Source organism: Streptomyces sp. NPDC002734, assembly GCF_040295685.1.
Taxonomy (GTDB): Bacteria; Actinomycetota; Actinomycetes; order Streptomycetales; family Streptomycetaceae; genus Streptomyces.
On the sequence record NZ_JBEOVU010000010.1, the window covers coordinates 112,132 to 168,543 of the forward strand.

Annotated in this window: 48 protein-coding genes and 1 riboswitch (2 of these 49 cut by a window edge); of the genes, 23 read left to right on the plus strand and 25 right to left on the minus strand. The window is 74.7% G+C overall.

Translation table 11 applies throughout. The features are described 5' to 3' along the window. The 5 genes from ABT026_RS11655 to ABT026_RS11675 all read left to right on the plus strand — a co-directional run. On the plus strand, nucleotides 1–903 hold the 3' portion of the coding sequence (locus ABT026_RS11655; protein WP_351114003.1) for a hypothetical protein. It extends 12 nt beyond the left edge of the window; only the last 903 of its 915 coding nucleotides appear in the window; its start codon lies beyond the left edge, outside the window; it ends in the stop codon at nucleotides 901–903. 68 nt (nucleotides 904–971) lie between these two features. Continuing rightward, nucleotides 972–1,598 carry a YigZ family protein gene (locus ABT026_RS11660; protein WP_351114004.1) on the plus strand — a complete coding sequence of 209 codons (627 nt, stop codon included), beginning with the start codon at nucleotides 972–974 and terminating at the stop codon, nucleotides 1,596–1,598. A 591-nt stretch (nucleotides 1,599–2,189) separates the two neighbouring features. Next, nucleotides 2,190–3,572 (plus strand): lipase family protein, encoded by a 1,383-nt coding sequence (locus ABT026_RS11665; protein WP_351114005.1) that lies wholly within the window; start codon nucleotides 2,190–2,192, stop codon nucleotides 3,570–3,572. Between the two features lie 166 nt (nucleotides 3,573–3,738). Next, a complete protein-coding gene (locus ABT026_RS11670) occupies nucleotides 3,739–4,902 on the plus strand; it encodes an exonuclease SbcCD subunit D (RefSeq protein ID WP_351114007.1) in 1,164 nt (387 codons plus the stop codon). Beyond that, entirely contained in the window at nucleotides 4,899–7,934 is a 3,036-nt protein-coding gene (locus tag ABT026_RS11675; protein ID WP_351114008.1) for an AAA family ATPase, read from the plus strand. The genes ABT026_RS11670 and ABT026_RS11675 overlap by 4 nt, the downstream gene beginning before the upstream one ends. Before the next feature lie 101 nt (nucleotides 7,935–8,035). Here the strand turns inward: ABT026_RS11675 and ABT026_RS11680 are convergent, their stop codons facing one another. Beyond that, complete coding sequence (locus ABT026_RS11680; RefSeq protein WP_351114009.1) at nucleotides 8,036–8,494, minus strand: Lrp/AsnC family transcriptional regulator; 459 nt, start codon at nucleotides 8,492–8,494, stop codon at nucleotides 8,036–8,038. Between the two features lie 137 nt (nucleotides 8,495–8,631). Between ABT026_RS11680 and ABT026_RS11685 the strand changes: the two genes are divergently transcribed. After that, on the plus strand, nucleotides 8,632–9,144 hold the full coding sequence (locus ABT026_RS11685; protein ID WP_351114010.1) for a rhodanese-like domain-containing protein: 513 nt from the start codon (nucleotides 8,632–8,634) through the stop codon (nucleotides 9,142–9,144). A 56-nt stretch (nucleotides 9,145–9,200) separates the two neighbouring features. Here ABT026_RS11685 and ABT026_RS11690 read toward each other — a convergent pair whose 3' ends face one another. The 7 genes from ABT026_RS11690 to ABT026_RS11720 all read right to left on the minus strand — a co-directional run bounded on the left by ABT026_RS11690 (nucleotide 9,201) and on the right by ABT026_RS11720 (nucleotide 21,940). Further along, complete coding sequence (locus ABT026_RS11690) at nucleotides 9,201–10,889, minus strand: DUF885 domain-containing protein (protein WP_351114011.1); 1,689 nt, start codon at nucleotides 10,887–10,889, stop codon at nucleotides 9,201–9,203. Between the two features lie 69 nt (nucleotides 10,890–10,958). Continuing rightward, a complete protein-coding gene (locus ABT026_RS11695) occupies nucleotides 10,959–12,272 on the minus strand; it encodes a GNAT family N-acetyltransferase (protein ID WP_351114012.1) in 1,314 nt (437 codons plus the stop codon). Nucleotides 12,273–12,359: 87 nt separating this feature from the next. Then, entirely contained in the window at nucleotides 12,360–15,089 is a 2,730-nt protein-coding gene (locus ABT026_RS11700) for a DUF6493 family protein (protein ID WP_351114013.1), read from the minus strand. Beyond that, nucleotides 15,086–17,752 (minus strand): DUF7824 domain-containing protein, encoded by a 2,667-nt coding sequence (locus ABT026_RS11705; RefSeq protein ID WP_351114014.1) that lies wholly within the window; start codon nucleotides 17,750–17,752, stop codon nucleotides 15,086–15,088. The genes ABT026_RS11700 and ABT026_RS11705 overlap by 4 nt, the downstream gene beginning before the upstream one ends. Continuing rightward, entirely contained in the window at nucleotides 17,749–19,107 is a 1,359-nt protein-coding gene (locus tag ABT026_RS11710; protein WP_351114015.1) for an SWIM zinc finger family protein, read from the minus strand. Before ABT026_RS11710 ends, ABT026_RS11705 begins: the two co-directional genes overlap by 4 nt. Nucleotides 19,108–19,192: 85 nt before the next feature. Continuing rightward, complete coding sequence (locus ABT026_RS11715; protein ID WP_351114017.1) at nucleotides 19,193–20,794, minus strand: alkaline phosphatase D family protein; 1,602 nt, start codon at nucleotides 20,792–20,794, stop codon at nucleotides 19,193–19,195. Nucleotides 20,795–21,055: 261 nt separating this feature from the next. Further along, nucleotides 21,056–21,940 (minus strand): alpha/beta fold hydrolase, encoded by an 885-nt coding sequence (locus ABT026_RS11720; protein WP_351114019.1) that lies wholly within the window; start codon nucleotides 21,938–21,940, stop codon nucleotides 21,056–21,058. Between the two features lie 357 nt (nucleotides 21,941–22,297). Between ABT026_RS11720 and ABT026_RS11725 the strand changes: the two genes are divergently transcribed. Further along, on the plus strand, nucleotides 22,298–23,059 hold the full coding sequence (locus ABT026_RS11725) for a GntR family transcriptional regulator (RefSeq protein ID WP_351114020.1): 762 nt from the start codon (nucleotides 22,298–22,300) through the stop codon (nucleotides 23,057–23,059). Nucleotides 23,060–23,156: 97 nt separating this feature from the next. Here the strand turns inward: ABT026_RS11725 and ABT026_RS11730 are convergent, their stop codons facing one another. Next, entirely contained in the window at nucleotides 23,157–24,314 is a 1,158-nt protein-coding gene (locus tag ABT026_RS11730; RefSeq protein ID WP_351114021.1) for an ROK family transcriptional regulator, read from the minus strand. A gap of 167 nt (nucleotides 24,315–24,481) precedes the next feature. Here ABT026_RS11730 and ABT026_RS11735 point away from each other — a divergent pair, with 167 nt between their 5' ends. The 3 genes from ABT026_RS11735 (at nucleotide 24,482) to ABT026_RS11745 (ending at nucleotide 26,714) form a co-directional block, all read left to right on the plus strand. Further along, a complete protein-coding gene (locus tag ABT026_RS11735; RefSeq protein WP_351114022.1) occupies nucleotides 24,482–24,931 on the plus strand; it encodes a hypothetical protein in 450 nt (149 codons plus the stop codon). A gap of 68 nt (nucleotides 24,932–24,999) precedes the next feature. After that, complete coding sequence (locus ABT026_RS11740) at nucleotides 25,000–25,746, plus strand: phosphotransferase family protein (RefSeq protein ID WP_351114023.1); 747 nt, start codon at nucleotides 25,000–25,002, stop codon at nucleotides 25,744–25,746. A 56-nt stretch (nucleotides 25,747–25,802) separates the two neighbouring features. Then, nucleotides 25,803–26,714 (plus strand): aminoglycoside phosphotransferase family protein, encoded by a 912-nt coding sequence (locus tag ABT026_RS11745; RefSeq protein ID WP_351114024.1) that lies wholly within the window; start codon nucleotides 25,803–25,805, stop codon nucleotides 26,712–26,714. 53 nt (nucleotides 26,715–26,767) lie between these two features. Here the strand turns inward: ABT026_RS11745 and mug are convergent, their stop codons facing one another. The 4 genes from mug to ABT026_RS11765 form a co-directional block, all read right to left on the minus strand. Beyond that, nucleotides 26,768–27,331: a G/U mismatch-specific DNA glycosylase gene (gene mug / locus ABT026_RS11750; RefSeq protein WP_351114026.1), complete on the minus strand. Its 564-nt coding sequence runs from the start codon at nucleotides 27,329–27,331 to the stop codon at nucleotides 26,768–26,770. 19 nt (nucleotides 27,332–27,350) lie between these two features. Continuing rightward, nucleotides 27,351–28,790 carry an adenylosuccinate lyase gene (gene purB, locus ABT026_RS11755; RefSeq protein WP_351114027.1) on the minus strand — a complete coding sequence of 480 codons (1,440 nt, stop codon included), beginning with the start codon at nucleotides 28,788–28,790 and terminating at the stop codon, nucleotides 27,351–27,353. Nucleotides 28,791–28,906: 116 nt separating this feature from the next. Further along, entirely contained in the window at nucleotides 28,907–30,367 is a 1,461-nt protein-coding gene (locus tag ABT026_RS11760) for an aldehyde dehydrogenase family protein (RefSeq protein ID WP_351114028.1), read from the minus strand. Nucleotides 30,368–30,495: 128 nt separating this feature from the next. Further along, complete coding sequence (locus ABT026_RS11765; RefSeq protein WP_351114029.1) at nucleotides 30,496–31,311, minus strand: IclR family transcriptional regulator; 816 nt, start codon at nucleotides 31,309–31,311, stop codon at nucleotides 30,496–30,498. A 189-nt stretch (nucleotides 31,312–31,500) separates the two neighbouring features. Between ABT026_RS11765 and ABT026_RS11770 the strand changes: the two genes are divergently transcribed. Further along, nucleotides 31,501–32,964, plus strand: coding sequence for a benzaldehyde dehydrogenase (locus tag ABT026_RS11770; RefSeq protein ID WP_502967953.1), 1,464 nt, complete (start codon nucleotides 31,501–31,503; stop codon nucleotides 32,962–32,964). A 145-nt stretch (nucleotides 32,965–33,109) separates the two neighbouring features. On the opposite strand, the gene ABT026_RS11775 is transcribed toward ABT026_RS11770, so the two are convergent. From ABT026_RS11775 to ABT026_RS11795, 5 genes are all read right to left on the minus strand, one after another. Continuing rightward, nucleotides 33,110–34,087, minus strand: coding sequence for an aldo/keto reductase (locus ABT026_RS11775; protein ID WP_351114030.1), 978 nt, complete (start codon nucleotides 34,085–34,087; stop codon nucleotides 33,110–33,112). 139 nt (nucleotides 34,088–34,226) lie between these two features. Next, nucleotides 34,227–35,018 carry an SGNH/GDSL hydrolase family protein gene (locus ABT026_RS11780; RefSeq protein ID WP_351114031.1) on the minus strand — a complete coding sequence of 264 codons (792 nt, stop codon included), beginning with the start codon at nucleotides 35,016–35,018 and terminating at the stop codon, nucleotides 34,227–34,229. Nucleotides 35,019–35,109: 91 nt separating this feature from the next. Then, nucleotides 35,110–36,126 (minus strand): hemolysin family protein, encoded by a 1,017-nt coding sequence (locus tag ABT026_RS11785; protein ID WP_351114032.1) that lies wholly within the window; start codon nucleotides 36,124–36,126, stop codon nucleotides 35,110–35,112. Further along, nucleotides 36,123–37,505 (minus strand): hemolysin family protein, encoded by a 1,383-nt coding sequence (locus tag ABT026_RS11790; RefSeq protein ID WP_351114033.1) that lies wholly within the window; start codon nucleotides 37,503–37,505, stop codon nucleotides 36,123–36,125. Before ABT026_RS11790 ends, ABT026_RS11785 begins: the two co-directional genes overlap by 4 nt. 306 nt (nucleotides 37,506–37,811) lie before the next feature. Next, on the minus strand, nucleotides 37,812–38,285 hold the full coding sequence (locus ABT026_RS11795) for a C40 family peptidase (protein ID WP_351114034.1): 474 nt from the start codon (nucleotides 38,283–38,285) through the stop codon (nucleotides 37,812–37,814). Between the two features lie 2 nt (nucleotides 38,286–38,287). Beyond that, a riboswitch (cyclic di-AMP (ydaO/yuaA leader) is annotated at nucleotides 38,288–38,488 on the minus strand. A gap of 450 nt (nucleotides 38,489–38,938) precedes the next feature. On the opposite strand from ABT026_RS11795, the gene ABT026_RS11800 reads away from it, so the two are divergent. The 6 genes from ABT026_RS11800 (at nucleotide 38,939) to ABT026_RS11825 (ending at nucleotide 43,587) form a co-directional block, all read left to right on the plus strand. Then, nucleotides 38,939–39,241, plus strand: a complete 303-nt coding sequence (locus ABT026_RS11800; RefSeq protein WP_351114035.1) for an urease subunit gamma — start codon at nucleotides 38,939–38,941, stop codon at nucleotides 39,239–39,241. 15 nt (nucleotides 39,242–39,256) lie between these two features. Further along, a complete protein-coding gene (locus ABT026_RS11805) occupies nucleotides 39,257–39,568 on the plus strand; it encodes an urease subunit beta (RefSeq protein ID WP_351114036.1) in 312 nt (103 codons plus the stop codon). Nucleotides 39,569–39,587: 19 nt separating this feature from the next. After that, nucleotides 39,588–41,300, plus strand: a complete 1,713-nt coding sequence (locus ABT026_RS11810; protein WP_351114084.1) for an urease subunit alpha — start codon at nucleotides 39,588–39,590, stop codon at nucleotides 41,298–41,300. 14 nt (nucleotides 41,301–41,314) lie between these two features. Beyond that, nucleotides 41,315–41,989, plus strand: a complete 675-nt coding sequence (locus ABT026_RS11815) for an urease accessory protein UreF (protein WP_351114038.1) — start codon at nucleotides 41,315–41,317, stop codon at nucleotides 41,987–41,989. Nucleotides 41,990–42,085: 96 nt separating this feature from the next. After that, entirely contained in the window at nucleotides 42,086–42,763 is a 678-nt protein-coding gene (gene ureG / locus ABT026_RS11820) for an urease accessory protein UreG (protein WP_351114039.1), read from the plus strand. Further along, a complete protein-coding gene (locus ABT026_RS11825; RefSeq protein WP_351114040.1) occupies nucleotides 42,751–43,587 on the plus strand; it encodes an urease accessory protein UreD in 837 nt (278 codons plus the stop codon). Before ureG ends, ABT026_RS11825 begins: the two co-directional genes overlap by 13 nt. 157 nt (nucleotides 43,588–43,744) lie before the next feature. Here ABT026_RS11825 and rocD read toward each other — a convergent pair whose 3' ends face one another. Together rocD and ddaH are read right to left on the minus strand one after the other, a co-directional pair. Then, nucleotides 43,745–45,049 (minus strand): ornithine--oxo-acid transaminase, encoded by a 1,305-nt coding sequence (rocD, locus tag ABT026_RS11830; protein ID WP_351114041.1) that lies wholly within the window; start codon nucleotides 45,047–45,049, stop codon nucleotides 43,745–43,747. Then, nucleotides 45,046–45,858: a dimethylargininase gene (gene ddaH, locus ABT026_RS11835; protein ID WP_351114042.1), complete on the minus strand. Its 813-nt coding sequence runs from the start codon at nucleotides 45,856–45,858 to the stop codon at nucleotides 45,046–45,048. The genes rocD and ddaH overlap by 4 nt, the downstream gene beginning before the upstream one ends. A 146-nt stretch (nucleotides 45,859–46,004) precedes the next feature. Here ddaH and ABT026_RS11840 point away from each other — a divergent pair, with 146 nt between their 5' ends. The 5 genes from ABT026_RS11840 to ABT026_RS11860 are packed head-to-tail and all read left to right on the plus strand — an operon-like array spanning nucleotide 46,005 to nucleotide 50,417. Further along, nucleotides 46,005–46,754: a LytR/AlgR family response regulator transcription factor gene (locus ABT026_RS11840; RefSeq protein ID WP_351114086.1), complete on the plus strand. Its 750-nt coding sequence runs from the start codon at nucleotides 46,005–46,007 to the stop codon at nucleotides 46,752–46,754. A gap of 16 nt (nucleotides 46,755–46,770) precedes the next feature. Next, nucleotides 46,771–47,187 carry a hypothetical protein gene (locus tag ABT026_RS11845; protein WP_351114043.1) on the plus strand — a complete coding sequence of 139 codons (417 nt, stop codon included), beginning with the start codon at nucleotides 46,771–46,773 and terminating at the stop codon, nucleotides 47,185–47,187. Nucleotides 47,188–47,208: 21 nt separating this feature from the next. After that, nucleotides 47,209–48,948, plus strand: a complete 1,740-nt coding sequence (locus ABT026_RS11850; RefSeq protein ID WP_351114044.1) for a sodium/solute symporter — start codon at nucleotides 47,209–47,211, stop codon at nucleotides 48,946–48,948. Further along, nucleotides 48,945–50,183 (plus strand): sensor histidine kinase, encoded by a 1,239-nt coding sequence (locus ABT026_RS11855; protein WP_351114045.1) that lies wholly within the window; start codon nucleotides 48,945–48,947, stop codon nucleotides 50,181–50,183. Before ABT026_RS11850 ends, ABT026_RS11855 begins: the two co-directional genes overlap by 4 nt. Nucleotides 50,184–50,234: 51 nt before the next feature. Then, entirely contained in the window at nucleotides 50,235–50,417 is a 183-nt protein-coding gene (locus ABT026_RS11860; RefSeq protein WP_351114088.1) for a hypothetical protein, read from the plus strand. A 40-nt stretch (nucleotides 50,418–50,457) separates the two neighbouring features. Here the strand turns inward: ABT026_RS11860 and ABT026_RS11865 are convergent, their stop codons facing one another. The 4 genes from ABT026_RS11865 to ABT026_RS11880 all read right to left on the minus strand — a co-directional run bounded on the left by ABT026_RS11865 (nucleotide 50,458) and on the right by ABT026_RS11880 (nucleotide 54,857). Further along, on the minus strand, nucleotides 50,458–51,414 hold the full coding sequence (locus tag ABT026_RS11865; protein ID WP_351114046.1) for a cytochrome c oxidase assembly protein: 957 nt from the start codon (nucleotides 51,412–51,414) through the stop codon (nucleotides 50,458–50,460). Nucleotides 51,415–51,601: 187 nt separating this feature from the next. Next, nucleotides 51,602–52,627, minus strand: coding sequence for a 6-phosphofructokinase (locus ABT026_RS11870; RefSeq protein WP_351114087.1), 1,026 nt, complete (start codon nucleotides 52,625–52,627; stop codon nucleotides 51,602–51,604). A 212-nt stretch (nucleotides 52,628–52,839) separates the two neighbouring features. Next, nucleotides 52,840–53,568, minus strand: a complete 729-nt coding sequence (locus ABT026_RS11875; RefSeq protein ID WP_351114047.1) for a type 1 glutamine amidotransferase — start codon at nucleotides 53,566–53,568, stop codon at nucleotides 52,840–52,842. A 47-nt stretch (nucleotides 53,569–53,615) separates the two neighbouring features. Beyond that, nucleotides 53,616–54,857 (minus strand): MurT ligase domain-containing protein, encoded by a 1,242-nt coding sequence (locus ABT026_RS11880; RefSeq protein WP_351114048.1) that lies wholly within the window; start codon nucleotides 54,855–54,857, stop codon nucleotides 53,616–53,618. 183 nt (nucleotides 54,858–55,040) lie between these two features. Between ABT026_RS11880 and def the strand changes: the two genes are divergently transcribed. Continuing rightward, entirely contained in the window at nucleotides 55,041–55,577 is a 537-nt protein-coding gene (def, locus tag ABT026_RS11885; protein ID WP_351114049.1) for a peptide deformylase, read from the plus strand. Nucleotides 55,578–55,844: 267 nt separating this feature from the next. On the opposite strand, the gene ABT026_RS11890 is transcribed toward def, so the two are convergent. Next, nucleotides 55,845–56,412, minus strand: the 3' portion of a protein-coding gene (locus ABT026_RS11890) for a TetR/AcrR family transcriptional regulator (protein WP_351114051.1). The gene runs 83 nt beyond the window's last position; 568 of the gene's 651 nt are visible here — the last part of the coding sequence; its start codon lies beyond the right edge, outside the window; the stop codon is at nucleotides 55,845–55,847.

Here is a 56,412-nt window from a genome sequence, read left to right on the forward strand (position 1 = left end):
ACCCGATCCGCGCGGCCCACCCGTTCCGCACGACGCCGGGGTTTCCGTGTGGCCCTCCCGCTGGCGAGCGCCGCCCTCGTCGCCGCGGTCGCCACGGCCGCCGCCCCGCTCGCCCAGGCCGCCGGTTCTCCCTGGCGCACGGGCCAGGAACAGTGCGCGCAACCGCATTGCGCCGGAGGAACGGAGCGGGCGAGGGGGCCGATCCCCGGGGAGGAGCCCGCGACGGCCGCGGGTGAGGCGGACGACGCCGGTGCCGCCGCGCCGGAGCTCGCGGGGGACGGCGCGACCGGCTCCGGGGCCGCGGGGACTGCGGCCGACGATCCCGCGGTCGACGAGCCGGCGGCCGACGCGGGGTGGGCGGACGGTCCCGAGGCCGGAGAGGGGATGGGCTCCGAGGAAGGGATGGGCTCGGAGGGGGCGGCGGGGGCGGACGCTGGTGAACCGGGCGTCGTGTGGCCCGACCCGTTGGGTGAGGAAGCCCTGTCGGGGCTCATGGGCTCGGACGCCATGGGTTCGGACGCCATGGGGTCCGCCGCCGCGGACGCCGGCGATGTGGGGGCGGACCCCATGGGCGAGGCCCCCGTCGGGCAGGAACCGGGCGTGACGCCGGAGCCGTCGGACGCCGGCCTCGCGGACGGGGCGGAGGGCGCGTCCGGTGGTCTGCCGGACGAGGCCGGGACCCCGGCCGACCAGGGCATGCCGGTATGGCCGAGCGAGCAGTCGGAGCCCGGGGTCGCGGACGCCCCCGTCGCGCCCGTGCCGTCCGGCCAGGGCAGCCCGGCGCAGTCGGTGCCGCCCGCGAACCCCGACGCGCAGCAGTCGCCGCAGGGGGAGACGGTCGAGCACACCGCCTCCCTGCTCCCCGCCTTCGACGGCCTCCCGGCCCAGACGCCCGACGAGTAGGCGGTCCCCGTCACGGGCCTCCGGCACGCGCTGCCGGGGGCTCGCGGCGCACCGCATAGGCTGGGCGGATGCCGGACGAGTACCGCACAGTGGCCCGCGCGGGCGTGCACGAGACCGAGATCAACCGCTCCCGCTTCCTGTGCAGCCTCGCCCCGGCGGCCACCGAGGAGGACGCGCAGGCGTTCGTCGCCGCCGTCCGCAAGGAGCACGCGGACGCCACGCACAACTGCTTCGCCTACGTGATCGGCGCCGACGCCTCCGTGCAGAAGGCCTCCGACGACGGCGAGCCGGGCGGCACCGCCGGCGTGCCGATGCTGCAGATGCTGATGCGCCGCGAGATGCGCTACGTCGTGGCCGTGGTGACCCGGTACTACGGCGGCGTCAAGCTGGGCGCGGGCGGGCTGATCCGCGCCTACGGCGGCGCGGTCGGCGAGGCCCTCGACGCCCTGGGGACGCTCACCCGGCGGCGCTTCCGGGTGGCCACGGTGACCGTGGACCACCAGCGGGCCGGGAAGGTCGAGAACGACCTGCGGTCCACCGGGCGCGAGGTGCGCGACGTGCGCTACGGGGAGCGGGTGGAGATCGAGATCGGTCTGCCCGACGCCGAGGTGCCCGCCTTCGAGGCGTGGCTGGCCGATGCCACCGCCGGTACCGCCCGCCTCGAACTCGGCGGAGAGGCGTACGGCGACGCCTGACCGCGCGGGGGCGGCCACCGCCGTCCCTTCCGCGTGCCGGGGTGTCTGGGGTGCTCCCGCCCGCACCACGTGGTGCTCGCAGGTCCGGCGCCCTCGCCCGCACCGGCGGTACGCCCCGCTCGCCCTGTTCCGCTGCGCCTCGCGCTCCTGCGCGGGTCACCTCCCTCCCCCCCCGCGTCTGGGTGCTGCGGCACCCGCCCCGCGCCCGGGCCTGCGGCGACTTCGGCCCGCCGACGCCCGCGGTGGGCAACGCCTCCGGCGACCCGTCTGCTCGGCCAGGGACTACCGCCAGGCCCGGCAGACCATGTCTCCCGCGGCCCGCCGCGTCCGGGCGGGACGCCCCCGACCACAGCAGGCCGTGCCGTGCGCGACCCCGCCGCATCGGGCGGGACCACCGCCACCGCCCACGCCACCCACCCGCCGCCCCGCCCGGCCGGCACCCACCCCGCCGTTCACCCCCGTGGAGCCCGCGCCCACAGCGCTCGCGCACATGTCTTGTCACCACATGGGCCACGCCTTACTCTCCGGTAAGTAACCGCCGGTAACCCGGGCGACCTGTGCGCCCTCCGTCGACGAGCAGGAGTGAGCCGCGTGGAAAGATTCCGCACCGCAGACCGGCCCCAGGCCGCCCCCGAGGCCCCGCGGCGCGCCCCCGCACGGCGGCTGCTCGCCGCCTCGCTGGTGGCCCTGGCCTGCGTGGGCGCGCAGACCGGGGTCGCCCAGGCGGTGCCCGCCGCCCCGTCGGAGACGGCCGCCGCCCAGGCGGCCTCCGACTTCTACACCCCGCCCGCGACCCTGCCCGCGCAGAACGGCGCGCTGGTGCGCACCGAGCCGCTGCCGCTGGCCATCAGCCTGCCGACCCTGGGCGGCCCGTTCCCCGGCAAGGCCACCCGGCTGATGTACCGGTCCACGGACTCCGCCGGGCAGCCCGTCGCGGTGACCGGCGCCTACGTCGAGCCCACCGCCCAGTGGCGCGGCGGCGGCGCGCGGCCGCTGGTGGCCGTGGCGCCCGGCACCATGGGGCAGGGCGACGAGTGCGCCGCCTCCAAGGGGCTCCAGTACCCGATCCTGCTGGAGGGCGACTCCCTCTCCGTCGGCTACGAGGACCTGTCGATCTACCGGCTGCTCGCCTCCGGCGTCGCCGTCGTCGTCACCGACTACGTCGGACTCGGCGCGACGGACCGGCTGCACACCTACGTCAACCGCGTCGACGGCGCGCACGCGGTGCTGGACGCGGTCCGGGCGGCCCGCTCGCTGCCCGGCACCTCGCTGACGTCCGAGTCGCGGATCGGCCTCTACGGCTACAGCCAGGGCGGCGGCGCCACCGCGGCCGCGGCCGAGCTCGCCGCCTCCTACGCCCCGGACGTGCGGCTGTCCGGCACCTACGCCGGAGCCCCGCCGGCCGACCTGACCGAGACGATCAAGGGCATCGACGGGAGCGCCCTGACCGGCGCCCTCGGCTGGTCGCTCAACGGCTTCCTCCAGGCCTACCCCGACCTGCGTCCGATCGCCGACGCCCACCTCAACGACAAGGGCCGCGCCGCGCTCGAGGACCTGTCCGGCATGTGCATCGGCGACTCGCTCCTCGGCTACGGGTTCCGTCGCAGTTCCTCCTGGACCAACGACGGCAGCTCCCTCTCGCAGATCGTGGAGCGCGAGCCCCGCATCCGGGAGGTGCTCGACGAGCAGCGCATCGGCGACCGCAAGCCGTCCGGGCCGGTGCGGGTGGCGACCGGCGTCCAGGACGACATCGTGCCGCACCGGCAGTCCCGGCAGATGGCGGTCGACTGGTGCCGCAAGGGCGGCAACGTCACCTACAAGGCGATCGTCCTGCCCAACCTCGGCGACAAGATCCTCACCAACCACATGGTGCCGTTGCTCACCGACCAGGGTGCCGCCGTGGACTGGCTGAAGGACCGGCTCGAGGGAAAGGCGGCGGCCTCGAACTGCTGGAGCATGCCGGTCCAGCCCTGACGGCCCGTCGGTGAGCCGCCCGGGAGCCTCGACGGTCTCCCGGGCGGCGGCCGGTCCCGTTCACGCACACCGGTCAAGAACCGGCATGTGCCGTTGAATTGGCGCAATTGGGGCAAAACGCCACCAAGTCCCGTGTTGTCCGTGGCCCCCGTTAAGGTCGGTGGGCATGAGGCTGCTGCACACGTCGGACTGGCATCTCGGCCGGTCGTTCCACCGGGTGAACATGCTCGGCGCCCAGTCGGCGTTCGTCGACCACCTGCTCGCCGCCGTGCGCGAGCACCAGGTCGACGCCGTGGTCGTCTCGGGGGACGTCTACGACCGTGCGGTGCCGCCGCTGGCCGCCGTGGAGCTGTTCGACAACGCCCTGCACCGGCTCGCGGACCTCGGCGTGCCGACCGTGATGATCTCCGGCAACCACGACTCCGCCCGCCGCCTCGGCGTCGGCGCCGGGCTGATCGACCGGGCCGGCATCCACCTGCGCACCGACGCCGCCTCGGCCGGCATCCCGGTGCTCCTCCCGGACGCCTTCGGCGAGGTCGCCTTCTACGGGCTGCCGTACCTCGAACCGGCCCTGGTGAAGGAGGAGTTCGGCGTCGACAGGGCAGGACACGAGGCGGTGCTGGGCGCCGCCATGGACCGGGTCCGGGCCGACCTCGCCGGCCGGCCCGCCGGGACCCGCTCGGTCGTCCTGGCGCACGCCTTCGTCACCGGGGGCAAGGGCAGCGACAGCGAGCGCGACATCACCGTCGGCGGCGTCGCCTCGGTGTCCGCCTCCGTCTTCGACGGCGTCGACTACGTCGCCCTCGGCCACCTGCACGGCTGCCAGACCCTCACCGAACGGATCCGCTACTCCGGCTCGCCGCTCCCGTACTCCTTCTCCGAGGCCGACCACCGCAAGACCATGTGGCTGGTGGACCTCGACGCCCACGGCGGCGTGAGCGCCGAGCGGATCGACTGCCCGGTGCCCCGGGCGCTCGCCCGGATACGCGGCCCGCTGGAGCAGCTGCTCGAGGACCCCGGCCTGACCCGGCACGAGGACGCCTGGATCGAGGCCACCCTCACCGACCCGGTGCGCCCGGCCGAACCGATGGCCCGCCTGTGCGAGCGCTTCCCGCACACCCTCAGCCTGGCCTTCGAACCCGATCGCGCCCCCGAGGAGGCCGGCGTCTCCTACGCCCGCCGTCTCGCCGGACGCACCGACCAGCAGATCGCCGAGGACTTCGTGGCCCACGTCCGGGGCGCGGGACCCGACGATGACGAGCGCGTCGTGCTCCGCGACGCCTTCGACGCCGTGCGCGCCGACGCCGCCGTCAAGGAGGTCGCCCGATGAGGCTCCACCGGCTCGAGATGACCGCCTTCGGCCCGTTCGGCTCGACGCAGACCGTCGACTTCGACGAGCTCGCGGCGGCCGGCCTCTTCCTGCTGCACGGCCCGACCGGCGCCGGCAAGACCTCCGTGCTGGACGCCGTCTGCTACGCGCTCTACGGCAAGGTGCCCGGCGCCCGCGAGAGCGGCCACAGCGGCGCCCAGGGCTCCGCCCTGCGCAGCGACCACGCGGACCCGAAGGTCCCCACCAAGGTCGTGCTGGAGCTGACCGTCGCGGGCCGCCGCCTGGAGGTCACCCGGCAGCCGGCCTGGCTCCGCCCGAAGCTGCGCGGAAAGGGCACCACCCCCGAGAAGGCGCAGAGCCTGCTGCGCGAGCACGACGCCGCGGCGGGCGCCTGGAAGAGCACCGGCAGCCGCTCCCACCAGGAGATTGGCGAGGAGCTCACCCAGCTCCTCGGCATGAGCCGGGACCAGTTCTGCCAGGTGGTCCTGCTGCCGCAGGGCGACTTCGCCCGGTTCCTGCGCGCCGACGCCGAGGCCCGGGGCAAGCTGCTCGGCAAGCTCTTCGCCACGGAGCGGTTCGGCGAGGTCGAGAAGCGCCTCGCCGAACGCCGCCGCGCCACCGAGACCCGGGTGAAGGAGGCCGACGCGGACCTCCTCGCCCGCGCCCACCGCATGCAGCAGGCCGCCGGCGACGCCATGGACCTGCCCGCCCTCGCCCCCGGGGACCCCGGTCTCGCCGCGACCGTGCTGGCCGAGGCCGCCGTCGCCCGGTCCACCGCCCGCGAACAGCTCGACGTCGCCCGCGCCGCGCTCGACGCCGCCGAGGCGCACCGCGCGGAGACCGGGCGGAGGGCCGCCGAGGTGCGCGAACTCGCCCGCCTGCAGGCCCGGTTCGCCGACGCGCAGGCGCGCGCCGACCGCCTGGAGGAGGGCTCCGAGGTTTGCCGGGAGGCGGAGCGGGTGATGGAGCGGTCCCGCAAGGCGGAGGCCGTGGCGCCCGCCCTCGACCTGCGCCGCGCCGCGGAGGCCGAGCACCGCCGGGCGACCGCCGCCGAACAGCGGGCCCGCGCCCTGCTCCCCGCCGAGCGCGCCGGGGACGGGGCCGCCGGACTGGCCGCCGCCGCCCGCCGCGCCGCCGAGGAACTGGGCGGCCTGGAGTCCGCCCGCCGCGCCGAGCACCGCCTGCACGACCTGACCGCCGAACGCGACCGGCTGGACCGGCAGGAGCGGGACGACGAGGAGGCCCTCCAGGAGGCCGAGGAGTGGCTGGCCGGCTGGGAGGAGACCCGTGCCGCCCTCCAGACCCGGACCGAGGCCGCCCAGGAAGCCGCCACCCGGGCCGAACAGCTCGCCGCACGGCAGGAACCCGCCCGCCGACGACTGGACGCAGCCCGCGAGCGGGACCGGCTCACCGCCGAGACGGAGACCGCCCACGCGCGGGCCGCCGCCGCCCGGGAGAGCGCGGCGGCCGCCCACGAGCACTGGAACACCCTGCGCGAACAGCGGCTGGACGGCATCGCCGCCGAACTCGCCGCCGCCCTGCGCGACGGCGAACCCTGCGCCGTCTGCGGCTCCCCGGACCACCCCGCCCCGGCCGGCAGGTCCGCCGGCCACGTCGACCGGGCCGCCGAGGAGGCCGCCCGCGCCGATCACCGGCGCCTCCAGGAGGAGGCCGAGCACGCCGAGCGGCGCCACGCGGGACTGCGGGAGTCGCTGGCCGCCGCCGTGGCCGAGGCCGGTGAGGACGGAGCCGAGGAGCTCGCCCGCGAGCTGGCCGAGCTCACCGAGCGGCACCGTCGCGAGCACCTCGCCGCGGGCGACCTCCACCCGGCCCGCGAGGAACTGCGCCGCGCCGAGCAGGAGCACGCCCGCCGCACCGCCGACCGGCAGGAGGCCGCCGTCCGCGCCGCCGCCCGTGTCGGACACCGCGAACGCCTCGACCAGGAACGCGCCACGCTGGAGCAGGAGCTCGCCGAGGCGCGCGGCGCCGCCTCGACCGTCGCCGCCCGCGCCGCCCAGCTGGAGCGCGCGGTCACCCTGCTCGACGAGGCCGCCGAGGCGGCCCGCGCCGCCCAGGACGCCGCCCACCGGCTCAAGGACGCCGACGCCCGGCTCGCCGACGCCGCCTACCGGGCCGGCTTCGAGACCCCCCAGGCCGCCGCCGACGCCCTGCTCGACGCGGCGGAACACCGGGCCCTGCAGCGCCGGATCGACGCCTGGCGCAACGAGTACGCGGCGGTCCGCGCCGTCCTCGCCGAGGAGGAGACCGCCGCCGCGGACCGGCTCCCGCCCGCCGACCCGGCCACCGCCGAGACCGAGCTCGCCGCCGCCACCCGCCGTGCCCGCGAGGCCGCCTCCGCCTACGACGCCGCCGAGCGGCGCTGCGACGACCTGGACCGGCTCTCCGCCGAGGCCGCCCGCGCCGCCCGCGCGCTCGCCCCGCTGCGCGCCGAGCACGACAAGGTGGCCCGGATGGCCGGCCTGGCCGCCGGCACCTCCGCCGACAACGAGCGCAAGATGCGCCTGGAGTCCTACGTGCTGGCCGCCCGCCTGGAACAGGTCGCCGCGGCGGCCACCGCCAGGCTGCTCAGGATGTCCGGCGGCCGCTACACGCTGATCCACTCCGACGGCCGCTCCGGCCGGGGCCGCAGCGGCCTCGGCCTGCACGTGGTCGACGCCTGGACCGGCCGGGAGCGGGACACCGCCACCCTCTCCGGGGGCGAGACCTTCTTCGCCTCCCTCGCCCTCGCGCTGGGCCTGGCCGACGTGGTCACCGAGGAGGCGGGCGGTGTCCGGCTCGACACCCTCTTCATCGACGAGGGCTTCGGCAGCCTCGACGACCAGACACTCGACGAGGTCCTCGACGTCCTCGACTCCCTGCGTGAGCGCGACCGCAGCGTGGGCATCGTCAGCCACGTCGCCGACCTCAAGCGCCGGGTGCACGCCCAGCTCGAGGTGGTGAAGGGACGGCAGGGCTCGCGGCTGCGGCAGCGCGGGGTGCCCGGCCGGGACCGAGGCGCGGACCAGGGCTGAGCCCGGGCCAGGACCGGGGCTGAGCCCGAGACCGGGATCGGGGCCGGGGCCGAGGTGGCGGCGGGGGCCGGGACAGCGGCCGACCTCGTGGGGGCGGGCCGTCAGCCGGTGATCGCCCGGCGGGGGAGCGGCGAGGAGTACACCACGCTGGTCGTCACCGAGCCGAGCCCGCCGATCCGCCCGGTGACCTCCTCCAGGTGCCGCATCGAGCGCGCGGTCACCTTGAGGACGAAGCAGTCCGCCCCGGTGACGTGGTGCGCCTCCACGATCTCCGGGGTGACGGCCACCAGGTCGTGGAACGGCTTGTAGTTCCCCGTCGGGTAGCGCAGCCGGACGAAGGCGAGGATCGGCAGGCCCAGCCGTTCCGGGTCGACGACGGCGGAGTAGCCCCGGATCACCCCGGCCTCCTCCAGCCGCCGCACCCGCTCGGTGACGGCGCTGGCCGACATCGAGACGGCCCGCGCCAGCTCCGTGAAACTGGCCCGGCCGTCCCGCTGCAGGACCTCGAGAATGCTCAGGTCCGTGGAGTCCGGCAGGTACGCCGGGGAATGCGTGGTCATGCCGGGAGCATGCCGGGGATTTCCCGGCCGATCAAGGCGCCTGCCGTGGAAGGCAGGTTCCCGCGGATGATCAACGGGCCTAGATTCTTCGGTGTCGGGAGTCGACGACACCCGCACGGACCCGAAGGGACGCCCTCATGACCGCGAGCACCACGACCACCGCCCCCGGCACGACCGCCAACGCCGTCCTGCGGGTGCCGCCGGCGGCACCCGCCGAGGCCGCCGCCTACTTCTCCGCGAGCCTCGCCTTCCACGCCGACGTGTCCGACGTGGCCGCCGCCCTCGCCGAGGCCGGTCCGGGCGGCGACCCGGGCTTCGTGGTGATCGACACCCGCTCCACCGAGTCCTGGGACCAGGGACACGTCCCCGGCGCGCTGCACCTGCCCACCGCGCAGATCCCGCAGCTGGCGGCGCGGCTGCTCGACCCGGCCGTCCCGGTGGTCACCTACTGCTGGGGCCCCGGCTGCAACGGCGCCACGCGCGCCGCGCTGGCCCTCTCCCTGCTCGGCTACCCGGTCAAGGAGATGCTGGGCGGCTTCGAGTACTGGGCCCGCGAGGGCTTCGCCTACGAGACCGCCGAGGGCGGCGAGCGCCGGGACCCCGACCCGCTCACCGCCCCGGTGGCCGCGGACGCCGACTGCGGCTGCTGACACGGGGCCAGGAGCGCCGTCAGGAGCGGCGTCGGGGGCCGGCCTCGCGAGCGGCGTCAGAGCTGGGACAGCTCGTCCACCAGGTCGTCCAGTCCCAGCGAGCCCTGCGACAGCGCCGCCATGTGCCAGGCCTTGAGATCGAAGGCGTCGCCGTGCCGCTCACGGGCCTTCTCCCGGCCCAGCAGCCAGGCGCGTTCGCCCAGCTTGTAGCCGATGGCCTGGCCGGGCATCGACAGGTAGCGGATCAGCTCGCTCGCGACGAAGTCCGCCGGACGGCTGCTGTGCGCGCCGAAGAACTCCTCGGCCAGGGCGGGCGTCCAGCGCTCACCCGGGTGGAAGGGGGAGTCCGCCGGGATCTCCAGCTCCAGGTGCATGCCGATGTCCACGATCACCCGTGCCGCACGCATCATCTGGGCGTCCAGGTAGCCGAGCCGCTCCTCCGGGTCCGACAGGAAGCCCAGCTCGTCCATCAGCCGCTCCGCGTACAGCGCCCAGCCCTCCATGTTGGCGCTGACCCCGCCGATCGAGGCCTGGTACCGGGAGAGGTCCTTGGCGACGTAGGTCCACTGCGCGAGCTGCAGGTGATGGCCCGGCACCCCCTCGTGGTACCAGGTGGAGACCAGGTCGTAGACCGGGAAGCGGGTCTGCCCCATGGTGGGCAGCCAGGTGCGGCCCGGCCGGGAGAAGTCCTCGGAGGGGTTGGTGTAGTAGGGGGCGGCGGCGCCGCCGGGCGGGGCGATGCGCGACTCCACCCGCTTCACCGGCTCGGCGAGGTCGAAGTGCGTCCCGTCCAGGTCGGCCACGGCGCGGTCCATGAGGTCCTGGAGCCATGCCTGGACCTCCTCGACGCCGATGTGCCGGCCGTGCTCGTCCAGGTGGGCCAGCGCGACCCAGGGGGTCGCCGCGCCGGGCAGGATCAGCTCGGCCGCGGCCCTCATCTCGCCCAGGATCCGGTGGTACTCGGACCAGCCGTAGGCGTACGCCTCGTCCAGGTCCAGATCGGTGCCGTTGAAGTACCGGGCCCAGCGGGCGTAGCGCTCCCGGCCCACGGTGTCCGGGGCGTCGGCGACGGCCGGGGCGTACACGTCCCGCATCCAGTCGCGCAGCTCCGCCAGGGCGGCGGTGGCGCCACGGGCCGCCTCGTCCAGCTCCCCGCGGAGCTTCTCGGGACCGTCGGCGGCGAAGTCCTCGAACCAGCCCCGGCCGGTGCCGTTCGGGTCCGCCCACTCGGCGAGCTGCTCGAGGAACGTGGCGGTGGGCCGCGGCCCGGCGTACAGCTTCCGCTCCAGGCCCAGGGCCAGCGACTCCCGGTATCCGGCCAGCGCGGCGGGCACCGCGCGCAACCGCTCGGCGATCGCCGCCCAGTCCGCCTCCGTGTCGGCGGGGGTGACGGTGAAGACCTCACGGACCGCGTGGGCCGGGCTGTGGATGTTGCTGACCACCCGCAGGCCTTCCTGGGCCTCGTGGACGGCCAGTTCGGCGGTCAGCCGCTCCCGCAGCAGCCGGGCGCAGCGCCGCTCGATGCCGGAGTCGGCGCCGGGCCGTCGTTCGGCCTCCTCCAGCCGCGCCAGGGTGGCCCGCTGGAGCTCGGCCATGGCCTCCTGGCCGGCCGGCGAGAGGTCGGGGAGCCTGTTCGAACACGCGTCGACGCCGAGGTAGGTGCCGGTGATCGGGTCGAGGGCGATCAGGTCGTCGACGTAGGCGTCGGCGACCTGACGGGGCAGCGGGTTGGTGATGTCTGACATGGGCCCATCCTTTCCCAGGAGGAGGGCCCACGTCAGCTCCGTTTGTGCGCCCCGCGGGTCCGCCGGGGTTCAGTCCGAGGTGCCGGCGTGCCGGGACAGGTCGGGCCGCACCGGCTCCACCCGGGCCGTGATCACCAGGGTGCCTTCCTCGACCTGGTACTCCAGCGGCAGGTCCAGGCCGCGCATCGCCGCCAGCATGCCCGTGTTGGAGGCCTGGGTCACCGCGTAGACGGCCTCGCTGCCCGCCTCGGCGGCCATCCGCACCAGCCGGTACAGCAGCTCGCCGCCGAGGCCCCGCCGCTGCCAGGAGTCCTCGACCAGCAGCGCGACCTCGGTCTCGTCGCCGTCCCACATGAGGTGCCCGAGCCCGACGACATGGCCGCGACCGGTCTCGACGACCAGCGTGCGGCCGAAGTTCGGACTGAGCAGGTGGCGCAGGTAGCGGTCCGCGTCCGCCACCGGACCGTGGTAGCGCTGCCGCAGGGTCTCCGGGGAGCAGCGCTCGTGCAGCGCCTTGGTCGCCTCCAGGTCACGCGGGCCGGCGCGGCGGATGGTGATGCGGCCCGCGCCGGGCAGCGCCAGCAGGTCCTCCGACTGCGGGATCCGAGGGCCGAGGCGGTCGTCCAGCTCCACCAGGGCGCGAGCTCGGGCGAACTCGGCGGGGGTGAAGGGCAGATGGGCGCGCTCGACGGTGATGGCGCCGCCGTCCGGCGCGCGCAGCCGCATCACCGTGGCGCACTCCTCGTCGATGCCGGTCGTCCCCGTCGCGCCGTCACCGCTCGGGCCGTGCGGGCGGACCTGCGCGCCCGGGACCTGACGGATGGTGCAGCGGCCCAGCAACTGCCGCAGTGCGAGCGGGAGTTCGGCGGGGTCGAGGGCGGTACGGGTGGCCAGGGCGACCGCGCGGGTGGGCGCGTCCACCAGGTCGTGGGCGTCCCCGCGTTCCGTCCAGACGTCCCAGCCGCCGGCCTGCTCGACCTGCGTGGAGAGCTCGGATCCGGTGAGAGCGGCGGGGGCACGCAGGAGGAACTCGTCCACCACGCCGTCGGCCAGCGGGTGGGTCTGGAGGCTGACGATGTCCACCCCGAGTCCGGCCAGCCGGGTGCAGAGCGCCGCCAGGGAACCCGGCTCGTCGCGCACCGTGGCCCGCATCCGCCACAGCGCGGCGGGGACCGAGGCCTCCAGGAGCTCGTGACCGGCCTGCCCGGTCCGCCGTCCCGTGGAGGACGACGGCCGGGCGCCGGTATCGGTATCACTCGACGGAGGTGCGCCGTCGTGGCGTCCTGACCACCACGCCTTCAGACCGGCCGGCGCCAGGCGCAGCCAGGACGGGGCGGGACGTTCGTTGTTCGCGCGGTGCTCCGCGGTCATGTTCCGATGCATGACTCCACGGTGAGGGTTGGGTGTTGCGTGATCACGAACGGATTGTGACCGCCCGGTTAAGCGCGTTTCTGTCCGCTATGGGGGATCTCACACGAAGGCCTCCCCGGACCGGGAACCACCGACCGGGGACAGGGCTGTGCCCGCGGCCGTCGCCGCCCGCAACCGGCGGGCCTGCGCGACCAGGAGGGAGGACCCACCGCGCTCCGCCACCGCGTCCACACCCCGTACCGGCGCGGCGTCCGGCGCGCCGATCCGTTCCGCGCAGTCGGCGGCGACCGCCAGCAGGTCGCCCAGGGCACGGGCGTTCACCGGCTCGGCCGCCTCCAGCAGCGGCGGCAGCAGGCACCGCAGCACCGACCACGTGGTGCGTCCGGCGCCGCCGTGGGCCGCGGTGCGCAGGGCCTTCGCGAGCCGGGAGGACACCACCGTGCCGGACAGCACCAGCGTTGCCAGGTCGGCCCCCGTCGCCTCCGCGTCCAGGTCGCCCCGCGCGGCGAGCAGCAGCAGGGCCTCCACGGCCGGCAGACGGTCCTCGGCGGACCGGGCGAACAAGCCGTAGGCGACCGACAGACGCAGCGCCGGCCCCGGATCGCCGCCCGACTCGGCCAGCCGCGGCAGCAGCCCGGTGTCGACCGGGCCGTCCCGGTACACGGAGGCCGAGAGCGTGCGCAGGGTACGCGCCGCCACCAGCTCGCGGTGGCCCGGCAGCAGGGCGGGCCAGTACCTCTCGAGGCCGGTGCCGCGGGCCGGACAGTACGCGTGGTCGCACCCCTGCGCGCCGACCGGCATGCCCAGCCCGCGGAAGCCCCGCGGAAGGCGCTGCAACGCGGGCGCCTCGGCGTACTCGACCCCGACGAGGTCGCCCGCCGGCACCGCCCGGCCCTGCGGAAGCCCGGGACCGCCCGCGTCCAGCCACTGGGCCAGCCGTTCGCCCTCCGGTGTGCCCAGGGCGCGGGCCCGCCCGGCCGCCGCCGCGCGGGCCGCGGGGTCGGTGAGCCGGAGACGCAGCAGTGCCTGGGCGAAGTCGTTCTCCCCGACGCGGGCCTCCAGCCGTCGGTACTCCTCCAGCCCACCCACGAGGTCCGCGGGCTCCAGCGAGCCGTCGTCCCAGGTCGGGGTGGAGAGCAGGAAGGGCTGCGGATCGGTGCGCAGCCGATGGGCCACCTCCCACAGCCGGATCTGGAAGGCGCGCGCCAGGTGTCCGTGCACGCAGCTGTACTCCGGGCCCGCGTTCACGACCGCCGAGTGCAGCGCGGAAAGCTTCACGGCGAGGTGCAGCGACGCCAGAACCAGATCGACGCCGTGCTCGAGGCCGAAGGAGCCGGGGGCGTGGTGGGTGAAGCGGCTTCGGCCCCGCATGCCGTCCCGGGGTGAGCGCCCGCCGCCGGACCACCACCGGGTGGCGACCACCGGCTCGAGCGCCCCGAGCAGCGCCTCGCGGTCCCGGTGCGCCCAGCGCACCAGGCCGTCCAGGGTCCGCTCGAACGCGGCGACGTCGTCCCCGGCGGCCCGCCGGCCGGAAGCCAGCAGGGCGCCGGTCTCCTCGGCCACCTCCGCGGCGGTGGCCGGAGGCGGAGCCAGGCGTCGCGGTGCGCGCACCGGCGGCAGGACCTCGACGTAGGGCTCGAACACGGCGTCGGCCTCAGCGCCCAGGCCGAGCACCCGCAGCAGTCGCTCACGCGGGGCGGCGGGCAGCGACGCGGCGTCCGCCGCCAGCGCCTGGCGGACCTCGTCCCCGTCGGGCGGCGGAGGCAGATGCCGCGCCAACAGGGCCAGGGCGCGGTCACGCAGGGCCGCGTCCTGGTGGCCGAGGACCGGACCGAGGCAGGCCAGCAGCTCGCCCGCCGCGTCCGTATGCCGGGACAGATACCTGCCGATCAGCGTCAACTGGGCACGAATCAGCTTCTTCTCCGGGCGGAACAGCACCGCCGCCGAGATCTCCGCGAGAGCGCTCGCGGAAAGCGTGCCGTCCAGTGCCAGCTCGCCGAGCACCGTCCGGGCGTGACCGGCCACGGTGGACGGCCCGTCGGCGGCCAGCGCCCGCCAGTCGGCGACCCGCTGGCGCCGCTCCCGGGCGGTGAGCTCGAGTCCGGTCAACAGGTTCTGGAAGAACCGCACATCGCCCGCCCTTCCACCGCGCAGCAGCCGGGAGAGACAGCCGTCGATCATCACCTCCCTGGGCAGCAGCCCTTCGCCGGTGAGCACCAGGAGGGCGCCGGACCACGCGCCGGCCCCGTCCAGCAGCAGGCCCATGTCCTCGATCTCGAAGAGCGCGCCCACCATCGGCCGCAGATCCCCGTCGCCGCGCAGGCGTTCCAGCAGGGTGCCGTCCTCGGCCCGCACCGCCCGGGTGCGGTGGCGGACCCAGCCGGTCACGTACCCCTCGGTGACCGGGGGCGGGCAGTCGGCCAGCCGGACCAGGCCGGACATCAGCTCGAAGGACACCTCGGCCGACGCGGGCCGGGCCGCGAGACGCGCCGCCAGATCGGCCAGCCAGTCGGCTCCCCGGTCCTCCACCAGCCGCAGCACCGTCGGGGCCGTAACGGCGCTTCCGGCACCGAACCGCAGGTCCGAGCCGGTGAGCCAGGAGGCGACGGCAGCCGCTCCCCTCTGGCACGCCACCCCCGCCGCCAGCAGCGGCGGGTAGGCGGTTCGCGAGGCGCCGGCCCACGGGTCGCGTCGCAGTTCCGCGCGCAGGCCCCGCAACTCCGGTACGAGCGACCGGCGTTCCGCGGCCGACAGGCCCTCCAGCAGGTCCAGTGTCCGTACCGTGTCGCCGGCGCGGATCGCCGTGACCAGCTCGCCTCCCGTGGTCATCGGACCGCCTCCCCGTTCAGCGCCGCCCGCAGCCGTCGCGCCTCCAGCACCAGCCGGGAGGAGCCCGAGCGCCCGGCGACCCGGTCCAGGCCGGGCAGCGCCCCCGTGGAGCCCGTCCGCTCCGCGCACTCCGCGGCCACGCCCAGCAGGTCGCCCAGCCCCCGGGCCGGCTCCACGCCCTCGGCCAGCAGCGCCGGCAGCGCGTGGCGGAGCACATCGCCGACGGTGGCGCATGCCCCGGTGGCGGCGGCCGTGCGCAGCGAGTCGGCTAGCCGTGTCGCCTTGACCGCGCCGAGGGACACCAGTTCGCCGAGGTCGGCTCCCAGGCGTACCCGGTCGAGCTGCCCGCGTGCCGCCAGCACCAGCAGGGCGTCCACGGCGGCCAGCCGGTCCTCGGGATGACGGGAGCCGAGCCCGTAGGCCACGCACAGGTGGGTGGCCGGACCGGCGGGCCCGCCGGTCTCCGCCAGCAGCGGAAGCACCGCCGCGCCGCGCCGCTGGTCCTGCACGGCGGAGGCGATCGCGTCGTGCACCAGTCGTGCCGCGAGCAGTTCGCGGTCCTCGGGGAGCATGGCGAGCAGGTGCGGCCGGGCACCGTCGTCGAAGTGGTAGCACCAGAAGCGCTGGACGTCGGCGAGCACCGGCTCGCCCAGACGCGCGAAGGCGCCGGGGAAGTCCCGCACCAGCGCGGAGCACTCGCCCAGTCCCGGCCGCACCCGCCGGTCGACCGTCCGCCGTTCCGGTGTCGCGGGGAGGGGATCGGACGCGGTCAACCAGCGGGCCAGGTGCTCGCCCTCCGGGGTCACCAGTGTCGCGGCGCGCGCGGCCGCCGCCTCGGCCGCGGGCCGGTCCGCGCGGCGTACCCGCAGGAGCGCCTGGGCGAAGTCGTATCTCAGCGGGACGATCCCCGCGGCCGAGTACAGCTCCAGCCGGCCCACCAGCTCCCAAGGATCGACGGAGCCGGTACTCCAGGTCGGCGTGGACAGCAGGAAGGGCGGGACCGCACCGGTCCGCATCCGGTGGGCGACCTCCCTGACCCGTGCGTCGAGGGCCAGGCACAGCGGGCCGTGGGCGCACTGCCTGGCGGGGACGGTGCCGTGCGTGCCCGGTCGCAGCACCTCCTCGGAGACCTGGCCCGTCAACGCGGCGAGCAGCATCTCGACGAGATGCCGGGCGTCGCGGTAGACGGCGTCGACGGCGAAGTAGCGCTCGGGCGCCCTCCAGCTGTCCGGTGCCGCGTCGTGCCACTCGACGCGGGCGAGGACCGGGGCCAGCGCGTCCAGCAGCGCCGCCCGGTCCCGGTGGGCGAGGCGGACCAGACCGTCCAGCACCCGCTCGAAGGACGCCACGTCGGCGTCGCGCCGGGCGAACAACACGCCCACCTCCTCCGCCAGTTCGGCCGGCGACGCAGGCGCCGGAGCGAGCCGGGCGGGGGCGGGCACCGGCGGCAGCGTCTCCTCGTAGGCCTCCGGTGTCTCCTCCTGCGCCTCCACGCCCAGCGCCGTCAGCGCACGGACGCGCAGCGCCGGGGACAACTGGTCGGCCGCGTGGCCCAGTTCCTCGCGCGCCTGCTCGTCGGACACCTTGTCCAGGTGCCGTTCCAGCAGCCGCAGCGCCCGCTCCTGCGCGTCGGCGTCCGGCTGCCCGAAGGCATGGGCGAGGCCCGGCAGCAGGAGGTTCGCCGCGTCCGGCCGGGCGGACAGCACCTTGCCGAGCAGGACGAGCTGGGAACGGACCAGCTTCTTCTCCGGGCGGAAGAACACCGAGGCCGACAGGTCCGCCAGATCCCGGTCGGGGAGGTCACCGGCCAGGGCCAGTTCGCCCAGCACCGCCTGGGCGTGGGCGGCGACCGTCGGGATACCGTCCGCGGCCAGCGCCGACCAGTCGGCGGTCCGCGCCCGGCGTTCCTCCCCGGTGAGTTCCAGCGCGGCCAGCAGGTTGAGGAACACCCGCTGGTCGGCGGCAGGGCCGCCGCGCAACAGCCGTGCCACGCAGCCCTCCACCATCGCCCGCCGGTCCAGGACGCCCTCTGCGGTGAGCCGCGCCAGCACGGTGACCCAGCTGTCCCCGCCGCCGGCGGAAGGCAGGTTCGCCATGGCGCGGCCCGCGTCGGTCGTGGTGAAGAGGCCGGCGACCATCGCCGCGAGGTGGCGTGTGGTGCGAATGCGTTCACCGACACCGTCCCGGTCCTCCCACGTGCCGTTGACGTGCTGGATCCAGGCGTGCACGGACGCCTCGGTGACCGGCGGCGGGCAGTCGGCCAGCCGTGCCAGCCCGTCCAGCAGGGCGTGGTCGACGCCGGCGGAGACCGGGCGCGCGGCGACCCGGCGGGCGACGTCGGCGAGCCAGTGCGGCTCCCGGTCCCGCAGCGCCCCCAGCAGCAGGCCGGTCGGGGCCGCCATCCACCGGAAGTCGGCCGCGGTGAGCCAGGTCGCGACCGCCGCCGCCCCGGTCAGCGAGGCCGCCCCGGCCAGATGGAGGGCCGGGTAGACCCGCCGCTGCCGGCCCCAGTCCTGGCGGAACTCCTTGCGCAGCCGCTCCCACTCCGGGACCAGCGCACGCCGCTCGCCCGCGGGCATCGCCGCCAGCAGAGCGGCCGCACGGTCGGTCGCGCCCTCGTGCACCGCCGCGCACACCTCGTGCTCCGTCGCCGCCTTCGTCACGACCGGCCCTCCCGTCGAGCCATCCGGACCGCCAGCGCGTGCTTGCAGGGCCCGCGTCCGCCCCGGTACTTCGCCCACCACAAGCAGGTGCACGTCAGCGCACCGTTCTCCTCACGCACCCGGTGCCGGTGGCCGTCCTCGGCGGTGACCGTGCCGGTCGCGCCGTCCAGGGCGACCGCGCCCGCCGCCAGCAGCGCCCGGGCGTCCCGCAGCCGCGGGTTGTGCCGCTCCACCCGGCCGGCGTCGTACGGCAGCTCACGGTGGAAGTAGGCGGCCTCGGCCGGGTCGTAACCCACCCGCCCGGAGGTGCCGAGCCGCACCAGGGCGGCGCGCACACGCTCGGCGGTCAGGCCGGAGGCGGCCGCCAGGTCGGCGACGTCGATCCGCGGCTCCCACGCCAGCAGCACGGATATCAGCTCCGCGTCCTCGGCGGCGTCACCCGAGGCCAGCGCGTCGAGGACGCCGCCCTCTCCGGAGAAGCCGCGGGAGGCGTCCGGCGACAGGGTTAGGGTGAGCCGCATGCCCGGCAGCACCGCCTCCCAGGCGCTCGCGGCGGCGTCCGTGCCGGACACGGCGGGCCCGTAGACCCGCAGCGCGGTCGCGTGCCGCAGCACCCGCTGCAGGGCGGCCAGCCGCTCCGGCCCCGGAAGGCACACGGCGCCCGGTACCGGCCTGGTGGTCGGCCGCAGCCCCCGCCCAGCGGGCACCACCCAGGAGGCACCGCCCCGGCTCCGGCCGCGCGGCAGCGAGCGCAGGAACCGGACCGCCTCGGCGGCCGGGAGCTCCGCCCGCAGCTCGAAACCGGCCGCGACCACCTGCGACTCCGCGAAGCCGCGCAGCCAGCGGTCCGGCAGCGGGACCTTCTTCTCGACGACCGGGCCGTCCGTCGTCGTCACCGCCAACTCGTCCGGACCCACCCGCAGATGAACCGGATCGAGGGCGCCCACCCGGGAAAGCGCCTCCCGCAGCGGGTTGTTGACGTCGACGTTGGTGGTGCCGTGACCGATCTCCCCGCCGTCCAGGCCGTCGTCGAGGACGTCGAGGCGGGCGTACACGCCGCAGCAGCCGGAGAAGGACTCGAAGCGGAGCCGGTCGCCGTTGCCCGTCACCACCGGGTCGAGCGAGGCGCGCGCCTGGGGCTGGTGGTAGCGGGCCGCCGCCACGTCGGCCACCGCCAACAGGCCCGCGGAGGCCGCCTGGGGGTGCGTGAGGAAGCCGGAGAAGAAGCCGGGGTGGTCCTGGACGCCCGTGGGCGTCGCGCCCCGGGAGGTCTCCAGTCCCAGGAGCCGTCCCTCCGCGGTGGAGCGCAGCGCGGAGGGACGCGCATAGGCCACGGCCTGCAGTGATCGCGTCATGGGAGGACCGTAGGGGTGACCACCGACAACTGCCTTTGCGGCCGCGGTGGTCGGGCCTCCGACCGCCCAGGGCGCCGGCCCCGGCCTACTGGCCGACGAGACCCGGTTGCAGCACCTTGGTGAACAGCACCGCCCCGTCCTGCTCGCGCAGCCGGACCGTCATCTCGCCGCTGTCGCCGTCGATCTCCACCTCGCCGAAGAACTGGTAGCCGTCGGCCGGCGAGACGTTGGAGGTGGCCGGAGCCTTCACGAACACCCGCTCCGGTCCGAAGGTGCCGTCCAGGGGGGTCGCCGGGAACGCGCCGGCGTTGAGCGGGCCGGAGACGAACTCCCAGAACGGCTCGAAGTCGGTGAACGCCGCCCGCGAGGGCTGGTAGTGCTGGGCCGAGGTGTGGTGGACGTCCGCGGTCAGCCACACCGTGCCGGTGACGCGGCGGTGCTTGACGAACCGCAGCAGCTCCGCGATCTGCAGCTCGCGCCCCAGCGGCTCACCCGGGTCCCCCTGAGCGACCGCCTCGACGTTGTGACTGCCCTCGGTGGTGTCCGTCACCACCAGACCCAGCGGCATGTCCGACGCGATCACCTTCCACACCGCCCGCGACCGGGCCAACTCGCGCTTCAGCCAATCCAGTTGCTCGCGGCCGAGGATGCCCTGCGGATCGACGGCGTCGGTTCCGGCGGAGTTGGCGTTGCGGAAGGTGCGCATGTCGAGCACGAACACGTCGAGCAGCGGGCCGTGGCGCACCACCCGGTGGATCCGGCCCTCGCGGACGCCCGGAGTGAGCGTGGAGACCGGGTAGTACTCGCTCACCGCCCTGCGGGCCCGCCCGGCCAGCACGTCGACGCGCTTCTCGGTGTAACGGGCGTCCGTGTCGGCGATCACCTGGCCCGGGTACCAGTTGTTGCGCACCTCGTGGTCGTCCCACTGCACGATGCTCGGCACCCGCGCGTTGAAGCGGCGCAGGTTCTCGTCCAGCAGGTTGTAACGGAAGTTGCCGCGGAACTCGGCCAGGGTCTCCGCGACCTTGGACTTCTCCTCGGTGACCACGTTCCGGTACAGCCGTCCGTCCGGCAGTGCCGCCGTGGCGGCGATCGGCCCGTCGGCGTAGACGCTGTCGCCGCTGAGCAGGAAGAAGTCGGGGTCCAGCCGGCCCATCGCGTCGAAGATCCGGTAGCCGCCGATGTCCGGGTTGATGCCCCAGCCCTGCCCCGCGATGTCGCCCGACCACAGGAACCGCACCCCGTCGCGGCGCCGAGCGGGGGCCGTGCGGAAGGCGCCGGTGACCGGCTCCCCGGTGCGGCGCGGGTCGTCGGGGTCGGCCAGCACCACCCGGTAGTGGATCTGCTCACCGGGCGGCAGACCGCGCAGCCGCGTGGTGCCGGTGAAGTCGGTGCCCTCGCCCAGCAGCGGGCCCGGCACGCGGCGCACCCTGCGGAACGACTCGGTCGGCGAGACCTCGACGACCATCCGGGCCGGGCGGTCGGACCGCACCCAGACCAGGCCCGAGTCGGAGGTCACGTCACCGGCCTGCACGCCCCACCCGGCGCGGGGGCGGCCGGAGAGCGCGAACGCCGGGACGGCGGAGCCGAGACCCGCGGGCAGCGCGAGGGCAGCCGAGGCGGCGAGTGCGCCCCGCAGGACGCCGCGGCGTGCGGGGGCGGGCGGCTGGGTCGACGGGTCGGACATGGGGCGCCTCCAGGAACGGGAAGAAGGAGCGGGACGGGAACGGGCCGGAACCGGCCCCGCGCGGGCCCCGGCGTACCGGCGGCCGGCGGTGCGGGACACGGAGGGCCGGCCCCCGCGGACCGGAAGCGGGGTGCGGGACCCGGTGGACCGGCACACGGCGCGAGCGGCTGCCGCCGTGCGCAGCAACACCTACTCCCGCCGCGCGGCCCGCACGGAAACCGGAGGTGAACAACGCGCTCCGCGGTCACCCGGCCGGGCCATTCAGCCCTCCGTGGCCCCGCTGCCGCTGCCGCTGCCGCTGCCGCTGCTGCCGTCGACGCCGCTGCCGTCGCGGACCACCCGGGCGACCAGCGCCGGGTCGTCGTTCATCGGCACGTGGCCGCAGCCCCGCAGACGCACCAGCCGGGCCTCCGGGATGATCCGCTTGGCCCGCACGCCCTGACGGGGGAGCAACAGGCGGTCCTTGTCGCCCCAGGCCACGGTGACCGGGAGCCCCGGCAGGTCGTCGGTGAAGGCGAGCCCGGCGCCCGCGCGCAGGGTCGCCTCGAAGCCCGGCGCGTGCTTCAGTGCCAGGGTCTCGGCCACCACCGCCTCCGGCGCGCGACGGCCCGGCCGGGCGTAGATGGTGCCGGTCAGCGCGGCCCGGCCGGCGGTCGAGCGGGCCAGCTGCCGGACGACGGGCAGCGGCAGCCGCGACGCGCCCTCCCGCATCACCCGCAGCACCGAGGCGGCGTAGCGCCACTCGCCCGGCGACCAGAACCCGCCCGGGGAGAGCGCGGTCACCGTCCGGGCGAGCCGGCGGCGGCCCATCTCCAGCGCGAGCAGCCCGCCGAGCGAATTGCCCGCCACGTGCGGCCGCCCGACGCCCAGCGCCTCGCACAGACCGCCCAGCACCGTCGTGACCGTCGCCAGGTCGTACTCCAGCCCCTGCGGCAGCGCGGGGGAGGACCCGAAGCCCGGGAGGTCCACGGCGATCACCTCCCGGTCCGCGGCCAGGATCCGGCTCACCGGGTCCCAGGCCTGGAGGTGGTGACCGATGCCGTGCAACAGCAGGAGAGGTTCGCCGGCGCCCCGCCGTTCGCAGGCGAGAGTCACGGTCCTCGGGCCGCCGGCGGAGGGCACCTCGAAGGAGACGGTGTCGGTCATGGGCTGCTCCTCGTCCGGGGGTGGGTCGTGGGTACGTCGAACCGGCCGACAGCTTGTCAGCAACGACCGCCGACGGGTAGGGGACGACGCCCTCACCGGCCCCGGACCGCCATCCGCGATGCGTAACCTGCCCCAGGGCCGGCTCACCGGTGTCGGTCTACCGTCCTTGACCGGCGGTCTTCGATCACGAACGTCTCGTGAACGGCGTGTGGCGTTCCCTGCCCGTTTTCTCCCCAGGTTCCAGGATTGGTCTTGACCAGGTTTGGGGGGCGTCCTATGGTCGCAGGAAAGTTCAACAACCTTTAATAAACAAGGGCGTCAAAAACGTCGCCGGCCACGCGCACCGTGGAGGACAGGGTGGGGACCACGCAGCTGGAAGCGGTGTCGGAGCCGAAGTACTGGCATCTGCGGACCGTGCTGAGCCAGGCACTCGACACCGAGTTCTCGGTGGGTGAGGTGCTGCCCAACGAGCGGGAGCTCGCGGCCCGCTTCGGCGTCGCCAGGGCCACGCTCCGCCAGGCTCTGGAACAACTCGAACTGGAAGGCCGGCTGCAGCGCCGCCGCGGCGTCGGCACCACCGTAGCCCCGCCGCGCGTCGGCGTGGCCGTGGAGACGGAACGGCCGTTGTGGCCGGGGGCGCCGGGGGACGCCTGGCAGCCGGCCGACTGCACGCAGGGCGCCGCGACCGCCGCCGTGGCGGCCACGCTGGGCGTCACCGGCGACGAGACGGTGCACACCGTGCGGCGCTCGCTGTCGGCGCACGGGCAGATCGTCGCGGCCGAGCTCCTGCACGTGCCCGCCCGCTCGGTGCCCGAGCTGACGGCCATCGACGTGCCCGGCGGACCGGCTCGCGCCCGCGCGGTGCTGCGGGAGCTCCAGCGGCTCACGCTGGAGGGCCAGGACCGCGCCGTGGAGCTGGGCACCGCCCGCGCCGAGGACGCCAAGGACCTCGACAGGCTGCCCGGAGCGCCGGTGCTGATGGTCACCACGCGGTTCTTCGCCGAGGGGCGGACGGCCGCGGTCTCGGTGGCCACCTACCGGGCCGACACCTGCCGGCTCACCTTCGGCGCGGCCGGCGACGTGCGCATCGTCCACGACAGCGAGCGGCAGGTCTCCTGACCCGTCGCGGTGACCGCACCGGCGGTGCCCGTCCTGCCCGGTGACCGCCCGTGGTCGATTGCGCGGGCGGTCACCCGGCGCGGTCACCGGCCTGCCGTCACCGGCGGGCGGTCACCGTGCTGTCCACCGCGAACAGTTGCTCCTCGACATGGTCCAGCGCGAGGCGCAGCGCCCCGGTGGCGACGGCGGCCTCGCCGAGCTGGGAGAGGGTCACCCGCGGTGTGCGCAGGCAGTACCGGGACAGCTCGCCGCGGAGCGGTTCCAGCACGTCGTCCAGCCCCGCCGCCCAGCCGCCGACCACCACCAGCTCCGGGTCCATCGCCAGCACCAGCGCCGCCACGTCGTGGACCAGCCGCCGGATGAACCGGTCGACCGCGGCCCGGGACCCCTCGTCGCCGTCACGGGCGTGCTGGAACACCTGGGCCACGGCCTGCTCGTCCAGCGGACGCAACGGCTCGCCCTCGGTGGACAGCAGGGTCTCGGGCGTCGCCTCACGGCCCAGCAGGTGCAGCGCGCCGATCTCGCCCGCCGCGCCGCCGAACCCCCGGTGCAGCCGCCCGCCGATCAGCGAGCCCGCCCCGGGACTGAGGCCGGCCAACACGAAGACCACGTCGTCCGAGTCGACGGCCGCGCCCTTCCAGTGCTCCGCCACCGCGGCGGCGTTGGCGTCGTTCTCCACCAGCACCGGGCACTTGAACGAACGGCTGAGCCGCTCGCCGAGCCGCAGACCCGTCCACTCGGGCAGCGCGGTGCCGAGGCGGACCGTGCCGTCCGCCTCGACGATGCCGGGGGTGCCGACGCCGACCGCGCGCAGCGAGCCGCCGGAGACCCCGGCGCGGCGCAGGAGTTCGTTGACGGCGGTGCGCAGGGAGTCGATGCGGTCGTCCGCGGGGGCGGTCTCCGCCACCTCGCTGGTGATGCTGTCCAGGACGCGCCCGTCCAGGTCCGCCAGGAGCGCGGTCACCCGGTGGGCGCCGATCTCCAGCCCCAGCAGATGGCCGGCCTCGGCACGGAACCGGAACCGGCGGGCGGGGCGGCCCTGACGGCGTGTCGCGCTCTCGTCCGCCGCCGCCTCCGTCACCAGACCCGCCTGGATCAGGCCTTCGACCACGCCCTCCACGGTGGGACGCGACAGGCCGGTGACGCGGGTGATCTCGGTGAGGGTGGCGAAGTCGACCGCGCGCAGCGCGTGCAGCACCACGGCGGAGTTGATCCGCCGCAGCAGCGAGGGGTCACCGCCGGTCAGGCGTCCCACTGGTCCGTCCTCCCAGCTCGCGAGGTGTTGGCCGGATGTTACTCGTCGTTCAACGTCCCGGCGAGGGCGGGGATCCGGTTACCTCGGGTTGCGACCCGGACGGGTCCGCGGCCCGGCAGGGCCTGACACAACGGCAGTTGTCGGTGGCGGCGGGTTTACTGGAACGCATGAGCATCGCACGTCATGTCGCCGTCGTGGAACGGCTGTGCGGTTCGGACCTGCCGGAGGAGGGCGCGGACCCGGACCCCGGCGCCGCCCTGGCCCGGTGCGGCCCGGGATGGCGGGCGGCCGAGCTCCTGGGCGAGGACTGCTCCGAGGGCGACCCGGGCCTGGCGGCGGAGGCGGCGGCGGAGTACGAGCACGAGCGGGAGGCGCTCGCGCAGCGCCTGTCGGCGCGGTGGGGGGAGCCGCAACGGGTCGGCCTTCGGGGGGCGCTGATACGCGCCGGCGAGGCGGGGGAGGAGATACCCGAGCCGTGGGGACGGCTCTGCGAGGAGCTGACGGAGGTGCACCTCTGGTGGGCCGAGGACCGCTGGCTGGCTCTCGGTGTCCTGCACCACGGCCTCGAACCCCCGTACGCCCTCCTCGCCGTGGTGACCACGGAGGACCCGCCGTAGACGTGGACGCCCCAGGGGCTCGGCCATCCCGGTGATGTCGGCCGCCGTCCCCGGGATACTGGTCGCCCATGGACAAGGTGGAAGTCGTCGTGGCCCATGCGGAGCGCGCGACCCTGCGCGTCGGAGACGTGTTCCTGAAGGTGGACGCCGACCGGACACGCCTCGACGCCGAGGTCGAGGCGATGTCGCTGGCACCGGTCCCGACCCCCCGGATCCTGTGGCGCAAGCCGACCGTGCTGGCGCTCGCCGCACTCGCGGGGACGACGCTCGGGCGCCTCGGTGGGCCGTCGACCGGATCGCCGGCGGCGTGGGCCGCCGCGGGCGCCGCCATGCGGAAGTTGCACGACGCCCCGCTGCCGCCCCGGCAGGGCCGGGCCGGCCGGAGCGTCGTCGCGCTGACGGCGGAACTCGACGCCGAGTGCGAGGCGCTCGTGACGAACGGCGTCCTGCCCGCCGACCTGGTCACCCGCAACCGACGGGTCGCCGAGGCCGCACTCCGCCCCTGGACACCGGCGTTCACGCACGGCGACCTGCAGATCGCGCACGTCTTCCTCGACGGCGACGAGGTCACGGGCGTCATCGACTGGTCCGAGGCGGGCCAGGGTGATGCCCTGTACGACCTCGCCACCTTCACCCTGGGGCACGAGGAGCACCTCGACGACGTCCTCGCCGGCTACGGCGCCGACATCGACCGCGACGTGATCCAGGCGTGGTGGTCGTTGCGCAGCCTGCTGGCCGTTCGCTGGCTGGCCGAGCACGGCTTCGACCCGTTCGCGCCGGGCTGTGAGGTCGACGTCCTGAGGTCCCGGATGTGAAGCGTCGCGGATCACCGGCGAGGCGCCGAAGTCCTCCACGAGTAGGGTGACTTGGCATGACCGACGACGAGTTCGAGATCACGGCGGACCTGGTGCGCGATCTGCTGCTGGAGCAGCATCCGGACCTCGCTGGACCGGCCCTGCGGGAAGTGGTGGGCGGGTGGGGCAACCAGATGTGGCGCCTCGGGGACGACCTGGCCGTGCGGATGCCGCGGCAGGAGGGCGCCTCGGCGCTCCTGCGCAAGGAGTGCCGGTGGCTGCCGGTCCTGGGCCCCCGCCTGCCGCTTCCGGTTCCCCGCCCCGTACGGATCGGTGAACCGTCCCCGCGCTTCCCGAGGCCCTGGGCGGTCATGACGTGGGTCCCGGGCGAGCCGCTGGACCACTCCTCCATCAGCCGCGGCGACGACGCGGCCGACACGCTGGCCGCGTTCCTGACCGCGCTCCACACGGAGGCTCCCGAGGACGCACCGATCAGTGAGGACCGCGGCGGTCACCCCGACAAGTGCACGGACGGCTTCGAGTACTTCTTCCACGCCCTCGCTCCCGCCGCGCTCGCCGGTCTCGCCGACGACGTTCGTGCCGTCTGGGACGACGCCGTCGCGGCACCCGAGTGGGAGGGCCCGCCCCTGTGGGTGCACGGCGACCTGCACCCCGCGAACGTGGTCGTCTCCGACGGGACGCTCTCAGGCGTGATCGACTTCGACGCCCTGTTCGCCGGCGACCCGGCCTGGGACCTCGCCGCCGCATGGGTGATCCTCCCCGCGGGCGCCGTCTCGCGCTTCTTCGACGCGTACGCGCGTGCGAACGAGGGGACGATCCGGCGCGCCCGCGGACTGGCCGTTCTGAAGGGCCTGTTCCTCATGCTCATGGGCCAGAACGGGGACCGCGGCCTGCCCGGTGGCAAGCCGGCCTGGGGACCCGCCGGCCGGGCCGCCCTCGAGCGCGTCCTCACGGACAGGGTGTCGTAGCCGCTGCCCGGGCACCGGCGCATGCCCGGGGACCGGCGCCTGCCCGGGCCGGCTCACCGGCGGGGCGGTTCCTCGGCGGCCTGACGGAGGCGGGCGTACTCCTCGGCCATGGTCGCCAGGGTCCAGTGGGCGTTGAGGCCGCTGGGGTTGGGGAGCACCCAGACGCCGGTGCCGCCGGGCAGGACGCGCTCCTGCGGGCCCACCGTCGCCTTCCGGTCGCCGAACGCGGCCCGGTAGGCGGTGATGCCCAGGACCGCGAGCCAGCGCGGCCGCAGCAGCTCCGTCTTGGCCTCGAGGATCCGCCCGCCCTCCAGGTACTCCTCCGCGGTGAGTTCGTCCGCCCGCGCGGACGCCCGCGCCACCACGTTGGTGATGCCGAGCCCGTAGGAGAGCAGCTCCCGCTGCTCGGAGGGGTCGAGCTGCCGGGGCGTGAAGCCGGACCGGTGCAGGACGGGCCAGAACCGGTTGCCCGGGCGCGCGAAGTGGTGCCCGGTGGCGGCCGTCATCAGCCCGGGGTTGATCCCGCAGAACAGCACGCGCAGGCCGCCCGCGGCCACATCGGGGACGATGCGGTCGCGGGCGGCCTCGAGCTCCTCGCGGGTGAAACGGGGGCTCACCGGTGGTCGCCGAGCGCGGTCAGAGGATCGCCCCGGGGGTGTACGCGGCGGCCCGCGGATGCGCCTTGAGGACCTCCTCGACGCGGGCGACGACCACGCCGACCTGGTCCGCGGCCGCGCCGGTGAAGGACAGCTTGTCCGCCATCAGCTCGTCCAGCGCCGCGCGGTCCAGCGGGATGCGCGCGTCGGCGGCCAGCCGGTCCAGCAGCTCGTTGCGCTCGGCGCCCTGCTCGCGCATGGCCAGGGCGCAGGCCACCGCGTTCTCCTTGATGGCCTCGTGGGCCTCCTCGCGGCCCACACCGGCCCGCACCGAGGCCATCAGCACCTTGGTGGTGGCCAGGAACGGCAGGTAGCGGTCCAGCTCGCGGGCGACCACGGCGGGGAACGCGCCGAACTCGTCGAGGACGGTCAGGAAGGTCTCCAGCAGGCCGTCCAGCGCGAAGAACGCGTCCGGCAGCGCGACGCGGCGGACCACGGAGCAGGAGACGTCGCCCTCGTTCCACTGGTCGCCGGCCAGCTCGCCGGTCATCGAGGCGTAGCCGCGCAGGATCACCATCAGGCCGTTGACGCGCTCGCAGGAGCGGGTGTTCATCTTGTGCGGCATCGCGGACGAGCCGACCTGCCCGGGCTTGAAGCCCTCGGTCACCAGCTCGTGGCCGGCCATCAGGCGGATCGTCTTGGCCAGCGAGGACGGCGCGGCGGCGAGCTGCACGAGGGCGGTGACGACCTCGTAGTCCAGGGAGCGCGGGTAGACCTGGCCCACCGAGGTGAAGGCCTGGCCGAAACCGAGGTGGGCGGCGATGCGGTCCTCGAGCTCGGCGAGCTTGCCGGCGTCGCCGCCGAGCAGGTCCAGCATGTCCTGGGAGGTGCCGACGGGGCCCTTGATGCCGCGCAACGGGTAGCGGCCCAGCAGCTCCTCGACGCGGTGGTACGCCACCAGCAGCTCGTCGGTGGCGGTGGCGAAGCGCTTGCCGAGGGTGGTGGCCTGGGCGGCCACGTTGTGGGACCGGCCGGCCATCACGAGCTCGCCGTACTCGGCGGACAGGCGGCCCAGGCGGGCCAGCACGGCCACCACCCGGTCGCGGACCAGCTCGAGGGAGAGGCGGATCTGCAGCTGCTCGACGTTCTCGGTCAGGTCGCGGGACGTCATGCCCTTGTGGACCTGCTCGTGGCCGGCGAGGTCGTTGAACTCCTCGATCCGGGCCTTCACGTCGTGCCGGGTGACCTTCTCGCGCTCGGCGACGGAGGCCAGGTCGACCTGGTCGAGCACCCGCTCGTAGTCGGCGAGGGCGGCCTCCGGCACCTCGATCCCGAGGTCCTTCTGCGCCCGGAGCACGGCGAGCCAGAGCCGGCGCTCGAGCTTCACCTTCTCCTCGGGCGACCAGAGCGTGGCGAGCTCGGCGGAGGCGTAGCGTCCGGCGAGGACGTTCGGAATGCGGGGCTTGGCGGGAGAAGTCACGTAACCGGATTCTACTGTTCGTTCCTGCAGGTCGACGCCGCGGGCCCGTTCGTAGGAAACGCCAAGGGCCGCACGGTGCCCCGGGGCGGCCGCCCCGGGATCCGGCGACGGCTGCCTCAGAAGGGGTAGGCGCGGGGGGTGTCCCGGGTGGTGACCCACTGAAGCTCGGTGAACTCCTCGGCCACGAAGCCGACGCCGAACCGGCCCCAGCCGCTGTCCCGGGTACCGCCGAACGGCATCTGCGGCTCGTCGTTCACCGGCTGGTCGTTCACGTGGACGATGCCGGCGTCGATCCGGCGGGCGACCTCCAGGCCCTGCACCGAGTCCGCCGCCAGGACCGCCGCGGCGAGGCCGAATCCGGAGGCGTTGGCCCGGGCGACGGCCTCGTCGCGGTCCTCCACCACGGTGACGACCACCACCGGACCGAAGGTCTCGTCCAGGGCCAGCTCGATGTCCTCGGGCACGTCGGTCAGCACCGTCGCCGGGTAGCAGGGCGGCGCGGCCGTCCCGCCCGTCACGATCCGCGCGCCGGCCGCCACGGCCTCCTCCACCCGGCGGCCGATCGTCGAGAGCGCCCACTGGTTGATCACCGGCCCGATCACCGTCCCGGGGTCCAGCGGGTTGCCCACCGGCAGGGAGGACACCCTGGCGGCGAGACGCTCCAGGAAGGCGTCGGCGATGGAGCGCTCGACGAAGATCCGCCGGGCGCCCATGCAGACCTGGCCCTGGTGGACGAAGGCGCCGTAGGCGGCCGCGGAGGCCGCGTGGTCGAGGTCCACCCCGTCGAGGACGATCATGGGGTTCTGTCCGCCGAGCTGGAGCAGGATCCGCTTGAGGTGCCGGCCCGCCGCCTCCGCGAGCCGCCGGCCCGTGGCGGTGGAGCCGGTGAAGCTCAGCCGTCGTACCAGCGGGTTCGCGATCAGCTCGTCGCCGATCAGCGAGGCCTCTCCCGGGGCGTGCGTCACCACGTTCAGCACGCCCGGCGGCAGTCCGGCCTCCTCGAAGATCTCCGCCCACAGGGCCCCGCACGCGGGCGCCTCCTGTGAGGGCTTGAGCACCACCGTGTTGCCGAGGGCCAGCGGCCCGACGATCGCGCGGCCGGTCAGCGCCAGCGCCGCGTTCCACGGGGCGATCGCGCCGACCACCCCCACCGGCCGGCGGATCGCCATCGACCGCGTGCCCGGCCGGTCGGACGGGATCAGCTGCCCGTCCGCGGCGTACGGCAGCGCCGCGGACTGCCGCAGCAGGGACAGCGCGAAATCGAGCTGGACGTCGCCGAAGTGGCGGGTGCAGCCCGTCTCCCGGGCCAGCAGGACGAGGATCTCGTCGCGCCGCCGCTCCACGACGTCCGCCGCGCGCAGCAGGACCGACTGACGAACGTGGGGCAGGGCCCGCGACCAGCCGGCGAACGCCTGGTCGGCCGCCTCGATCGCGGCCCGCGCGTCGTCCTGGTCGCCGGCGGCGACGACCGCCACCACCTCGCCGGACCAGGGGTCCAGGCTCTCGTAGGTGCGTCCGTTGGGTGAGTCGGTCCATGCGCCGGCGATGTGCTGACGGACAAAGAGGGCCGGGGTCATCACTGTCGCTCCTCACCCGGGGCCTGGTCGCCGGACGTCGTGACCGGAGGATCGGACGACTTCCGGCAGGTGGTCACCTTACGGGGTTCCGTGTACCGGAACCGCATCCCGCCGTGCGGGTCGCGGCGTCATTCGAGGTGCCCCATCCGCCGGGAGATCTCCTGCGCCGCGTGGCGCAGCGGCCCTTCCAGGCGGGCCACGACGGCTTCGGCCGTGGCGTTCCACGCGCTCAGGTGGACGGCGACGCCCAGCGCCGCGCAGACGTTCCCGTGACGGTCGCGCACCGGCACGGCGACCGACCGCAACCCGGCCGTGAGCTCCTGGTCGTTGAGGGCCAGACCGGTCCGCCGGATCTCCGCCAGCGCCGCGACCAGTTCCTCGCGGGCGGTGATGGTCCGCGGTCCGCGGCGTGCCAGGTCGATCCGGTCCAGGACGGCCCGCACGGACGCCGGGTCGCGGTACGCCAGCAGCACCTTGCCCATGGACGTGCAGTAGGCGGGCAACCGGGTGCCGATCTGGACGTTCAGCTCGATGCGGAAGCCGGCCCGGCCCGGGCGGCGGCGGTCGACGTAGACGATGTCCGCGCCGTCCAGGACGGTCAGGCTGACGGTGTGGTTGGTCTCGTCCGCCAGCGCCTGCGCACTCCGGGCGCCGACCCGCGCGACGTCCAGGGTCCCCACCGCCGCCATGCCGAGATGCATCGCCGCGGGACCCAGCAGGTACTTGCGGCCGCCGTCCTCCTGCTCCAGGTAGCGCAGGGCCACCAGGCTCGCCACGTAGCGGTGGCAGGTGCTCTTGCTCAGCCCTGTCGCGTCGGCCAGCTCGACCAGTCCGAGGGGCCGGCGTCCGTCGGCGAGCGCGGTCAGGATCGCCAGGCCCCGCTCGAGGGCCTGGGCGCCGGTGCCGGTGCCGGAGGACGCCGCCGGCTGCGGGGCTGCGGTCATGCCGCCCACCCTATCCGGAACGCGGTTCCTGTAGGTGGAACCACTCGTTGACGGGATCCGCGCCCCGCAGCACGATGCGCCGCACGACCTCGTTGCCCGCACCCGCACCCGCACCCGCACTCGTACCGGGACCCGCGCCCGCACCCGGCCTCGCGCCCCGCACCAGTAGTTCGTACGGAAGGAATCGTTGTGGCACTTCTGGACTCTGTCGACTGGCAGGGCAAGATCTTCAAGAACGGCGCCTGGGTGGCAGGCCGCGGCGGCGACTACGCCGTCGTGGAGCCGGCCACCGGAGCCGAGCTGGGCCGCATGGGCGAGGCCGACACCCAGGACGTCGCCGAGGCCGCCGCCCACGCGGCCGAGGCGCAGCAGGCCTGGGCCGCCCTGCCGTACACCGAGCGGGCGGCCGTGCTCCGGCGGGCGGGCGACCTGTGGAAGCAGCACGCCGACGAGATATCCGGCTGGAACATCCGTGAGGTCGGCGCCGTCCCCGGCATGGCCGGGTTCGCCCTGCACACCGCCGCCGAGGAGTGCTACGAGGCCGCCTCGCTGCCCGGCCGCCCGCTGGGCGAGCTGCTGCCGAGCGAGCAGCCGCGGCTGTCCATGGCGCGCCGCGTCCCGGCCGGCGTGGTCACGGTGATCGCCCCGTTCAACGTGCCGATCATCCTGGCGATCCGCTCGGTGGCCCCCGCGCTGGCCCTCGGCAACGCGGTCCTGCTCAAGCCGGACCCGCGTACCGCGGTCACCGGCGGCACGCTGATCGCCCGGATCTTCGAGGAGGCCGGCCTGCCCGCGGGCGTCCTGCAGATGCTGCCGGGCGGTCCGGACGTCGGCGAGGCGCTGGTCGTCGACCCCCACGTGCGGGTCATCTCCTTCACCGGCTCCACCGCCGTCGGCCGGCACATCGGCGAGCTCGCCGGCCGGCACCTCAAGCGCGCCCACCTCGAACTCGGCGGCAACTCCGCGCTGCTGGTCCTCGACGACGCCGACGTGGAGGACGCGGTCAACCTGGCCGCCTGGGGCTCCTTCTTCAACCAGGGCCAGATCTGCATGACCACCGGACGGCACCTGGTGGCGAGCGCCGTCTACGACGACTTCGTCGCCGCGCTCGCGGAGAAGGCGCGGGGCCTGCCGGTCGGCGATCCGGCCCGGGGCGACGTCGCGCTCGGTCCGATCATCGACGCCGGGCAGCGGGACAAGATCCACCGCCTGGTCACCGCGAGCACCGCCGACGGGGCGAAGGTGGCCGCCGGCGGCACCTACGAGGGGCTGTTCTACCGGCCGACGGTCCTGGCCGACATGGCCCTGACCGCGCCCGCCTTCGCGCAGGAGGTCTTCGGGCCGGTCGCCCCGGTGACGCGGGTCGACTCCGTCGAGGACGCGGTGCGGATCGCCGGGGACAGCGAGTACGGGCTCTCGCTGGGCATCGTCACCAAGGACGTCATGCACGGTCTCGAGGTGGCGGACCGCATCCCCACCGGCATCGTGCACATCAACGACCAGACGGTGAACGACGAGGCGGTGGCCCCGTTCGGCGGGGTCAGGGCCTCGGGCACCGGATCGCGGTTCGGCGGGGCGGCGGCGAACGTCGAGGCGTTCACCGAGACCCGCTGGGTCACCGTCCGCGGCGCCACCGCCCGCTACCCCTTCTGATCACCGACCCCCCGTCCCGTCCGGCGCCACCGGACGGGACGGAGCCGTCGCACGGACGGGACGAGTCGCACGGGACGGAGCCGTCGCACGGGACGGCGCCGCCGGACACGACTGGGCCACCGGTCGGGACGGAGACCGCGGTCCGTCAGGTCGCCGCCCGCGGGTCGAGCAGCCCCTCGGCGAGCAGGTCGGACCACAGCCGCTCGGGGACCTCCTTGCCGAACGCGGCCACGTCGGCCCGCACCTCCCGCGCCGACCGCATGCCGACCACCACGCCCGCCACCGCCGGGTGCCGCAGCGGAAAGGCCAGCGCCGCCTCCGGCAGGGTCACCCCGTGCGCCGCGCAGACGTCGGCGACGCGCCGCGCGCGCTGGACGACCTCCGGGGAGGCGGCGGCGTAGTCGAAGAACGCGTCCGGTGAGGGGCGCGGGGTGGAGAGCAGCCCGGAGTTGAAGACCGAGGCGGCGAGCAGCGAGACCCCGCGTTCGGCGCAGGCGGGCAGCAGTTCGTGCGCCGCCCGCTGGTCGAGCAGGGTCCAGCGCCCGGACAGCATCACCACGTCGACGTCGTGCTCCCGCACCAGCCGGGTGAGCAGTTCGGTGTCGTGCATCCCGGCCCCGACGGCGCCCACCACGCCCTGGGCCCGCAGCTCGGCCAGCGCGGGCAGGCCGGTGCGCAGGGCGTTCTCGAAGTGGTGCTCCGCGTCGTGCAGGAGGAGCACGTCGACCCGGTCGGCGCCCGTCCGGGCCAGCGACTCCTCCACGGAGCGCAGCACGCCGTCGCGGGAGAAGTCCCACTCCCTGCGGTGCGTGGCCGGGACCTCGAAGCTCTCGTCCGTCCGCCCGGCCGGGTCCTGGGGCACCAGGAGCCGGCCGACCTTGGTCGACAGGGTGAGGGCGTCCCGGGGCCGTTCGCGCAGGAAGCCGGCCAGCCGCCGCTCGGCGAGACCGATGCCGTAGTGCGGCGCGGTGTCGAAGAAGCGGATCCCGGCGTCCCAGGCGGCGGACAGGGCGCCCGCCGCCGTCGCGTCGTCCAGCGGCTCGTACAGGCCGCCCAGCGGGCCGGTCCCGAACCCGAGTTCGGTCACCTCGACGGTGCTGCGCCCCAGTCGACGGGTCCTCATGCCGCTCCCCTCCGCGCCGGCACGGAGGTGCTCCGCGCCGGGGACGAACGTACCCGTGGCGCCCCCGCGTCACACCGGAGCCGGAGCCGACGCCGGGGCCGGAGCAGGGTCCGACCCCGGGGAGCGTGACGCCGCGACCTCACTCGTAGGGCAGCAGGTCCGCCCGCTTGGGGAGGAGGCCGTCGCCGGAGGAGCGGCCGGTGAGGCGGCGGGCTATCCAGGGCAGGAGATGGACGCGCGCGAACCGGGCGTCGGCGACCCGGCGCCGCAGCCAGGGGTCCGGGGGAGTGGCGGCCATCGGCACGTGCCACTCGTGGTCCTCCGGGTCGTACCCGAGCCCCTGCCAGACGGCCTCGGCGACCCGCCGGTGACCCTCCTGGTTGAGGTGGATCCGGTCCACGTCCCACACCCGGGGGTCACCCAGCGACGGCGCCCCGTAGAGGTCTATCAGCACCGCCCCGTGCCGCGAGGCCAGCGAGTCGAGGGTCTCGAAGATGACCTCCATGCGGGGCCGGAACCGCTCCATGACCGGCCCCTGCCGCCCCGGGCTGCGCATCAGCACCAGCTGCTTGCAGGCCGGGGCCAGCCGCTCGGCGGCCTCCTCGAGCATCCCGGTGACCCGCTTGAGGTCGCAGTTCGGCCGCATCGCGTCGTTGAGGCCGCCCACCAGCGTGATCACGTCGGCGCCCATCTCGGCGGCGAGGCCGACCTGCTCGTCGAGGATCTGGCCGATCAGCTTGCCGCGGATCGCCAGGTTGGCGTACCGGAAGCCGGGCGCGCGGGCGGCCATCCGGCCCGCGAGGAGGTCTGCCCAGCCGCGGTAGGTGCCGTCGGGCATCAGGTCCGACATGCCCTCGGTGAAGGAGTCGCCGAGGGCGACCAGGCTGGAGTACGTGGGGGCGGTGTCCGCGGGATTCTTCTGCGTCTGCATGGCGAGGCAGATCGTATCCCCGCCGCATACCAGTCGGTCGGTCGCCCCCGGTGGTACCGGGGAGCGACCGACCGACCGAGGGCCCGACGGCTCAGGCGGCGGGCTGGCCGAACAGCTCGCGCAGCACGTCCTCCATAGTCACCAGCCCCGTGAGGCGGCCGTCCGAGCCGAGCACGGCGGCCAGGTGCGTGCGGCTGCCGCGCAGGGCGGTGAGCACGTCGTCCAGCGGCGTGTTCTCGCGCACCCGGGCGATCGGCCGCATGTGCTGGACCCGGAACGGCAGGTCCCGCGGCATCGCGTCCAGGGCGTCCTTGACGTGGAGGTAGCCGATGATGCGGCGCTCGTCGTCGACGACCGGGAAGCGGGAGAACTTGGTCTCCGCGGAGAGCGCCTCCAGCTGGACGGGGGTGACGCCCAGGGACACGTACCGCACCTTCTCCAGCGGCAGCAGGACCTCGCCCACCGGGCGCCGGCCGAGCTCCAGCGCGTCGTTCAGGCGCTCCCGGGCCCGGTCGTCGATCAGGCCGGCCTCCCCGGAGTCCTTGACCATCTGCGCCAGCTCGGCGTCCGAGAAGGAGGCCGTGACCTCGTCCTTCGGCTCCACCTTGAGCAGCTTCAGCAGGGCGTTGGCGAAGGCGTTGACGGTGAAGATCACCGGGCGCAGCGCCCGCGAGACGGCGACCAGCGGCGGCCCGAGCAGCAGCGCCGTGCGCACCGGCTCGGCCAGCGCGACGTTCTTCGGCACCATCTCTCCGAGCAGCATGTGCAGGTACGTCGCCGCGGTCAGCGCGATCACGAAGGAGACCGCGTGGCCCGCTCCGGCCGGCACGCCCATCGCGTGGAAGACCGGCTCCAGCAGGTGCGCGATGGCCGGCTCGGCGACCACGCCGAGGACCAGGGTGGACAGCGTGATGCCCAGCTGGGCCGCGGCCATCAGGGCGGAGACGTGCTCCAGGCCCCAGATGACCCGCACGGCACGGCGGTCGCCCTCCTCGGCGTGCGGCTCGATCTGGCTGCGCCGGACCGAGATCATGGCGAACTCGGCACCGACGAAGAAGGCGTTCAGGACCAGGGTCGCCAGACCGATCAGCAGTTGTACGGCGGTCATCGGGTCGCTCCCTGTCCCTTCCCGGCGTTCCTGCCGGACTCGGTGTCCGCGTCGGCGCCCTCGGATCCGGCGTCGGCCGGCGGGGCGGTCAGCAGCACGCGGGCCGCCCGGTGGCCGGAGGCGTCCAGCACCTCGGCCCGCCAGCCCTCGATCTCCACGACGTCCCCGACGGCCGGTATCCGGCCCAGGGCGGTGGCGACCAGTCCGGCCAGCGTCTCGTACGGGCCGTCCGGGGCGCGCAGCCCGATCCGGGCCAGCTGGTCGGTGCGGGCCGCGCCGTCGGCGTCGTAGACCGCCCGGCCGTCTGCGTCCGTTCCGGCGGGCGCCAGGTCGGGCGTCTCGAACGGGTCGTGCTCGTCGTGGACCTCGCCCACGACCTCCTCGACGATGTCCTCCAGCGTCACCACACCGGCGGTGCCGCCGTACTCGTCGATCACCACGGCCATGGTGCGCCCGCCGGACAGCCGGTCGAGCAGCCGCTCCACGGTCAGGGACTCGGGCACCAGCAGCGGCTCGCGCAGCAGCTCCGAGACGTGCACCTGGGACCGCCGCTCGGCGGGCAGCGCGATGACGTCCTTGATGTGCACGGTGCCCACCACCCGGTCCAGGTTGCCCCGGTACACCGGGAAGCGGGACAGACCGGTGGCACGCGTCGCGTTGGCGACGTCCTCGCAGGTCGCCTGGGTCTCCAGGGCGACCACCTGGACGCGCGGAGTCATCACGTTCTCCGCGGTCAGCTCCGCCAGGTTCAGCGTGCGGACGAACAGCTCCGCGGTGTCCGCCTCCAGGGCGCCCTGCTTCGCGGAGTGGCGCGCCAGGGCGGCCAGCTCCTGCGGGCCGCGCGCGGAGGCCAGCTCCTCGGCGGGCTCGAGGCCCATCCGGCGCACCACCCGGTTGGCGGTGTTGTTCAGGTGGGTGATGAACGGGCCGAAGACCGAGCTGAACACCCGCTGCGGCGTCGCCACCTTGCGGGCCACGCCCATCGGGTTGGAGATCGCCCAGTTCTTCGGGACCAGCTCGCCGACGACCATCAGGAAGACCGTCGACAGGGCGGTGCCGAGCACCAGCGCCACCGAGCGCGAGGCGCTCTCGGACAGGCCCAGCGCCCCGAGCGGCCCCGAGATGAGGGCGGCGATCGACGGCTCGGCGAGCATGCCGACCACCAGGTTGGTGACCGTGATGCCGAGCTGCGCGCCGGAAAGCTGGAAGGTCAGGTTGCGCACGGCCTTCAGGGCGCTCGCCGCGCCCCGGTCGCCCTTCTCGGAGGCGCGCTCCAGTTCGGCGCGCTCGACCGTGGTCAGGGAGAACTCCGCCGCCACGAAGGCTCCGCAGGCCAGCGAGAGCAGGACCGCGAGGAGCAGGAGGAGGACCTCGGTCACGGGGTCGCCCCCCTGTGGTCGCCGGGGAGGGGGGATCGTGCGGAAAAGGCGCAGCCGGAGCTGCTACTGGGAGGCTCGCCCATGGGCGGACGCTCACGCACCTTTCGAGAGAATGTCAGGATCACCGTGATCGGTGGCACCCCCAGGGTAAAGGACGGGCAAAGCGGCCCGCGGGTGAGGGCCTCGACCCCGAGACGAGTACCCCTGGGGCGGCGTCGCATGATGTGCCGGGCGACGGAAAAACCGCCCCGGCGCCGACGGCGATGCCGGCGGGCCGGAGCGGCGTGCGTCCGAAACGGCGGGAGGTCAGCGCACCCGCCCGTACCAGACGCTCCTGGTCCAGATCTTCTGCAGGCGCACCACGTCCCCGGTCTTGGGCGCGTGCCACAGCTTGCCCGAGCCGGCGTAGATGCCCACGTGGTAGACGTACGAACCCGAGTGGAAGAAGACCAGGTCCCCCGGTTTGCGCCTGGACGCCGAGACGTGGGTGGACCGGTTGTACTGCTGCGCCGCGGTGCGGGGCAGGGTCTTGCCCGCCTTCTTGAACGAGTACAGGGTCAGTCCCGAGCAGTCGAACGCGTAGGGCCCGGTGGCGCCGTACCGGTAGGGGGCTCCCTTCTTGGAGGCCGCCACCTTCAGGGCCTTGGAGCCCAGGGTGGCCGCCTGTGCCTCGGCCGCCAGGCCGGGAGCGGCGACGCCGCCTCCGAACGCGGCGAAGGTCAGGACCGAGGCGGTTCCGGCCCGGGTCAGCAGGGACGGGACTCGATTGGGCACGGTCATGCACAACCCTTCGACAGCCGCCTGTGAAGGATGACCTGTCGGATTCGGGCCGCGAAGTAGCCCGGCCGCCCGAAGGCGGCTTCACCCCAAGGACCGCGCGGAACGAGTTCCGGCGGCCCGTCGTGCTCGGGTCCTCCACTCCTGCCGATCCACTCCTGTCGACCCGTCGCCCGGCCGGCGGCAGGATTCGGCGTCCGCCCGGGCCGCCCCGCCGCGGTGGCGGGGGCTTGTCGTCGGGAGGATCTTCACGCACCAACGGCCCGGGATCATCTCTGGAGGGCGTGTTGTGGACTTCGTCACCATTGGGCTGTTCGGGTGGACAAAGTGGCCTGTATCCCCCGGTAACCATTTCTTACGAGGCTCTCACCAGCGGCACTACGGCCGACCGGCGCCGGCGTCCAGGCGAACGGGGCAAATCGTGGGGTCCGTCGGAAGGACCAGCGTCTACGCCGAACGACGGTACTTCGTCTGGTGCGTTTGAGAGGCGGCGCACCGGGGTGGCGGCGGGGCCACGACCGGGGGCACGCGGTGTACGCGCCGCCGCGCGGCGGCCGCGCGCCGCGCCCTTCCCGGCCTCGGCGCCGTTAACGCCGTCGAAACGCACCGCCGCTAGCCTCCGGGCACGCCAACGGGCCACTGCCGAGGGGGACGCCGTGCGACTGACTCCGCACGAACAGGAGAGGCTGCTCATCCATGTGGCGGCCGACGTCGCCGAACGGCGCAGAGCCCGAGGGCTGCGGCTCAACCACCCGGAGGCGGTCGCGCTGATCGCCTCCCACGTGCTGGAAGGCGCCCGTGACGGCCGCACCGTCGCCGAACTGATGCGCTCCGGCCGCACCGTGCTCACCCGGGACGACGTCATGGACGGCGTCCCCGAGATGATCCCCGACGTCCAGGTCGAGGCGACCTTCCCGGACGGCACCAAGCTGGTCACCGTCCACGACCCGATCGTCTGACGAAGAGGGGCCGCCGTGATACCCGGAGAGTTCGTCCTCGAGGACGCGCCCGTGATCCTCAACGAAGGCCGCGAGGTCACCCGCACCACCGTGCTGAACGTGGCCGACCGCCCCGTGCAGGTCGGCTCGCACTACCACTTCGCCGAGGCCAATCCCGGCCTGGAGTTCGACCGCGCGGCCGCGCGGGGCCGCCGCCTGAACGTGGCCGCCGGAACCGCCGTGCGGTTCGAACCGGGCATCCCCGTCGAGGTCGAGCTCGTGCCGCTGGCCGGACACCGCGTGGTGCCCGGCCTGCGCGGGGAGACCGGGGGCCCGCTCGATGCCTGAGACGCCTCCCGGCCGGCGGATGCCGCGCGCCGCCTACGCCGACCTGTTCGGCCCCACCACCGGCGACCGGATCCGGCTCGCCGACACCGACCTGCTGGTGGAGATAGAGGAGGACCGCTGCGGCGGCCCCGGCCGCGCCGGGGACGAGGCGGTCTTCGGCGGCGGGAAGGTGATCCGGGAGTCCATGGGCCAGTCCCGGACCACCCGGGCCGAGGGCGCCCCCGACACCGTGATCACCGGCGCGGTGGTCCTCGACCACTGGGGGATCGTCAAGGCGGACGTCGGCATCAGGGACGGCCGGATCACCGCCCTCGGCAAGGCCGGCAACCCGGACACCATGGACGGCGTCCACCCCGACCTGGTGATCGGCCCCGAGACGGAGATCGTCGCCGGCAACGGCCGGATCCTCACCGCCGGAGCCGTCGACGCGCACGTCCACTTCATCTGCCCGCAGATCGCCGACGAGGCCCTCGCCTCCGGCGTCACCACCCTCGTCGGCGGCGGCACCGGGCCTGCCGAGGGCTCCAAGGCCACCACCGTCACCCCCGGGCCGTGGCACCTGGCCCGGATGCTGGAGGCGATGGAGGCGTACCCGCTCAACATCGGCCTGCTCGGCAAGGGGAACACCGTCTCCCAGGAGGCGCTGCTCTCCCAGATCCGCGGCGGCGCCGTCGGCCTCAAGCTGCACGAGGACTGGGGATCGACCCCCGCCGCGATCGACGCGGCCCTCACCGCGGCGGACCGCACGGGCGTCCAGGTCGCCCTGCACACCGACACCCTCAACGAGGCCGGCTTCGTCGGCGACACCCTCGCCGCGATCGCCGGACGCGGCATCCACGCCTACCACGCCGAGGGCGCGGGCGGCGGACACGCCCCGGACATCATGACCGTGGTGTCGCACCCCAACGTGCTGCCCAGCTCCACCAACCCGACCCGGCCCTTCACCGTCAACACCACCGAGGAACACCTCGACATGCTGATGGTCTGCCACCACCTCAACCCGGCCGTCCCCGAGGACCTCGCCTTCGCCGAGTCGCGGATCCGCCCCTCCACCATCGGCGCCGAGGACGTCCTGCACGACCTGGGCGCCATCTCGATCATCTCCTCCGACTCCCAGGCCATGGGCCGGGTCGGCGAAGTGATCCTGCGGACCTGGCAGACCGCCCACGTCATGAAGAAGCGGCGCGGCCCGCTGCCCGGCGACGGCCGGGCGGACAACCTGCGCGCCCGCCGCTACGTCGCCAAGTACACGATCAACCCGGCCGTCGCCCAGGGCATGGCGGCCGAGATCGGCTCGGTGGAGCGCGGCAAACTGGCCGACCTCGTGCTGTGGGAACCGGCGTTCTTCGGCGTCAAGCCCCATCTGGTCCTCAAGGGCGGCCAGATCGCCTACGCGCAGATGGGCGACGCCAACGCCTCCATCCCCACGCCGCAACCGGTGCTTCCCCGCCCGATGTTCGGGGCGCTCGGGCGCGCCCCGGCCGCCAACTCGGTCAACTTCGTCGCCCCGGCGGCGATCGAGGACGGACTGCCGGAACGGCTCGGCCTGGGCAAGCGGTGGGCGGTGATCGACTCCACGCGGCAGGTCACCAAGGCCGACATGCGGGTCAACGACGCCCTGCCGGACGTGCGGATCGACCCCGACAGCTTTGCCGTGCACATCGACGGACAGCTGGTCGAGGCGACGCCCGCTGTCGAACTGCCCATGGCCCAGCGGTACTTCCTCTTCTGAGCGCGGGAGCGCCGATGAACCGCGCCGCACTGCTCCTGCTGGCCGACGGACGCTTCCCCGCCGGAGGCCACGCGCACTCCGGCGGCGCGGAGGCCGCCGTCCGCGCGGGCCGGATCACCGACGCCGCCTCGCTGGAGTCCTTCTGCCGGGGCCGGCTGCACACCGCCGGCCTGGTCGCCGCCTCCCTCGCCGCGGCGGCGGCGCTCGGCGTGGAGCCGGCGGAACTGGACGAGGCCGCCGACGCGCGCACCCCGTCGCCCGCCCTGCGCGACACCGCCCGCCGGCTCGGACGGCAGCTGCTGCGGGCCGGCCGGGCGACCTGGCCGTGCCCCGAACTGGAGGCCCTGGCGCGGGAGTTCGCCCGGGGAGCCCACCAGCCGGTGGTGCTCGGCGCGGTCGCCCGCGCGGCCGGACTCGGGCCGCGGGACGCCGCGTACTGCGCCGCCTACGAGAGCGTGGGCGGACCCGCCACCGCGACGGTCCGGCTGCTGAGCCTGGACCCGTTCGACGCCACCGGGGTGCTCGCCCGGCTCGCCCCCGAGACCGACCGCGTCGCCGGCCACGCGGTGCGGGCGGCCCGCGAGGCGCTCACCGACGGGGTGGACGCGCTGCCCGCCGCCTCGGCGCCGCTGCTCGAGCTCTCGGCCGAGGCCCACGCCGCGCGGGGGAGCCGCCTGTTCGCCTCCTGACGCCACGCCACGCCACGCCACGCCGCCCCGCCACGCCACGCCGCCCCGCCGACCGTCCCTCCTCCTCGCCGTCCCGTCCCCGAAGGAGCCCCGCCCATGCACCTGCACCGCCACCACGACGGCCTCGGGGGATCCGGCGCCGCCGCCCACCGCCCCGACGGGACGCGCCGCGCGCTGAGACTCGGGCTCGGCGGTCCGGTCGGCTCGGGGAAGACCGCGACGGTGGCCGCGCTCTGCCGGGAGCTGCGGGGAGAGCTGTCGCTGGCCGTCGTCACCAACGACATCTACACCCGCGAGGACGCCGAGTTCCTGCTGCGCGAGGCGGTGCTCCCGCCCGAGCGGATCACCGCCGTCGAGACCGGGGCCTGCCCGCACACGGCGATCCGCGACGACATCTCCGCCAACCTGGAGGCGGTGGAGGACCTGGAGGAGCGCAACGGGCCGCTCGACCTGATCCTGGTCGAGTCCGGCGGCGACAACCTGACCGCCACCTTCTCCCGGGGACTGGTGGACGCCCAGATCTTCGTGATCGACGTGGCGGGCGGCGACGACATCCCGCGCAAGGGCGGCCCCGGCGTCACCACCGCCGACCTGCTGGTCGTCAACAAGACCGACCTGGCGCCCCACGTCGGTGCCGACCTGTCCCGGATGGCCGCCGACGCCGAGGCACAGCGTGCCGAACTGCCGATCGTCCTCCAGTCGTTGCGCGGCGAGGCCGGGGTCGCCGAGGTCGCCGCCTGGGTCCGGGAGCGGCTGGCCGCGTGGCGGGCCTGACCACGGACCCCGGCCCCGGGGCCGCCGGGGTGCGGGCGCACGCGCGGATCGCGGCGCGGCCCGACGGCCGCGGTGGCACCGCCCTGCCGGTGCTCGCCGGGGACGGCCCCCTCGCCCTGCGGCGGACCCGGGGCACGGGGGACGAGGCGCGGGTGACGGTGGTCGGCGCGATGAGCGGACCGCTGGGCGGCGACCGGTTCCTGCTGGAGGCGGAGGTCGCCAAGGGGGCCCGGCTGCGGGTCGGTTCGGCCGCCGCCACGCTCGCACTGCCCGGTCAGGGCGAGGACCGCGCCCGGTACGAGACCCGGCTGCGGGTCGGCGCGGGCGGCTCGCTGCGCTGGGAACCCGAGCCCCTGATCGCGGTGCGCGGCAGCGACCTGCGGGTCCTCACCCGGGCCGAGGTGGCGACGGGCGGCCGGCTGGTGTTCCGGGAGGAACTGGTCCTCGGCCGCCACGGCGAGCCGCCCGGCACGCTCGCCTCGCGGCTGACCCTGCGGGTGGGCGGGCGGCTCCTGCTCGACCAGGACCTGGCCTGCGGCCCCGGCGCCCCGGGCGGCTGGGACGGGCCCGCGGTGCTGGGCGGCCACCGCGCGGTCGGCCAGGTGCTCCTGGTGGCGCCGGAGTTCGCCTCCCGCGCCCCGGAGCCCCGCCTCTTCGGCGAAACCGCCGCCCTGGTCCCGCTCGCCGGGCCCGCCGCCCTGATCACCGCCGTCGCCCCCGACGCCCTGACCCTGCGCCGCCTCCTGGACGAGGCCACGGACGAGGCGCTCGGCGCGGCGAACGGCGACGACCGCGCGGCGGCCACCGGTGGGTGGCCGCCGTGAGGGCGAGGGCGCGGTGAGCTCGCTCCTCGGTGACCGGTGCGGCGGGGCACACCAGGGCGACGCGGGCGGACGCGTTTCGTCCGCCCCCGTCGGGCGGCCGGCCGAGCTGCCGGGCACGGCCGGCCGCGCGGCGGGCCTCGGCGGCGCCCCCCTGGCGTCACGCCGGGGCGGTCAGGACCCTCTCCAGGGCCGCGAGGGCGCCGAGCAGCTGGTCCTCGGTGACGGTGAGCGGGGGAGCGACGCGGATCGTGGAGCCGTGGGTGTCCTTCACCAGGACGCCCTCGGCCAGCAGCCGCTCCCCGATCTCCCGGCCCGTGCCCAGCGCGGGGTCCACGTCGATCCCCGCCCACAGGCCGCGCGTCCGGAAGGCCCGGACCCCGCGGCCGACCAGCGGCGCCAGGCCGTCCCGCAGCACGATGCCCAGCTCGGCCGCCCGACGCTGGTACTCGCCGGTCTCCAGCAGCCCCACCACCGCGGAGCCCACCGCCGCCGCCAGCGGGTTGCCGCCGAACGTCGAGCCGTGGGTGCCCGGGCCCAGCACGCCCAGCACCTCGCGCCGGCCCACCACCGCGGACACCGGCACGATGCCGCCGCCCAGCGCCTTGCCCAGCAGCACCAGGTCCGGCGTGACCTCCTCCAAGTCCACGGCCAGCGTGGAGCCCGTCCGCCCCAGCCCCGACTGGATCTCGTCGGCGACGAACAGGCACCCCGCCCGCCGGGTGATCTCCCGGACCCCCGTCAGGTAGCCGTCGTCCGGCACGATCACCCCCGCCTCGCCCTGCACCGGCTCCAGCAGCACCGCCGCCGTCGACTCGTCCACGGCCGCCTCGAGCGCGGCCAGGTCGTTGTACGGGACGATCCGGAAGCCCGGCGTGAACGGGCCGAATCCGGCCCGGGCCGACTCGTCGGTGGAGAAGCCCACGATCGTGGTCGTCCGGCCGTGGAAGTTGTCGGCGGCGACCACGATCGTCGCCCGGTCCTCGGGGACGCCCTTGACCTCGTAGGCCCACTTGCGCGCCACCTTGACCGCGCTCTCCACCGCCTCGGCCCCGGTGTTCATGGGCAGCACCATCTCCTGCCCGGTCAGCGCCGCCAGCCGCTCCGCGAAACCCGCGAGCTGGTCGTTGTGGAACGCCCGCGAGGTCAGCGTGAGACGGTCCAGCTGCCGGTGGGCCGCCTCCACCAGCACCGGATGGCGGTGGCCGAAGTTGAGCGCCGAGTAACCGGCGAGCAGGTCGAGGTAGCGGCGGCCCTCCACGTCCTCCACCCAGGCGCCCTCCGCCCGGGCCACCACCACCGGCAGCGGATGGTAGTTGGGTGCGAGGACGGCCTCCTCGGCACGGATCAGCCCGGCGGAGTCCCGCCTGCCGCCTGGTGCGGAGCCGGGGCCGGAGCCGGGGGAGTCGATCCCGCGGCCGTCGGGGTCGCCGGGGCGGCCGGAGGGAACGGTGGGCGCGGTCATGATCGGACCTCCAGGGTGCAGCACTTGATGCCCCCGCCGGCCTTGCGGAACTCCGACAGGTCGACGGGGACGGGGACGTAGCCGAGGCGCGCCAGCTCCTCGCCCAGGGCGACGGCCCCGGGCGCGACGAACACATGACGTCCGTCGGAGACGGAGTTCAGACCGAAGGCCAGCGCGTCGCCCAGCGTGGCGATCACCGCGTGCGGGAACAGCCGCTCCAGCACCTCGCGGCACTCCGGCGCGAAGGCGTCCGGGTAGTAGGCGACGTTCTCGTCGTCGAGGGCGAACAACGCGGTGTCGAGGTGGTAGAAGAACGGGTTGACCAGCCGCAGCCCCACCACCGGAACGCCGAACAGCTCCTCGGCCTCCCGGTGCGCCTCCGGTGTGGTGCGGAACCCGGTGCCCGCCAGCACGCGGCCCCCCACCGGCACCAGGTCGCCCTCGCCCTCGCACACCGACCGGGCCCGCCGCACCGGGACGCCGGCGTCCTTGAGCCACAGCTCGTAGTGGTCCGCCTCGCCCCGCCGCTGGGGCGCGTGGAACACCGACCCCAGCGCCCGCCCGCCGAGCACGAGGGCCGCGTTGGCGGCGAACACCATGTCGGGCAGCCCCGGCGCAGGCGGCAGCGTCTCCACCACATGGCCGTGCGCCCGGAAGGAGGCCACCAGCGACTCCCACTGCCGGTGCGCGCGGCGGACGTCGACCTCCTCGTCCGGATGCATCCAGGGATTGATCGCGTAGGACACGTCGAAGTGTCGGGGCTCGCACATCAGGAAGCGCCGGGGGCGCGACTGTCGTCTCACGGCCATGCCCCCACGTTAGGAAGAGGGCAAAGCGCCGACAAGCGACCAAGCGGGGTGTTCCGGCGCGGATCGCACCTGTCCGCCCCGGGGAGCGTTCCGGCATGCCGGGCAACCATGTCCAAATGTGCGAACAGCTCCTACACTCCACCTTCATGCTGCGCGCCCTCGCCGTCGACGACGAACGCCCCTCCCTGGGCGAACTGCTCTACCTGCTCGACTCCGACCCGCGGATCGGCAAGGTCGAGGGCGCCGGCGACGCGACCGAGGCGCTGCGCCGCATCACCCGCGCCCTGGAGTCGGGACCCGACGGCCCCGAGGCCATCGACGTGGTCTTCCTCGACATCCAGATGCCCGGCCTCGACGGCCTCGAGCTCGCCCGCCTGCTCACCGGCTTCGCCAGCCCGCCACTGGTCGTCTTCGTCACCGCGCACGAGGACTTCGCCGTGCGGGCCTTCGACCTCAAGGCGGTCGACTACGTCCTCAAGCCGGTCCGCCGCGAACGCCTCGCCGAGGCGGTCCGCCGGGCCCACGAGCTGCGCGCCGCCCGCATACCCGTGCACGAACCCGAACCGGACTCCATCGCCGTCGACCTCGGCGGGGTGCGGCGGCTGGTCCAGGTCGAGGACATCACCCACGTCGAGGCCCAGGGCGACTACGCCCGGCTGCACACCTCCGGCGGCAGCCACCTGGTCCGCGTCCCGCTCTCCACCCTCGAGGAGCGCTGGCAGCCCCACGGCTTCGTGCGCATACACCGCCGCCACCTGGTCGCCCTGCGCCACATCGACGAGCTCCGCCTCGCCGCCGGAACCGTCAGCGTGCTGGTCGGGGACGTGGAACTCCAGGTCAGCCGCCGTCACGCGCGCGAACTGCGCGAACTGCTGATGCGCCGCGGCGCCGCATAGGAAGCCGGCCCGCACCATGCCCCACGACCCCGGCCAGGCCCCCGAGCGCCCCGCCCCCGGCCGTCCTGCCCCCGCCGCCCCCACCCGGGTGACGGTCACCGGACCGCCGCGCCGGCACCGCGGCCCCGCCCACCGGACCGCCTACCGCCCCCGTACCGAGATCCACGAGCAGACCACCCTCGGTCACACCTACGTCCGCTCGCTGATGCGCACCCAGCTGCGCTCCGCGCTGACCGTCTTCGCCGTGCTCGTCGCCATCGTCCTGCCGCTGCCGCTGGTCTTCGCGGCCGTGCCGCACGGCCGCGCCCTGGAATGGACGGTCCTCGGCTTCTGCCTCTACCCGCCGCTGGTGCTGCTCGCCCGCTGGCAGGTGCGCCGCGCCGAACGCCACGAGCGGGACTTCGTGCGGCTCGTCGAGGACCAGGACCGCTGACGGAGAACCCGTGACGCACCGATGAACGAAAGCTACGCGGTGGCCGCCGTCGCCCTGGTGGTGGTCGCCACCGCCCTGGTCGGCGCCTTCGGCCTGCGTGTCTCGCGCACCACCTCCGACTTCTACGTCGCCTCGCGCACCGTGGGCCCGCGCCTGAACGCGGCCGCCATCAGCGGCGAGTACCTGTCCGCCGCCTCCTTCCTGGGCATCGCCGGACTCGTCCTCGTCCAGGGGCCCGACATGCTCTGGTACCCCGTCGGCTACACGGCCGGGTACCTCCTGCTGCTGCTCTTCGTCGCCGCCCCGCTGCGCCGCTCGGGCGCCTACACCCTCCCCGACTTCGCAGAGGCCCGGCTGGGCTCGCCCGCGGTGCGCAAGCTGGCCAGCGGCTTCGTCGTCGGGATCGGCTGGCTCTACCTGATGCCGCAGCTCCAGGGCGCCGGGCTCACCCTGAAAGTCCTCACCGGCGCGCCCGGGCAACTGGGCTCGGTGATCGTCGCCGTGGTGGTGGTCGCCAACGTGGCGGCCGGCGGGATGCGCTCCATCACCTTCGTCCAGGCCTTCCAGTACTGGCTCAAGCTGACCGCGCTGCTCGTCCCGGTGCTCTTCCTGGTGCTCGCCTGGCAGGGCGACGGCGCGCCGACCCGGGCGTTCGACGAACCCGCCGCCTTCCGCGAGCACCGCACCGTGCGCGTCCAGGACACCGTCGACATCCGCCTCGCCGAGCCGCTCACCGTCACCGTCCACGGCCGCGTCGACGGCCGCCCGCACGATGGCGAACGGGTCGCCCTGCCCGCCGGCCCGCACACCGTCGAGGCCGGCGCCCGGCTCGGCTTCCCCGCCGGGGCCGCCGTGCCGGTCGCCCAGGGAGCCGGTGCCGGCGGCGACGCCGCCCTCGCCGACAGTGGCGGCCCCGCCGGACAGAAACGCCCCCTGTACGCCACCTACGGGCTGATCATCGCCACCTTCCTGGGCACCATGGGCCTGCCGCACGTCGTGGTCCGCTTCTACACCAGCCCCAACGGGGTGGCGGCCCGCCGCACCACCGTCGCCGTGCTCGGCCTGATCGGCGCCTTCTACCTGCTGCCCCCGGTCTACGGGGCGCTCGCCCGGATGTACGCCCCCGAGCTCGTCCTCACCGGCAGCACCGACGCGGCCGTGCTCCTCCTGCCGGACCGCATGATCGGCGGCGTCGGCGGCGACCTGCTGGGCGCGCTGATCGCCGGCGGGGCGTTCGCGGCGTTCCTGTCCACCGCCTCCGGGCTCACCGTCGCGCTCGCCGGGGTCATCGCCCAGGACGCGCTGCCCTCCCGCGGCATCCGCCACTTCCGGATGGGCGCGGTGACGGCCATGGCGGTGCCCCTCGCGGCGAGCGTACTGGCCGGACGGCTGCCGATCGCCGACGCGGTCGGCCTCGCCTTCGCGGTCTCCGCGTCCTCCTTCTGCCCGCTGCTGATCCTCGGCATCTGGTGGCACCGGCTCACCCCGCCCGGCGCCGCCGCCGGAATGGTGGTCGGTGGGGGCTCGGCGCTCGCCGCCGTCTCCGTCACCCTGATCGGCCACCACCCGACGGCCGGCGTCCCCAACGCCCTGCTCGCCTGGCCCGCCCTGTGGACGGTCCCGCTGGCCTTCCTGACCATGATCGCCGTCTCGCTCGCCACCCCCGGCCGGATACCGCCGGGCACCGGCGCCGTCCTCGCCCGCTTCCACCTGCCCGAGGAGATCGGCGGGGGACCCGCCCGGAAGGAGAACGCGGTATGAGCGCCCTCGGCGGCTTCCTCGCCGGCGTCTGCGTGGCCCTGCTGCCGCTGACCGCCGCCGGCTTCTGGCTGGGCCGCCGCACCGCCCGGCGCTCCGGCCGCTCGGCCTCGCTGGCCGGCCTCGGCACCCCCGTCGAGCACGCCACCTTCGAGACCCTGCACACCGCCTCGCTGGCCGCCCCGCCGCTGCGCGCCGGCCTCACCGAGGAGACCGCCCGCCGCGCCGCCCGCCGGCTGCGCTCGCTGCTGGGCACCGACGCGCTGTGCCTCACCGACCTCGACCGGGTCCTGGTGTGGGACGGCGCCGGCGCCCACCACCGCGCCGAGATCATGGAACGCCTCGCCGGCCCCCTGGAGAGCGGCCGCGGCGAGGCGTTCCGGCTCGGCTGCGCCACCCCCGACTGCCCGCTGCGCTGGGCGGTCGTCGCCCCGCTCACCGTCGACGACCGGGTGCACGGGGCGCTGGTCGCCTGCGCGCCCAGGGAGTCCGCGGTCCTGGTGCGGGCCGCGGGCGAGGTCGCCCGCTGGGTCTCCGTCCAGCTGGAGCTCGCCGACCTCGACCGGTCGCGCACCCGGCTGATCGAGGCGGAGATCAGGGCGCTGCGGGCCCAGATCTCGCCGCACTTCATCTTCAACTCGCTCGCCGTGATCGCCTCCTTCGTCCGCACCGACCCGGAGCGGGCCAGGGAGCTGCTGCTGGAGTTCGCGGACTTCACCCGCTACTCGTTCCGGCGGCACGGCGACTTCACCACCCTCGCCGACGAGCTGCACGCCATCGACCACTACCTGGCACTGGTCCGCGCCCGCTTCGGCGACCGGCTGGCGGTGACCCTGCAGATCGCGCCCGAGGTGCTGCCGGTGACACTGCCGTTCCTGTGCCTTCAGCCGCTGGTGGAGAACGCCGTCAAGCACGGCCTCGAGGGCCGCGGCGACCGGTGCGGGATCGGCATCACGGCCCGGGACGAGGGCGCGGAGGCCGTCGTGGTGATCGAGGACGACGGCGTCGGCATGGACCCCGAGCTGCTGCGGCGGATCCTCGCCGGGGACGCCGGGCCCACCGGGGGCATCGGCCTGTCCAACGTGGACGACCGGCTCCGGCAGGTCTACGGCGACGAGTACGGGCTGGTCATCGAGACGGCCGAGGGCGCCGGCATGAAGGTCACCGTGCGGCTGCCGAAGTACCAGCCGGGCGTGCACCCGGCCGGTCCGGGAACCGGTGGCCTCCTGCGAGGGTGAGAAGGGGGGCCCGCGGGGCACCATGGGGGTAGCGGACCTGAGGAGGTCGCGATGCCCTCGATGCACGGCTCCGGCATACCCGGAAGCGCCAAGACCATGGGAGCGCTCACCATGGGCGGTCTCGTCGTGGTGACGGCCTACTCGGTGGCCCTCGGCAGCAACGGCTGGCTGTGGTTCGGCTGGGTGGTGCTCGGTGCCCTGTTCCTGGCCCTGCTGGCCACGCGCGACACCTGACCGGCAGGGTGCGGGCGGGCCCCGAGCTCCTCGACCGCCCTCAGCTCTGGCGGGCCGACCCAGCCCGCAGGGAGGCCAGGTAGGCGTTGTACGCCTCGAGCTCCGCGTCGCCGTCGCGGTCGGCGGCGCGGTCCTTGCGGCGGGCCTGCCGCTGCTCGGAGCCGTACCACTGGAACAGCAGCGCGATCAGCACCAGCACGGACGGGATCTCGCTGAACGCCCAGGCGATGCCGCCCGCCGCGTTCAGGTCCTCCATCGGGTCGATGCCCAGCGAGGCCGGCGGGTGGGCGAACGCGCCGATCATCGGCGTGGACGCCATCATCAGCGCGATGCCGAAGAAGGCGTGGAAGGGCATGCCGGCGAAGAGCTCCAGCATCCGCATCAGGTGTCCCGGGCGGTGCGGGCCCGGGTCGACGCCCATGATCGGCCAGAAGAACACCACGCCCACCGCGAAGAAGTGCACCATCATCGCGATGTGCCCCAGGTAGGACCCCATCAGCGTGTCCACCAGCGGCGTGAAGTACAGCGCGTAGAGGCTGGCGATGAACATCGGGATGGTGAACAGCGGATGCGTGACCACCCGCATGTACCGGCTGTGCAGCAGCTTCAGCAGCAGCTCGCGCGGGCCCAGGGTGCCGCGCGCCGCCACCGGCAGGGCGCGCAGCGCCAGGGTGACCGGGGCGCCCAGCAGGATCATGATCGGGGAGAGCATGCTCAGCACCATGTGCTGCACCATGTGCACGCTGAACATGACCATGCCGTAGTCGTTCAGCCCGGTGCACATCACCAGCACCACGCTCAGCACGCCGGCGACGAACGACACCGTCCGGCCGACCGGCCACCGGTCGCCCCGGCGCGTCATCCGGACCACGCCCCAGCCGTAGAGCAGCAGCCCGAGCAGGCAGGCGACGAGGAAGAAGGCGTCCGGCGACCAGGCGAGCCCCCGGCCGAGCGTGAACGGGGGCAGATCCATGGCGCCGTGACCGCTGTGGTCCATCCGCCGGCTCCTGTTTCGTGGGGGTTGTGCAAATCTGTCCGCACCAGACTAGAACCGCCCCCGGCCGTGCCGGCGGCCGGGGGCGGTTCACCTGCGAGTCACCGACGGGTCGCAGGTGTGCGGGGGTGACTCAGGTCACCGGGTGCGGCTCACAGAACCGGGTGCGGATCACGGAACCGGGTGCGGATCACAGAACGGTGGGAGCCTCGGCGTAGCGCTCCTCCGGCACCGTCTTGAGCGAGGCGACGGCCTCGGCCAGCGGGACGGTGACGATGTCGGTGCCGCGCAGCGCGGTCATCCGGCCGAACTCGCCGCGGTGCACGGCCTCCACCGCGTGCCAGCCGAAGCGGGTCGCGAGAACCCGGTCGTAGGCGGTCGGGGTGCCGCCGCGCTGCACGTGGCCGAGGATGACCGGACGGGCCTCCTTGCCGAGGCGGTGCTCCAGCTCCACCGCCAGCAGGTTGGCGATGCCGGCGAACCGCTCGTGGCCGAAGACGTCCTTGGCGCCCTCCGCGAAGTCCATGGTGCCCGGGGCGGGCTTGGCGCCCTCGGCCACCACGACTATCGCGAACCGCTTGCCGGCCTCGAAGCGCGCGCCGACCCGCTCGGTCAGCTCCTTGATGTCGAAGGGTCGCTCGGGCACCACGATCGCGTGGGCGCCGGCCGCCATGCCGGAGTGCAGGGCGATCCAGCCGGTGTGGCGGCCCATCACCTCGACGATCAGGACCCGCTGGTGGGACTCGGCGGTGGTCTTCAGCCGGTCCAGCGCGTCGGTCGCCACGCCCACGGCGGTGTCGAAGCCGAAGGTGACGTCGGTGACCGCGATGTCGTTGTCGATGGTCTTCGGGACGCCCACGATGGGCAGACCGTTGTCGGACAGCAGGCGGGCGGCCTTCAGGGTGCCCTCGCCGCCGATCGGGATGACGGCGTCGAGACCGAGGTCCCGCAGGTGACCCTTGGCCCGCTCCACGCCGTCCCGGAGGTCCTCGGGGCGGACGCGGGAGGAGCCGAGGATGGTGCCGCCGCGGGCCAGGATGCCGCTGACGTCGTCGAGGTCGAGCTTGACGTGATCGCCGTCCAGCAGACCGCGCCAGCCGTCGAGGAAACCGATCACCTCGTCGCCGTGGGCGTCGACGGCGCGGTGGACGACGGAGCGGATGACGGCGTTGAGGCCGGGGCAGTCGCCGCCGGAGGTGAGCACACCAATGCGCATGGCGCGATAGACCTTCTCGATGGGGGACGGCACCGGACCGCTTCGTCCGGCTTGATGCCGCCACCCTACCGGCGTAAAGGCTCCCGGCCGAACCCGGCGTCCGACAGCCGGACACCCCCGCTCACCTGTGCGGATGCCCCGTCAAACGGGCTCTTCGCAGGTGGGATCGGGGGTGTCGGGGGAGACGCTCGCGCAGCCGTTCCGGCGGGCCGTCAGGCCGGCTGGGTGGCCGCCGCGATGCGCTCCTGACGCAGCGCCTCGTACCACCGGTCGTCGACCGGCGGGAGGGCGTTGACGTCGAGGGCCAGCTTCAGCAGGTGGTCCGCGATGTGCGGGTTGCGGGCCAGCACGGGACCGTGCATGTAGGTGCCGAAGACGGTCTCGTTGTACGCGCCCTCGGTGCCGTCGCCGGTTCCGTTGCCGTTGCCGATGCGGACCCGGGCCAGCGGCTTGGCGCCCTGGCCGACATGGGTCACGCCCTGGTGGTTCTCGAAGCCGGTCAGCGGGGGCAGGCCCAGCCGCGGGTCGATGTCCGCGAGGACGTCGCCCACGCAGCGAACGCCCTCGCCGCGCACCGAGACCACGTCGAGCAGGCCAAGGCCCGGCTCGCGCTGGCCGAGGTCGTTGATGAACTCGTGGCCCAGGATCTGGTAGCCCGCGCAGACCGAGAAGACGATCGCGCCGTTGCCCACCGCGCGCTCCAGGCCGCCGTCGCGGCGCAGACGCTCCGCGGCGAGGCGCTGCGGGCGGTCCTCACCGCCGCCGATCAGGTAGATGTCGCCGGAGGTCGGCACCGGCTGGTCGCTGCGCACGTCGATCCGGGCCACGTCCAGACCGCGCTGGCGGGCCCGGCGCTCCACGACGAGGGCGTTGCCCTGGTCGCCGTAGGTGCTGAGCAGATCCGGGTAGATCCACACCAGCCGGAGTTGGCTGTCACTCATGAGTCGGTCCTCGAACTGTGAGTCGCTGATCAGTCGCTGGAGGTGGTTCAGTTGCCGACGCGGCGGCGCAGATCCTGGAAGGCGGTGTAGTTGGCGATGACCTCGATCCGCCCGGGCGGAGCCAGGCGGACCGCCTCGTCGAGGTTCTGGCACACCTGGAAGTTCTGGTTGGCGACCTCCAGGCGCACCGCCAGGTCCAGCTTGCGGTCGCCGAGCACGAAGATCGGGTGACCGTTGAGCCGGCTGTAGTCGACGTCCCACAGCCAGGAGGTGTCGGTGCCGTCGGCGGACCGGGCGTTCACCGACAGGATGACCGGGGTCGGCGGCGGGTCGATCAGCGAGAACGTCTCCAGCCAGCCCGCCGGGTTCTTGGCGAGCAGCAGGCGCAGGTCGCGGCCCTGGAACTGGACGGTGTCGTACCGGCCGGCCACCGCCTGCACGTGCGACATGCGCTCCAGCGCCACGTGCGGGGGCACGCCGAAGACGGCGGCGACCGCGGCGGAGGAGGCGGCGTTGGCGCGGTTGGCGCGGCCCGGCAGCTGGAGGTGGATCGGCCAGGCGCTGCCGTGCGGGTCCAGCACCTGATCGCCGGAGAGCGCCCAGCTCGGCGTCGGACGGCGGAAACCGCACTCGCCGCAGAACCAGTCGTCGCCCGGACGCTGCAGCACACCGCCGCAGGACGGGCAGGACCAGGCGTCGTCCTTCCACATCTGCCCGGCCGCGACCCAGATCACGTTCGGCGAGGAGGAGGCCGCCCAGACCACCAGCGGGTCGTCGGCGTTGGCCACGACCACGGCCTTGGTGCCGGCCAGGCCCTCGCGCCAGTGCTCGGCCAGCATCCGGGTCTCCGCGGCGCGGTCCAGCTGGTCGCGGGAGAGGTTGAGCAGCGCGACGCACTTGGGGTCGGTCTCGCGGGCGACGGTGATCAGGTACTTCTCGTCGACCTCGATGACGCCGAACCGGGCCTCGTCGTCACGGTCGGCCAGGGCCGAGGTGATGCCGGCGGGCATGTTGGCGCCCAGCGCGTTGGAGACCACCGGGCCGGCCGCGCGCAGTGCCTCCGCGATCAGACGGGTGGTGGTGGTCTTGCCGTTGGTCGCCGAGACCAGCGTGACGTCCAGACCATGCGCCAGCCGGGCCAGGAGCTCGGGGTCCAGCTTCAGCGCGACCCGGCCGCCGATCACCGAGCCGCTGCCGCGTCCTGCCGCCCGCGAGACGGCCGCGGCGGTCTTGCCCGCCGTCACGGCCAGCTTGGCCCGCGGCGAGAGCGGGTCCGAGGTGCCTGCCATCAGTTCTCGATCCTCCTTGCGTACGCGCCGCGCGTGAGTCCCGGCAGCGTGTGGTGGCCTCAGCCTACCGAGATCCGTTCACCCGGCCGAATATCGGAATCGCACCGTGACCGGCGGTGACGGGGGAAGGACGGAGGGGCACGCGGGACCGGGACTGCCTGCCCCGACCGTACCCTGACCGGCATGCGACACGGTTCGATCCCCGGCGCCCACGGGCGCGTGCGACCCCTCACCCTGCACGGGGACCCCGTGCTGCACAGCCCTTGCCGGGAGGTGACGGAATTCGGTCCTGACCTCGAACGGCTGGTCGAGGACATGTTCGCCACCATGTACGCGGCGGAGGGTGTGGGCCTCGCGGCGAACCAGGTGGGGGAGGGGCTGCGGGTCTTCGTCCACGACTGTCCGGACGACGAGGATGTCCGCCATCTCGGTCATCTGGTGAATCCGCGGCTGGTGGAGGCCGACGGGGTGACGGTGCGTGGGCCGGAAGGGTGTCTGTCCCTGCCGGGTCTCGAGGCCGGGACGCCGCGGTTCGACCGGGCGGTGGTGCGGGGGTTCTCCGTCACCGGTGAGCCGGTGGAGGTCGTCGGCACGGGATTCTTCGCGCGGTGCCTGCAGCACGAGTGCGACCACCTCGACGGGCTCGTCTACGCCGACCGCCTCACCGGCTTCCGCCGACGCCGGCTCCTGCGCAAGGCGGCCCGGGCGGTCGGGGGGTGACCGTTCTCGGCGGCTCCTGACCGCGCGGCCGGCCGGCGGCACCCGGCTCCCCTGCGGCGGCTCTGCCTGCCGTTGCTGCGGGCGGCTGGGCCGCCCAGGGGGCGGCACGGGCGGGCGCAGGCCCGAGCCTCCGCGGCGAGCGGCTCGCCCCGCCCCGCGCAAGCCGACGGTGCGCACGTCCTGGGTGTACAGCGGGGGCGGGGTCCGGTTCGGGCCGGGGCCGCTCCGGTCGAGGTGGCGGCCGGTGAGGGGACGGCCCCGGCAAGGTCAGAACGCGGGGCCGTCCGCGCGGTCGCCCGCGTCGGCGAGGCGGCCCCACAGCAGGTCGGCCAGGCTGCGGACCAGTTCCTCGCGGGGGCAGGGCCGCTCGCCCAGCCACCAGTCACCGGCCGCGTGCATCATGCCGACGATCCCGTGGCCCCAGGCCCGCGACAACTGCCGTCCGCGGGGGCCGAGGTCGACGCGCTCCTCGATGACCTGTGCGAGCTCCTCGCCCATCCGCCGCAGCAGCGGCGCCGAGTGGCGGCCCACGTCGAACCCGGGCTCGCCGGAGGAGCCGCCGTCCGCGGGGTGCATCAGGAACCGGTACACCTGCGGCCGCGCCTCGATGGCTGCCAGGTAGGTGTCGAGCGTGCGCTCCACCCGCTCCCGCCGCTGCTCGGCGGGCGCGTCCAGCGCCGCCCGGAGCGAGGACAGCAACGCGTCGGTGTGCCGCTGGGCCAGGGCGGCGTAGAGTCCGCCCTTGTCGCCGAAGTGGCGGTAGAGAATCGGCTTGGTGATCCCGGCCTCGGCCGCGATCGCGTTCATGGAGGCGCCCGGTCCGTCCCGGAGCACC

Excerpts from the sequence above, each read along its gene's own strand:
- ABT026_RS11660 (WP_351114004.1), top strand. The coding sequence starts at position 972 with ATGCCGGACGAGTACCGCACAGTGGCCCGCGCGGGCGTGCACGAGACC.
- ABT026_RS11670 (WP_351114007.1), top strand. The coding sequence starts at position 3,739 with ATGAGGCTGCTGCACACGTCGGACTGGCATCTCGGCCGGTCGTTCCAC.
- ABT026_RS11675 (WP_351114008.1), top strand. The coding sequence starts at position 4,899 with ATGAGGCTCCACCGGCTCGAGATGACCGCCTTCGGCCCGTTCGGCTCG.
- ABT026_RS11680 (WP_351114009.1), bottom strand. The coding sequence starts at position 8,494 with ATGACCACGCATTCCCCGGCGTACCTGCCGGACTCCACGGACCTGAGC.
- ABT026_RS11685 (WP_351114010.1), top strand. The coding sequence starts at position 8,632 with ATGACCGCGAGCACCACGACCACCGCCCCCGGCACGACCGCCAACGCC.
- ABT026_RS11690 (WP_351114011.1), bottom strand. The coding sequence starts at position 10,889 with ATGTCAGACATCACCAACCCGCTGCCCCGTCAGGTCGCCGACGCCTAC.
- ABT026_RS11695 (WP_351114012.1), bottom strand. The coding sequence starts at position 12,272 with ATGCATCGGAACATGACCGCGGAGCACCGCGCGAACAACGAACGTCCC.
- ABT026_RS11700 (WP_351114013.1), bottom strand. The coding sequence starts at position 15,089 with ATGACCACGGGAGGCGAGCTGGTCACGGCGATCCGCGCCGGCGACACG.
- ABT026_RS11710 (WP_351114015.1), bottom strand. The coding sequence starts at position 19,107 with ATGACGCGATCACTGCAGGCCGTGGCCTATGCGCGTCCCTCCGCGCTG.
- ABT026_RS11715 (WP_351114017.1), bottom strand. The coding sequence starts at position 20,794 with ATGTCCGACCCGTCGACCCAGCCGCCCGCCCCCGCACGCCGCGGCGTC.
- ABT026_RS11720 (WP_351114019.1), bottom strand. The coding sequence starts at position 21,940 with ATGACCGACACCGTCTCCTTCGAGGTGCCCTCCGCCGGCGGCCCGAGG.
- ABT026_RS11735 (WP_351114022.1), top strand. The coding sequence starts at position 24,482 with ATGAGCATCGCACGTCATGTCGCCGTCGTGGAACGGCTGTGCGGTTCG.
- ABT026_RS11740 (WP_351114023.1), top strand. The coding sequence starts at position 25,000 with ATGGACAAGGTGGAAGTCGTCGTGGCCCATGCGGAGCGCGCGACCCTG.
- ABT026_RS11745 (WP_351114024.1), top strand. The coding sequence starts at position 25,803 with ATGACCGACGACGAGTTCGAGATCACGGCGGACCTGGTGCGCGATCTG.
- ABT026_RS11760 (WP_351114028.1), bottom strand. The coding sequence starts at position 30,367 with ATGACCCCGGCCCTCTTTGTCCGTCAGCACATCGCCGGCGCATGGACC.
- ABT026_RS11765 (WP_351114029.1), bottom strand. The coding sequence starts at position 31,311 with ATGACCGCAGCCCCGCAGCCGGCGGCGTCCTCCGGCACCGGCACCGGC.
- ABT026_RS11775 (WP_351114030.1), bottom strand. The coding sequence starts at position 34,087 with ATGAGGACCCGTCGACTGGGGCGCAGCACCGTCGAGGTGACCGAACTC.
- ABT026_RS11780 (WP_351114031.1), bottom strand. The coding sequence starts at position 35,018 with ATGCAGACGCAGAAGAATCCCGCGGACACCGCCCCCACGTACTCCAGC.
- ABT026_RS11785 (WP_351114032.1), bottom strand. The coding sequence starts at position 36,126 with ATGACCGCCGTACAACTGCTGATCGGTCTGGCGACCCTGGTCCTGAAC.
- ABT026_RS11795 (WP_351114034.1), bottom strand. The coding sequence starts at position 38,285 with ATGACCGTGCCCAATCGAGTCCCGTCCCTGCTGACCCGGGCCGGAACC.
- ABT026_RS11810 (WP_351114084.1), top strand. The coding sequence starts at position 39,588 with ATGCCGCGCGCCGCCTACGCCGACCTGTTCGGCCCCACCACCGGCGAC.
- ABT026_RS11815 (WP_351114038.1), top strand. The coding sequence starts at position 41,315 with ATGAACCGCGCCGCACTGCTCCTGCTGGCCGACGGACGCTTCCCCGCC.
- ureG (WP_351114039.1), top strand. The coding sequence starts at position 42,086 with ATGCACCTGCACCGCCACCACGACGGCCTCGGGGGATCCGGCGCCGCC.
- rocD (WP_351114041.1), bottom strand. The coding sequence starts at position 45,049 with ATGACCGCGCCCACCGTTCCCTCCGGCCGCCCCGGCGACCCCGACGGC.
- ddaH (WP_351114042.1), bottom strand. The coding sequence starts at position 45,858 with ATGGCCGTGAGACGACAGTCGCGCCCCCGGCGCTTCCTGATGTGCGAG.
- ABT026_RS11840 (WP_351114086.1), top strand. The coding sequence starts at position 46,005 with ATGCTGCGCGCCCTCGCCGTCGACGACGAACGCCCCTCCCTGGGCGAA.
- ABT026_RS11845 (WP_351114043.1), top strand. The coding sequence starts at position 46,771 with ATGCCCCACGACCCCGGCCAGGCCCCCGAGCGCCCCGCCCCCGGCCGT.
- ABT026_RS11850 (WP_351114044.1), top strand. The coding sequence starts at position 47,209 with ATGAACGAAAGCTACGCGGTGGCCGCCGTCGCCCTGGTGGTGGTCGCC.
- ABT026_RS11855 (WP_351114045.1), top strand. The coding sequence starts at position 48,945 with ATGAGCGCCCTCGGCGGCTTCCTCGCCGGCGTCTGCGTGGCCCTGCTG.
- ABT026_RS11860 (WP_351114088.1), top strand. The coding sequence starts at position 50,235 with ATGCCCTCGATGCACGGCTCCGGCATACCCGGAAGCGCCAAGACCATG.
- ABT026_RS11865 (WP_351114046.1), bottom strand. The coding sequence starts at position 51,414 with ATGGACCACAGCGGTCACGGCGCCATGGATCTGCCCCCGTTCACGCTC.
- ABT026_RS11870 (WP_351114087.1), bottom strand. The coding sequence starts at position 52,627 with ATGCGCATTGGTGTGCTCACCTCCGGCGGCGACTGCCCCGGCCTCAAC.
- ABT026_RS11875 (WP_351114047.1), bottom strand. The coding sequence starts at position 53,568 with ATGAGTGACAGCCAACTCCGGCTGGTGTGGATCTACCCGGATCTGCTC.
- ABT026_RS11880 (WP_351114048.1), bottom strand. The coding sequence starts at position 54,857 with ATGGCAGGCACCTCGGACCCGCTCTCGCCGCGGGCCAAGCTGGCCGTG.
- def (WP_351114049.1), top strand. The coding sequence starts at position 55,041 with ATGCGACACGGTTCGATCCCCGGCGCCCACGGGCGCGTGCGACCCCTC.